We start from the raw sequence: 45037 nt of genomic DNA on the forward strand, positions 1-45037 counted from the left end.
ACGGGTAAACGACCACGGAGACCAAACGATGACGCCCTCATCTGATTTGACGCGTACCGAACGACTTCTGCTGGCTGCTGCCGCGATTCGCGGCGCCCTCGCCGGAGCCGTACGCGCCCTTATCACTTGGATGCTCGATCACCACACCCGCTGAGTGACCGCATGCTCGCCGCCTCCCCGGAGGGCGGCGAGCACACGGACGGCGAGGGCCGTGTTCCACGACGCCCTGCGGCCTCTCCAGCGCCGCATTGAAGGGGTGCAGCCAAGGTACGGCGGAAACCGGCAATAGGCTGAGCGGCCCTCGGGTTTGCGCTGGTGAGGGCAGGGTGTTCCCGGATGTGATCGATCTCAGCCCTCGGCGTAGTTGATCTTTTGGTACGTTCCTCGATCCGTATGGTTGATATTTACGGGTCTGAGGTTGTGGCGTGACGTCGATCGAGCGGACCGCGTATTCGCGGTTCAAGCGGTTCCTGTCGGCCCGGGAGTTGCACGTGTTCTACACGCACGCCGCAGACGGAGGAGATCGCGTGGGCGAGTGGGCAGGTGCGGTCGGACAACCACCTGCTGGCACTGATGGTGCAGCTGAAGTGCTTCAACCGGATGGGCTATTTCCCCCGGCTGGATGACGTCCCGGAGGCAGTGGTGGCCCACATCCGCCGAGATCTCGGGCTGGGCGAGGACGTCGCCGCGGTGTACGACTCGGACCGGACCCGGGGCCATCATCGGATGCTGATCCGCCCGCGTAGCGAGGTCGTGTCGGACATTCAGCAAGACCGCCGTCGTCGTCATCACCGCGAAGTCCGCCGGGCACAGGGTCTTGGGCCTCGCCACCGCAGACGTCCGTCTCGCTTGACCTCTTGCGCGTCAGTCCGGCAGCCAGTGCAGCTCGTGCGCCAGGGCTTTGGCGACGGCACGGATGCGGCGGTGTAGTGGCGACTGCTCGCGTGGGAGGACCAGGTGGAACGTCAGGCTGGGCGCGCCCCGCAGCGGTCGCCAGGTGAGACCGGCCGGTTGTGCCGTGGCCGCGGCTTCTCCGGCCGGGGCGAGGGTGACCCCGTCGCGCAGGTCGCGCTGAGACATGTCGAAAGAGACTGCGGGCGTGTGGAATCGGGGGTGTGGTCGGGTGTCTCGGAACAGTGCGGACAGCTGATCGTGGATCACGGGGTTGGCCGCACGGTCCGGGAGTCGCAGCGGATACGCGGCCGCGTCGGCGATCTCGATCTCCGGGTGTTCGGCCAGCGGATGGTGCTGCGCCAGCTGGACCCCGATGCGCGCACGCCGCAGCAGGAACCGGCGCACGCCACGGCCCGGCTGTTCACCGCGGGTGATCCCGGCATCGATGCGGCCGTCGGCGACCGCGGGGGAGATCTCCGGTGTCGCCATCGGGACCGCGCCGACCTCGAGTCCGCTGTTGCCGCGAATCAGCCTGTCCACCAGGGCCGGTGCCGTCTCGGCCCCGGCGCTGAGGCTGTATCCGATGCGCACCGTGCCCAGTTCACCGGCCGCCGTGCTCCGGGCGGTGTCCCATGCCCGATCCAGCGCCGCCAGCGCGGGCGGCGCGGACTCCGCCAAAGCCGCACCGGCCGTGGTCAAAACGACGCTACGCGTGTTGCGGACCAGCAGGGCCGTACCGAGTTCCGCCTCCAACCGGCGCATCCGGGCGCTGAGTGCGGGCTGTGCGATACCGATCCGTGCGGCCGCGCGGGTGAAGTTCAACTCCTGCGCCAGCACCAGGAAGTACCGCAGGCTCACCGTATCCGGCGCCACGTGCCCTCCCTGCCGATTGATAACGATCCGTTCTGAGTCTATCCCGTACCGGTCTTTCCCTCGGCCGCACATCAAGCCCTAACCTGCGCATATGGCAATTCAACTGACCGCAGTACCCGCGCCGGGATCGATCGATCTGAGTGTCAATTCGAAGTCGGACGTGTCCGGCCGAACACAGGAGGTTTCCATGGCTAAGGGCTACTGGGTCAGTGTCTACCCCGCCATTTCCGACCCTGAGAGGCTGGCTGCCTACGACAAGCTGGCCGGTCCGGCTGTCCGGGCTGGGGGCGGGCGCGTCCTGTCCCGGATCCCGTCCCGTGGCGGTCGAGTCGTCGCCCACGAGGCCGGAATCACGCAACGCGTCGTTCTGATCGAGTTCGACAGCTTTGAACAGGCCGTCGCGGCATACGAGAGCGAGGCATACCAGAAGGCGCTGGTGGCCCTCCCCGACGGCGTCGAGCGCGACTTCCGCATCATCGAAGGCATCGACTGACCGGCGGGCCCAGCCATCGCTGAGCATCCGTCACCTGAAACGCACACGGTGCTGAACGACGTCTCACGAGACGAGTTCGAAGCGATGCCCCGCGTCCCAGTTCGTCGTCGACGTCCTCGACGGCCTGATCCCTGTCGGCGGCTCGCCGCGCTACCCAACGTCGAGCAAATTGCCTGACTTGCCTGATACGGCGATCAAGCTCTGACCTGCCACAACGGCGATTTCGGTGCGGGGTTCGCGTTGCTGGCCGCCTACCTGCTGGTGCAGTCCACCTGGGTGCTGGTGGCCGGCTTCCGCCCGCACCACTCCCCGCTGGGCATCGCCTGGACCGCCGTCACCGCGGCGGTGATGTTCGCGCTCGCCTTCGGCAAGGCCCGCACCGGCGCGGCCCTGGACAACCCGGTACTGAAGACCGAGGGCCGCGTCACCCTGATCGACGGCCTGTTGGCCGCCGCCGTGCTGGTCGGCCTGGTGCTCAACTCCCTGGCCGGCCTCTGGTGGGCCGACCCACTGGCCGGGTACGTCCTCGTCTACTACGCGGTCCGCGAGGTCAAGGAGATCTTCTTCGGCGAGGACTGACCGCGCCAGCTGGCCGACACGAGCACGTCACCGGCCGCTCCGCGCAGGAAGCCAATCGGCCCGTGGGGGCGGAATCGAAGTCTTCTCCCGAGCGACGGGGCTCAGCGAGGGTTCGGCAAGTGGTTGTCGAGATCCCGTGGGTCCGGACGGTCTGTGATCTGGGGAGCGCTGGCCTCTTCGACGCCGCACTCGATGAGATGGCCTAGTATCGTCGCCATCTTCTCGGTGTCCTCGACCACGTTGACACGTGTGATCTGGCCCCAGCGCAGCTCGATCGTCTGGGCGAACTCGTTGTTGAAGGGGTGGCCGGCGACCGTACCGCCGGTCCGCAGGAGCGCCACGACCCGAGTACTCCCTGGTTCTTCGGTTGATGCTTCCGTCCTAACTCCTTGCTATCCGCGACGGCGTCCTGCGTCCACGGCTACTCGCCCAATTCCTCGGTTATGACCGAGCAGCGATCTCCCAGCCTTGAAGGCTGAAAGGCGTCCGCCGGCGGAAGGCAGTCACACCGGCGACGTAGTTTCGCTACGGACGGTCTCCCGCGGACTTCACGGTGAACGCGACGGACACGAGCCAGATGAGTCCGCCGAAGCGCACCACTGGCAGCAGGTAGCCGAAGCCGGCGGCCACCGGGGTGAATACGGCGAGCAGCCCGGCGACGGCGATGGCCAGCCCGGTCCAGGTGACAGCGCGCGGCAGCGTACCGGTGCGCATGCCTGCTGCGGTGACTCCCGCGATGAGTACCGCGAACGTCACCGCAAAGGCGACGCCCCCGGACATGAACGCCAGGTCGGCCAGGTCGCGGGCCCGGGCCGCCCCGGTGGCGCTTGCGCCGAGCCAGCCGAACACAGCGCTGGCGATCAGTGCGGCGCCGGCCGACACGCCGCCGATCAGCGGGATCGCTGTGCGCAGCCGCCGCTGCAGGACGGCCGCCGACCACACCAGCGGGGCCGTGGCGGCGGCCAATAGGACCGCGCCCAGCATGATCGCGGTGGGATGGGTTTGGCCGTACTGCAGAACCTCGGCTGCTGAAGCGGTCGGTTGTGGAGTGTTTCGGTTGGTCACCACGTAGGCGATGGTGAGCGCGACGTAGCTGAACACAGCGGCCAGCAGCGGCGTCTTCGACGGGGCAGTGGCGGGGACGGTGGTGGGGGCGGTGGTCATGGGTTCTCCTCGATAGATTTCCGGTACGCGGGGGGTTGTCCGATCACGCCCGGTGGTGGCGGTGGCGTTGACGGTGATGGCGGCGGCGCGTTGGCGGCGGGGGGTCACCGCGGCGATCCCGGCAACGACGCCGGCAATGACGCCGGCGACGATGGCGGTGAGCGTTCCCAGTGCCTGAATGACGGCTCCGGTGAACGCGCCGATTGCGCTCGGGTCGGCCAGCCGGGCGAAGTACGCCGGGTTCATCACGGCACCGACGGTCATCCAGACGCCCATCGCGCTACCGACCAGTGGAGACCACGGCTAACGCCGCGGCCGCCAGCGACAGCACGGCGCCCGGGACGCCGGACAGACCCGACACGGCGGTGAGCTGGATCATGATTCCCGGCGGCGGGCCGCTACTAGAGCTCGTCAAAGCTTGCGGTGGTCCGGGCGGTTGCGGCCACCTTGTCGCCGCGGGACAGGGCGGCCTCGACGAGGTTGCGCTTATTCCTGGACTCGGCGATTGGCGGGGCGGTCTTCCTGTTCCGTCACGGTCAGGTCTGCGGCGGGTTGAATGCCGCCGCGTGGTGGGCGACCCATTGGGCGTAGGTGAACGGCGGTCGCCCGGTGACCTCTTCGACGGTCGGTAGTGTTTGCGCGCTTTTGCCGTCCAGGGTGGCGAGTCCATCGAGGTAGGCGTCAGCCACCGGTGTGGGCATTCCGTGGCCGAGCAACTGCTGCCGGAATTGCTCGCGTGGTACCTCCTGGAACCGCACTGGCCGTCCGATCGTCTCCGCGATGATCCGCACGCGGTCGATCTGGGTCAGCGACTGTGGTCCGGTGAGGAGGAAGGCCTCGCCGACCCGTGCGTCGAGAAGGGCGCGGACGGCGACCGCGGCGATATCGCGGGGGTCGATCGGGGGCACTGCGGCATTGCCGTAGACACCGCGTACGACATCACCGTCGGTGATCTGTTGGGCCCAGACGAGGTCGTTGGTCATGAAGTAGTCGGGGCGGATGAAGGTCCACGGCAGCCTGGACGCGGCGACGGCTCGTTCGACCTGCAGGTGCTGTTCGCCGATCAGCCCGGGCGTTGCGTAGGTGACGGCCGCTGACGACAGCAGTACGACATGTTGCAGGTTGGCCTGCTTGGCCGCGTCTAGGAAGCCGTCGAGGGCGTTGTGGAGTGGGAACAGGAAGGCCCGGTCGATGCCGGTCAGCGCTTCGGTCAGGGTTTCGGGTCGGGTCAGGTCGCCGGCCACGACTTCGACCTGGCCGGGGAACGCGTGGTCGGTGGGGTTGCGGGTGAGGACGCGGACCTTCTCCTCCACCTCCAGCAGTTGGCTGACGATGTTGGCGCCGACGTTTCCGGTGGCACCGGTGACCAGGATCATGATTGATCTCTCCTTCTTCCTTGGGGCCGGTCTTCGGCCTGTGGGGCTTGTTCGGCCACGGGCAGGCCGTTTCTGGCTTGGCTGCCCTGGTGAGGGCGCCGGGGCCCATATGGTCCAGGCCGGTGCATCCCCGGCAGGGGAGTTTTGTGTCGATGCGGGATGGTCCGGTTAGAGCTGTCGGATTGCGGCGATGTCGAGTTCCAGCGCCACCGTCTTGCTGACCAGGCCGGCGGCGGCGGTCCAGTTCACGCCCCAGTCCTTGCGGTTGATCGTGGCGCTGCCCTTGAAATGGACCCGGAGGTTGCTCGACAGGTCGTCGCTCGACGGGTCGTGTTCGGCGCTGGTGAGTTCGAGGTTCACGGTGATCGGGTTGGTCACGCCGCGGATGGTCAGGGCACCGGTGAGCTTGAAGGTGGTCTCGCCGACCTGCTTCACCTCTCTCGAGGTGAAGGTGATGGTCGGGTGGTCGGCCAGGTTCAGGAACTTGCTGCGCAGGTACTCGTCGCGCTGCCGGTTGTGGGTCTGGATGCTGCCGGCCTGGATCGTGAGTTCGACGCTTGACTCGGACGGGTCGCCGCCGTCCAGGTACGCACCTCCCTTGAACTGGTCGAACTGTCCGCGCACCTTGGGGCCGATGGTGTGCCGGGCGAGGAAGCGAATCCGGGTGTGGGCCGGGTCGAGGGTGTAGCCGCCGGTCAAGTCGTTGAGCACGATCGTGGTCGTCATGTCACTCCTAGATGTGTGGGAGGAATGAGCCGTTGGGCTCCGAGCTGGCGGTGGGTCGCGCGAAGGCCGCGGGCGCTGCGGGGGGCGGCGACCCCGCGAGCGGAGTGGGGTCGAGGTATTTGACTTCGTAGACACGCTCGGAGAATTTCCAGCCCTCGAGGGTGCGCTGGTAGCGGTCGTGGTAGAGGGCGTAGTTCAGATGCGAGCTGCCGTCGCGCATCCGCCCGAACTCCTGGATGTAAGCCCGGCCGACCGCGGTGTCGCCGTCGATCTGGATGGTGCCGGGGTGGATGTTCTGCACGAAGAACTCCCAGAGCCCTTGCCCCCACGTGATCCCGGCGCGGATCTCGTCCCGGCCGACGAATGCCTTGCCGATGTGCGGCCACCGCATGGCGGCGTCGGGGGTGAACAGCGATGCGACGCGGTCGTAGTCGCGCATCATCACCGCGTCGGTGAGCTCGGCGCGCAGCGCCTCGATCTCGACGCGGTCGGCGATGGCCTGCATGTTGCTCATCGGTTCCCTGCCTTCTCGACGTGTCAGGTGGTGGTGTCCAGCATCGGGGCAGGTCAGCGGCGGAACAATGTAAGGTTTGTGGGGCGATCTATAACGTGGGGGTTATGTGTGGAGCTACGGGACATCGAGATCTTCCTGACGCTCGCCGAGGAACTGCACTTCGGCCGCACCGCCGAACGGCTACGCGTGTCCCAGGCGCGCGTCAGCCAGGCCATCAGCAAACAAGAACGGCGCATTGGCGTAGCGCTGTTCGACCGCACCAGCCGGCGCGTGAGCCTGACCCCGGTCGGTCGGCGCCTCCGCGAAGATCTGCAGCAGGCCTACGACCTGCTCCACGAGGGGCTGGCCCGCGCCGAAGCAGCAGGCCTGGGCGCGCGCCAGACCCTCCGGCTGGGCGTTTTCGGCCATGCCGGATATGAACTACGCCCACTCGTCGACGCGTTCCGCGCCCGCTATCCAGGCAGTGACGTCCAGTTCAGCGAGGTCACCGGCGGCGACCCGTTCGCCGCCCTACGCACCGACGACGCCGACGCGCACGTGCTGTGGTTGCCGGTGGCCGAACCGGATCTCACCGTCGGTCCCACAGTGCTCACCAGCGGGCGTGTGCTGGCGGTGTCGGCCGACCATCCGCTAGCCGATCGCGGCAGCGCGTCCCTGGAAGACCTCGCCGACAACCACGTCGTCGACCTCGGCCCCGGCGCCCCCGAGTACTGGGTCGCCTCCATGGTCCCCGTCCGTACGCCGCTCGGCCGCCGCATCCCGCGCGGGCCTATCGCGCGCACCTTCCACGAGATCCTTGCCCTGGTCGCCGCCGGACACTGCGTCCACCCGCTGGGCGAAATCGCCGCCCGCTACAACAGCCCTCCCGGCATCGTCTTCGTGCCCATCCGCGACGCCCCCGCGCTTCAGTTCGCCTTGATCTGGCGGTCCACCGCCGATAGCCCCGCCATCCGCGCACTGGCCCAGACCGCCGCCGACCTCGGCCCCATCTCGCTGAACCAAGCCCACGTGGACACAGCCGACGGGCAGCTTCCAGGCGGGGCCATTTCAGACCGTCACACCAACCCGAATTGATCACCAAGTGAGGCCCTGCGCTGGGGCGACCTGAGCCGCGATACGGGCGCGGTCCTCGGCGCCCAGCCTCGACCGCATGACATCCTCTCCCAGCTCCAGGCACCGCCGGACATGCTCCACCACCACCGGCGGCACCTCACGGGACTTGGCGAAGCGGCCCAGCCGCTGAAGGATCTTCAGCGCGAGCGTCGGTGCCCGCAGGTGCTCATCGGTGTCGGTCTTCTCCCGCGCCCGCGCCATCTCCTCGGCCGAGGGGGAGTAGAAGAGGTACAGCTCACGCGTCATCACCAGGCGCGGGAACACTCGATAGGCGGTCCGTTCGACCGACGTCACCACACACGCCTCCCGGCTCGCCCCGCCGGCGGACGAGACACACCGTAGCGAGGCGAACGCGCACCAGCAGGCGAAGAAGATCACAGCTTCATCACCCTCGCTGCGCAACCCTTGTCACCAAGATCATCCCGATGTGGGTTTGGGCTTATGCGGTCTGACCCCTCTCAGGGACGCCGTTGAGCTCGCTCTCCCGGGCCAGGGCCTTCAGGCCGGCGACGAGGTCACCGTGACGTTTCGCGGCGTGGTGGGAAGTCCCAGCCCTGACGCTGTGGTCACCGTCCAGCGTCTAGGCCCACGCGAATACCGCTGACCGGGCTTCAGGGGAGTGGATCGATGCGCACTTCTGGCCACAGCGACCGCAACGGCTCGGATTCGCCGGTGGAGTTTGGAGACCTTCCACCTGAGCGCTGGTGCAATGCGTCTCACGCTCCAGCATCGCGCCGCAGCCGCCTGCACCAAGGCCACGACACGCGGTGGCAAGACGCACGTGGCTATAGCCATCTTCACCAGCGCGTCGCCGTGGCCGGAACCTGGCCGCAGCGAAGCCCCAGCCAGGTTCGCCCCCTGGCGGACGCCAATCGACAACGGGCAACCATCCCCTGGCGCTAACTGTAGTTAGTGCTGGTGCGAGAGTGCGGCCGCCACCCCCGCACGCCATGTCATGCGCTCTGAGCACCACTGACCAGGAGGAGAGGACTCCCGTTGCACCCGTCCTTCGAAGGGCTCCACGACCAGCACGCTGACATCGCGGCCCTGCTGGACCAGCAGCCGGCCCCGCTCGACATCCCCGCGTTCTGCGAAGCGCTCAGCGCCCACCTCGGACGCTCGATCATCGCCGCGCCCTTCGACCCCGACAGCATCGGGGCGGACGCGTCGACGTGCTTCTGGGCCCAGATCGAACGCGGCGACGTCCGCCACACCCTCATCGCCTACGCCGCCACCCCGGCCATTCCCGCAGACCAGCAGGCGGCCTGCTTCCTGGACATGCTCGCCGACATGCTGCGCACCGAGTCAGCCGACGACGACGCCGCACTCGAACGCCTGGCGGGCACCTTCGCCCCCGACCTCCTGGAGTTCGGCGGGCTGGACCTGATCAAGCAACTCGCCGCGAAGCCCGAAGAGCCAGCCACGCCCCAAGCTCCCCGCTCGAACGTGGCCGATCGACCGGCCACGAGCGGCCCACGTTCGAGCGGGTCAGCACGCTGGCACGCTAGCTTCGCCCATGATCGAGAAGGTCAGGACAACATCGCCCCCAGGCCAGCCAGCCATGCCTAGCCGCCTGGCCTGACGCTTCGTATCTTCCGGTACAAACGGCGCAAGTCTCGGCACCCGACAGGCGAGGGGCAGCATGGGGCGGTTCTGGGCATGGCTCACGACGGACAAGAGCAGCGTCAACGGACAATCTCCCGCCCCGCCACCGCCACCAGACGTCCCGCGCATCGAGCCCCGCATGGCAACCGACCTCGGCGAAGCCCTGACGGCCTACTGGCACAACAGACACTGGCTGGGCATGGACGGCTTCATCAAATGGCTGTACGACACCGGCCAGATCTCCGAGGCCAGGTTCGCGCTCAAGGAGATCAAGAAGATGCCGGACCCTCCTGCCAGCCTGCTAAAGCGGCTGCGCCCGATCGAGAAACTGCTGGAGGCTCGGCTACACGAGCAGTTGCCGCTCCCCCCGCCTGACTCCCATGCTCGCGGTGACCTGGCCGACGCCGCTGGAATCCCATGAATGGAATCCCAGCGATGGGCCGACCAGGACGAGCCGCCTGCGAGGCAGCAGGAACGCCGCCGCTACGCCCGCGACGGCGGCGGCCCGGCCGAGCTCGCGCTGCTGGTCGAACGCGACAAGCTCGCCGCCGGCTTGCCCAGCATCCAGGCGGCTGAGCGCGCTGAACATTGGCTGCAGCAGGACCGGCAGCAGCCTCGCGATCGCCTCACTTCGGTCCCGTGCGGGGCTGGGGACGATCATCGTGGTTGATCTTGTCGCCCAACTGGGCGGCAAGATCAACCAGGGCTGCCGGGTGTCTCAGTCAGGCTTGTCTCGATCGCGGCCAAGAGCTCTCGAAGTTCAGTCACGACCTGCTTCACGGCCCCGGGGTTGTTGTGTGTGGCCTGGCGGATGCCGTCGACGGCGATGAGGCGAGTCGCACACCCGCGAGGCCACCCGGCTCAACCGCCGACCGGGCGAGGCGGGCGCGAACCTGCCCCCGGAGGCGTTCAAGCAGGCGCCGGCGACCGTCGAGGCGGCGGCCCCTGGGACCGGCGGCGGGTGGACGGTGGGCCAGTTACGCGCCGCGCTTCGGAACCAGAGGAACCAGACCGTGAAGTTCCCCAAGCCGCGCTTCTACCGGGTAGGCGATCGCGTGCAGCTGTGCGGCGCCTACGACGTCATCGGCTACGTACGAGAGGTGCGCCGACGCAACCATCCGCCGTACTTCGGGTGCCTAGTGTGGTGTCCACCAACGTTCACCGGCTCCGATGATCACAGATGGGCCGTGCGTATGAGTGCGTGAGGCCTGGGCGAACTGGGCCCAGGCCTCATCTGTTGAGCTCTGGCTTATGCGCGGCTGAAGAGCCACTCGGGGGTGTACCCGCCGGACGGAAGGATTGCGACGTGCGGGGGCCAGATACGGAGGAGGCTCGGGGCCAGGAAGAAGGAGTCGCTTGAGGCGGCTGAGGCGAGCAGGTAAGTGTCTGGCTCTTCGTCCGGACCTTGGGAGACTTGCCAGGTGAAGGGCTGCTTGGATCCTCTGATCATCATGTCAGCTTGGTTGGGGTCGCGGTCGCTTCCCAGGTAGAGGCCCGATACGACATTGCGCAGGGTGTAGGCGTCCGATTCGGAGCTCACCTCCCACTTCTGTGTGGGGTTGCCATCCCGCTGGAGCAGCAGGATGGGTGCGTCAGGGCCCTGGTGGGTGAGCTGGCCTCCGGGGCCCATGATCGTGTAGATGCCGTTGGGAATGGGCTGGTTACTGCTCATACAGTGCCTCCCGTATGTAATCGAATTACGACTGCCTGTAGCCACCTACCCCCACGACTCTCAAGGCTCTCCCCGAGCCGCTGCAACTTCTAGATGGAACAGTCCGCGAGTGCGGTATCCACGAACCTTCGCGGATCGGCGTAGGTCGTCAAACCCTCGGCACTCCCTAAGCCCAGAGCCGGTGGACCGCCGCGCTGTCCGGCTTCCAACAGCGTCACCTGCCCGCTGTGCACGCCGCCCAGGCACGCGGCCCACAGCTGGCCAGCGATCTCGGGCTCGGCGCCGCCCAGCCACAGCTGGTGGGCGCGTGAGCGGCACTCACCGCGCGGCGCTGGACATCCAGCCCGGCTGGTACATCCACCTCGCCGCCGCCGCCGGCGGGTGGACGCCCGTCCTGGTCCGGTTCGACACCATCACCACTGACGGCCAGCCGCGGGCGTGGTTCCTGCTTCCCGACGTGGGCTTGATCGGCGCGGACGCCACCGACCTGATCCTCAGCCGCACCCTCGCTGAGCACCTCTGCTCTGCCAACGTCGACCCGTCATGACGACCGGGCCTCCGGTGCTGCCGCGTTCGCCGCACCTGAGGCCCGACCCCATCCCCACCCGCTCCTAAAAGGCGTCCTCCTCCCGAAGGCGTCCCCAGCCCCAAAGTAGGTCGACCGTTGCAGGTCAGAGGCGTGTTCCGGGCGGCGCGGAGGCTGGGGTTTCGGCGGCGGGAGGGTGGTGCTGAGATGTGGCCGAATCCGCTCAGAGAACATGACCCATGCGCTGACCTGCGGCTATGCCACTTCGGTTCTGGGTTGTCGGCGCTAGTTGGCGGCTGGGGACGCCTTCGGGAGGAGGACGCCGAATGCTTGGCTCGGCGGGCGAGTATGCCGATCACGGCCGCTTACGTCGCGGCGGCCTCCGTAACCTCGGTGCGGGTCGGTTCCTGTGGGTCTGGGCTGGCGCCGTCATAACGGGGTAAACACCACGCTGCCGTAACAGTAAGTGGCTGACGCGTTGCGATAGCTGGAAGGTTGTCGCGTGTGGCACACCAGCCGCATCGTTCACAGTGCAGGGAGAACCGATGATGCGCACCGTGCCTGCGGCCGTAGCCGCCGCTGCCTTGATGGCCTTGTCGCCGCTCGCCCCGGCGTGGGCCGTCCCTGGCACTCTGATAATCGGCGGAATCGGCATCAACGACCCGCATGGCTGCTACCCCGTCTGGATCCAGGGGGGAGCACGCGTCGAAAACCACACCCAAGTGCAGGTCGCCGAATATCTGACGGGTACCTGTGACCTCACGAATCTTGGTGGCTACGGACCAGGGGAGTCTTTCCACGTCGAGTATGGCCACAGCATCAAAGTCCCGTCGGTGTAGGGCCATGACCTGTTCCGGAGACGCGAGCAGGAGCCGCGAGCTATCCGGTGTTGGATGGGGTCAAGCGGCTCCTGCCAGTCACCGCCAGGAGTCCCGCGCCTGGATCACCATGCGCGGGCTCCCCACCTGCCCGGCGACGGGGCGCAGCGACGGCCAGTGGCACCTGTACGGCCCGGACGGCGAGATCGACATCGACGGCTTCGGCCTGTTCGGCCACATCCGTGCCGCCGACCAGACTGACGCCCAGCAAGCCGCAGCCGCCGCCGTCACCGATTAGGTCGCTTGCCGACACCGAAGGTTTCAGCCGGTGTGCTCTTAGCTAGGGCCGTAACCTCCAGGTGTAGGGCGCAATTGCCGCAGTGTCGACGTCGGTGTCGGGCCAGCGGCGGCGCAGCACCTCGGCCGTCGACCGGCACCAGCCGGCGAAGTGGGGGAAGACCCCGGAGGCGTCCGCGGAGCGCGCCCCGGCCTCCAGGCCCGCCACCAGCTGGGTCCGGGAGTCGTCGCCGGGCTCGCGCTTATCCCGGTGGCGCAGGCCGTTGGATCGGATCGCCGTCCAGACCGCCGCCGCTGAGGCGAGGCCGAACCCGAACCGCCGGTCGTCCTCGGCTTCGAGGATGCCGCGCGCCAGGGCGGTGCGGAACGCGGCGAGGTGGCCCGGCTGGCCGAAGCGCTGGGCTTGGCTCCGGGGGCGTTGCGGGGCTACGGGCGGCGGGCTCACACCCGGTCCGATCACCTGGGCCAGGTCGCCAAGTACCTGGGCTGGAAACAGGCCGCGACCGGCAGTCCGGAGATGAAGGAACTGGAACAGTTCCTCACCGATCGGGCGATGGAGCACGATTCGCCGACGTTGTTGTTCAACCTGGCGCGCGAGTATCTGATGTCGGCGAAGGTGATCCGGCCCGGGGCGATCACGTTGGCGAAGATGGTCGGCGCGGCCCGGGCGGCCGCCGGTGAGCTGACCTCGCACAAGGTGGCGCACTTGCTGACCACGCAGGTCCGCTCGGATTTGGATCTGCTGCTGAAGGTCGATGCCGGGCTGGGGTGCACCCGGTTGGAATGGCTGACCAAACCCGCAACCGAGGCCTCGTCTACGGCGGTGAAGACCTCGATCGACAAGCTTGCGTGGCTGCGCGCGATGGACGCGCACCAGTTGGACCTGTCCGCGCTACCGAACGAGCGGCGCCGGTTCCTGGCCCAGGTGGCGCGCCGGTCCACCAATCAAGGGTTGGAGCGGCGTCGCGAGCGCCGGTATCCGATCTTGCTGGCGTTCGTCGCCCAGGCCGCGATCGATCAGTTGGATGAGGTGGTGGCGCTGTTCGACCAGGCCGTCTCGGCGCGGGAGTCCCGGGCGAAGATCAAGACCGATGAGGCGTTGGTGGAGCGGGCCAAGACTGGCGAGGCCCGGCAGTTGCTGCTGCAGGTGATCTTGCCGGTGCTGGCCGACCCCGGGGTTCCGGACGAGCGGGTGGGCGGGTTGCTGCGGGAGCGAATCGGCATGGGGAAGTTGCGGGAGGTCACCACGGGCGGGTGGAAGGCGCTGCCCAAGGATCACGGCCGCCTGTCGGAGATGGCCTCCTCCTACTCTTACCTGCGGCAGTTCACCCCGCCGGTGCTGGCGGCGATCGATTTTCACGGCGGGCCGGGCACGGCCGAGCTGATGCGGGCGGTGGCGATCTTGAAGGAGTTGAACCGGACCGGCGGGCGTAAGGTCCCCGACGGCGCGCCGACGGTCTTCGTGCCCACTCGCTACGCCGACTACCTGGAGAAGGCTCGCAAGGGCGGCGATGACACCGCCTTTCGCCACTATTGGGAGCTGTGTGTGCTGCTGGGCCTGCGGGACGGGTTGCGCAGCGGGGATGTGTTCGTGCCGGGATCGCGCCGCTACGCCGACCCGGCTACCTACCTGTACACGCCCGAGCAATGGGAGCCGCGCCGGGCCGAGTACTGCCGGTTGGTCCGCAAACCGGCGATGGCGGCTGAGGCGCTGGAGCAGGGCAAGCAGGAACTGCACACCGCCCTGGCGGAGCTGGAGACCACGCTGGCGGGCGCCTTGCCGGACGACACCGGCGCGGTCCGCCTGGATGACGACGATCATCTGGTGCTTCCGCCGCTGTCGGCCGAGGACATCCCGGCCGAGGCCAAGGAGCTGAAAGACGAGCTGGCGGGCATGTTGCCGTTCGCGCCGATCGCCTCACTGCTCATCGAACTCGACGCGCGGACGAAGTTCCTGGACTGCTTCACCCACGCCGGGGGTAAGAAGCTGGCCGGCTCGCCCGAGCTTAAGCGCAACATCCTCGCGGTGCTGATCAGCCAGGCCACGAATCTGGGGTTGGCCAAGATGAGCGAGGCCAGCGGCATCTCCTACGACACCCTCGCCTGGACGATGGAGTGGTATGTGCGGGAGGAGACGTTGCGCGAGGCCAACACCTGCGTCGTGGATCATCACTACGGGCTGGCGTTGGCCAAGGTGTTCGGCGGCGGCACCATGTCCTCCTCCGACGGGCAGCGCTTTCCGGTGCGCGGCAAGAGCGTGACCGGGCGGACCATGACCATCCACGGCGGGCAGGTGTTGTCCACCTACACCCATGTCTCCGATCAGTGGTCGACCTACGGTACGAAGATCATCGTGCCGACGGCGCGGGAAGGACACTTCGCGCTGGATGAGTTCCTCGGCAACGCCACCGATCTGCCGATCGTCGAACACGCGACCGATACGCACGGTGCCACGCTCATTAATTTTGCCCTGTTCGATTTGGTGGGGAAGGCGTTGACGCCGCGGATGCGGGATCTGACCCGGGTCACCTTGGTGCGTGACGACACCCCGACCGAGATCGGCAAACTCTACCCGCACGCGGGGCCGCTGCTGGGCGCCCGGTGGAACGAGGCTCTGGTGGCCGAGTGCTGGCCGGATCTGCTGCGGATGGCCGGGTCGCTGAAGTTCGGGCAGGCCACCGCGTCGTTGATCGTCGGCAAGTGGTCGGCGGCTTCACGGCAGAACACCCTGGCCACCGCGCTGAAGGAGTGGGGGATGCTGCGCCGTACCGTGCACACCGCGAAGTATTTGTCGGATCCGGCGTATCGCAGGAAGATCACCCGCCAGCTCAACAAGGGCGAGAGCCTGCATGCGCTGCGCCGTGACCTGCACTACGCCCAGCAGGGCATGGTCACCAAGCCGCACCTGTCGCAGCAGACCGAGCAGGCGTGGTGTTTGACCGTGTTGACCAATTGTGTGGTGACCTGGACCACAGAATATTATTCCAAGGCGGTCCTCGACCTGCGCGCCCAGGGCCGCGACGTCCCCGACGAGGTGCTTGCTCATATTTCGCCCGGGCACAGCGACAATATCAACTTCTTCGGGGCGATCCACGTCGACGTCGAGGCGGAGTTGGCCAAGCTGAGTGACGGCTGGCGGCCGTTGCGCCCCGCCCAGCTACGGGAGCTGGGCCTGTGAGCAGCCGGGACTGGCCCGAGGCCACCGCGTTACCGATTCGGGGTAAGGGGCGCGGGCCGGGGTCCGGAAGGCATGTCGAGGTCGAACCGGTCTCGGGCGTGGGCGGCCTGGTCAGCGACCGCCCACGTAGGTCCTTCATAGACCAAGTGTCTCGACCCATGTCCCTGTCGGTCGGCGAGTCGGTTGGCTGTGGCGAAGACTGCGATGTCGGGCTGGAACCGTCGGAGGTGTCCACGTTGAGGGTGGGCAGGTCGAGGGAGATCGGGACGAACGATTCGATCGGGCTGTTGCCTGCCGTGATGGCGTTGAGCAGGTCGGTGTCGGCGTGTGCGGCGCGGTGGGTGTCATGGCCGGCGCGTCCGCCAGGCGATCCGGTCGTGGGCGGGGTCTCAGAGGAGGAACTGCTCCAGCAGTGGCGCCAGGACGTCGGGTGCCATGTCGTGTGGTGCGTCCACGCTGTGGCGCCGCCCGTGAGGCAGTAGGTCGGTGACTGTTTGTGCGGCGTCCCGTCGCCAGGCGGCACTGTGCGTGCCGTCGATGACCAAGGTGGGGACGGTGATGGTGGCCCTCCAGTGCACGGGCAGGGAGTAGTCGCCCATCACGGCCATGTCATAGGCCAGGGTGTGGGCCATGGCTTCGAGGCTTCGCCACTGGGGAGCCGAGCGCATCGCAGCGATGACCTCGGCCGGCGTCTCCACAGCGGTGGTCAGGAAGAGTTCGACCGCGTCGCCTCGGCGATCTGCCCGCACGAGCTTGTCGAGCTGTGCGGTGAAGTCCAGGGGTATGGCTGTGCGGGTGCCGTCGATGATGAAGGGCGGCTCGATCAAGACCAGTCCGGTGATCGGCACGCCGCGCGCAGCCGAGTCGGCGACAAGGACGGCACCTGAGGAGACGCCGAGGGCGAACGCGGCCCCGCCGGCCTGGCCGAGAACGGCTGTCAGGTCCTCGATCTCCCGGACGACCGTGTACGGCTGGGTGTCCCCGCTCCCGCCGCGGCCGCGGCGATCATAGGTGATCACGGTGAACCGCGGCGCCAGCCGTACGGCCAGCGAGGTGAAGTCCGTCCGCTCGTTCAGTGCGCCGCCGACCAGGATGAGTGGCGGGCCTTGGCCCCATCGCTCGACGGCAATAATCGTTCCGTCGGCCGAGGTGGCGGTGGCCTTCGTTCCGCCATGCGCCCCGCCATCCGGGGTGCCCGTCGCCGGGCGCGGCTCACGGTAGAGGTCGCTGGCCTGGATGAGCAGGCCGCCGTGCCCAAAAAGCCGTGGCTCGTTACGGTCGGTCAGTTCCTCGTAATAGGCGACGTACTGCCTGCGGGTCTCCTCGAACTCGCCCGAGTCGCGCAGGCGGTCCAGGCAGAAGGCCCGTACGGTTTCCAGGAGCCGGTACCGCGAGCCGGTCGTCCCGGTCAGCGGCGAGACCAGGGAACGATCGACGAGGCGGGTGAGCAGGTCGGCGACGTCACCAGGGCAGATCGCCTCCGCCGCCTGCAGGCTCCACGCGTCGGGGTGGATGGCCAGTCGGCGCAGCACGGTCCGTTCTGGCTCGGTGAGCAGGTCCCAGCTCCATTCGATCATGGCCTGCAACGTCCGCTGCCGGTCCGGCGCGCCGCGACGGCCGGTGGCGAGCACCCGGAAACGATCGTCGAGACGCGTGGCGAGATCGTGGATCTCCAGGGCGCGGACGCGGGTCGCCGCCAGTTCGAGCGCGAGGGGCAGGCCGTCTAGTCTGCGGCAGATCTCCACCACGGCCGGGGTGTTGGCGGGAGTGAGCTGGAAGTCGGGCTTGGCAGCGGTGGCCCTGGCCACGAACAGCTGGATGGCGCTGGATCGCGCCACGGCGCCGGAGTCGGTGGCCGAGGACGGCAGGCCGAGCGGCGGGACCGGCCACACCTGCTCGCCGAGGATGCCAAGGGGTTCGCGGCTGGTGGCCAGGATCCGCAGATGCGGAGCGGTCCCCAGCAGCTTGTCGGCCACCGCGGCGACCTGCTCCACCACGTGCTCGCAGTTGTCCAGGACCAGCACGCGCTCCCCGTCGGGCTGGGTGAGGTTCCGGATCGCCTGGAGGAGGTCCTGCTCACCGGCGGAGGCGTCGAGGGCGGCCAGCTCCACCAGATAAGCGTCGTCCAGATCCCGGGCGACCTCCAGGGCCAGGCTGGTCTTGCCCACGCCACCCGGCCCGGTGAGCGTCACGAGCCTGCCGCTGCGCAGCCGGGCCCGAACACGTTCCACTGCCGTGGCCCGGCCGATCAACTCGGTCATGGCGGCGGGCAGATTCGTCCGAGCCGACGCTTCGGCCGGTACTGCGGCCAGCGCGGGATCCTGGCTGAGAATCGCCTGGTGGAGGCTGACGAGGTCGGCGGCGGGGTCCAGGCCCAGCTCGTCGGCCAGGCGGGTGCGGAGGTCACGGTAGGTGTCCAGCGCCTGGCTGTGCCGTCCTGACCGGTACAACCCGCGCATGTAGACCGCGCGCAGGCGCTGCCGTAACGGATGTCCGGCTACGACCTCGGCGAGCTCGGCTGACAGCAGGTGGTGCTCACCCATCTCCAGGCGGGCCTCGGCGTGCTCCTCGATGACGACCATCCGTTCCTCTTCGAGCCGGTCGATGGCCGCGCGAGCGAAGGGTGCCTCGGATACGTCGGCGAAGGCCGGGCCCCGCCACAGCGCCAGCGCGTCGGCGAGAAGCGACCTGCGGGTACGTGGCTCGGCGACTGTCCGCGCACGCTGGGCCAGTCCCCGGAACCGGCCTACATCCACCGCATCGGCGGCTACTCGCAGCATGTAGCCCGGCGGCTGGGTCACCACCAGGTCCCGGCTTCCCGGCTCCGCCTCCTCCAGCGCCCGCCGTAACTGGGAGATGCGGGTCTGCAGGGTGCTGGTGGGATTGACCGGAAGGTCATCGCCCCACAGATCGTCGATCAGGGCGCTGATCGACACCGGGTGGCCCTCTGCCAGGAGCAGGTCCGCCAGCAGGGCGCGGACCTTCGTGTCGGGAACCCGAACCAGTGCACCGTCATCTGTCCAGACGGCAAGCGGACCAAGCACGCCGAATCGCATGCCTCAGGCTAGTGGTTCAAGGTCACCGGAAGTAGTTCTGAAGCCGTTCTGAAGCCTCCGCCGACAAGCTGTGGACATCAGCCAGACAGACGGAAGGAACCCCGAGATGACCGCCATCACAGCAACCGCCCGCCGTACCGACTGTTCGCCTCAGGCCCGGATCACCAAGTCCCTGCTGGGCTGGGGGGTGGTCGCAGGTCCGCTGTATGTGGTCGTGACCGGCGTGCAGGCACTGACCCGCGACGGGTTCGACCTCACCCGGCACCCGGCCAGCCTGCTGGCCAACGGCGGCCCCGGCTGGATCCAGATCGCCAACCTCATCCTGGCCGGTCTGATGACCGTCGCCGCCGCGGTCGGAATGCGGCGGGCGGTGCGGGCTGGCAGGGGCCGCGTCTGGGGGCCGCGTCTGGTCGCTCTGTACGGCACGGGCTTGATCTGCGGCGGGATCTTCCGTGCCGACCCGGCTTTTGGCTTCCCGGTCGGAACGCCCGACGGGCCCGGACCGGTCAGCTGGCACGGTCTGCTGCACTTCGTCGGCGGCGGGATCGGCTTTCTGGGGTTGATCGGCGCCTGCCTGGTGTTCGCCCGCGCCTACGCCGCCCTCGGCCGCCGCGGCTGGGCGATCTACAGCGGGGCCACCGGGATCGTCTTCTTCGCCGCCTTCGCCGGGATCGCCTCCGGCCCCGGGAACGCCGTCATCAACCTCGCCTTCACCGCGGCCGTGGTGCTCGGCTGGGCCTGGATCAGCGCCACCTGCGTCCACCTGATGCGACAGGCGGCCTAGGTCATGAGATTCCAGACCATCGTCCTGAGCAACGGCAAGACCGCCACCGGGATCGAAGTGCCGGCCGAGATCATCGAAGCCCTCGGCTCCGGCCGGCGACCGAAAGTCCGCGTCACCATCGCCGGCTATACCTTCCGCAACTCGGTGGCACCGATGAACGGCACGTACATGCTCGGCCTGAACGTCGACGTCCGGAAGCAGACCGGCGTGGCGGCCGGCGACACCATCGAGATCGACCTGCAGGTCGACACCGAACCGCGCGAGGTCACCGTTCCGGCTGACTTCGCAGCGGCCCTCGACCGCGAACCGGAAGCCAGGAACACCTTCGACCGGCTGTCCTACAGCAACCGCCGCGCCCACGTCCTTTCGATCGAGGGTGCCAAGACCGACGCCACCCGCCAGCGGCGCATCGACAAATCCGTCTCCACGCTGGCCGCTGGGAACATCCGCTAACCGGCCCAGTCCCACCCGCCCGTCGCACGTCAATCGTCCAGCACTGCCAAACGAATCGGAAGAGATCATCATGACCTTCGTCACCTCCCAGGACGGCACTCACATCGCCTACGACAGCATCGGTTCAGGCCCGGCGGTCATCGTGATCGGCGGAGGGCCGGTCGATCGGAGCGCCGAGTCGCCGCTGGCCGCACTGCTGGCCGAACACTTCACCGTCTACAGCTACGACCGGCGCGGCCGCGGTGAGACCGTAGACACCGCTCCGTACTCGGTCGACCGCGAGTTCGACGACCTCCAGGCCCTGATCACCGAGGCCGGCGGGTCCGCGATGGTCTACGGCACCTCCGGCGGCGGAATGATCGCGATCCAGGCCGCCGCCCGCGGCCTGCCCATCACCAAGCTGGCCCTATGGGAGGTCCCTTACATCCTGCCCGGTACCCGCGAGCCCGTCCCCGCCGACTACCGCGACCAGCAACACGCCCTACGCGCCCAAGGCCGCTTCGGCGACATGATGGAACTCTTCATGCTCAAGGCCGTGCTCATGCCCGCCGAGTTCGTCGAAGGCATGAAGGCCGCTCCGTTCTGGGAGGCGATGGCGGCCGGGGCGAGCTGCCTGGCCTACGACGCCGACGTCGCCGCAAACTTCGCCCTGCCCTCCGAGACGCTGAAGTCAATCACCATCCCCGCCGTCGTCATAGACGGCGCGACCACCCCGTGGATCACCGCCGCGGCCGAGGCGATCGCCGATGCCCTGCCCGACGCCCACCGCACCACGCTGCACGGCCAACCCCACAACGTCGACGCGGCGGCCATCGCCCCCGCCGTCACCGATTTCTTCGGAGCGAACCGATGAGGAAGATCGTCGCGCAGTTGTTCGTGTCCGTCGACGGTGTCATGCAAGCCCCTGAGGACTGGCACTTCCCCTACTACGACGAGCGGATGGCCGAAGTGGTCGCCGAGCAGTTCCACCAGTCCGACATCCTGCTTCTGGGCCGGACCACCTACCAGGTATTCGCCGACTCCTGGCCAGGGCGCGGCAGCGAAGTACCGCTCGCGGACCGTATCAACACGATGCCCAAACTGGTCGCCTCCACCACCCTGAACACCGTGGCATGGCAGAACAGCACCCTGATCAGCGGCACCGTCGCCGACGAGCTCACCAAGCTCAAGCAGCAGCCCGGCCGCAACATCACCATCTCCGGCAGCCCCACCCTGGTCCGCTCACTGCTGCATGACGACGTCCTGGACGAACTCCAACTGCTGGTTCACCCGGTGGTTCTCGGCCACGGCCGGCGCCTTTTCGAGGAAGACGGCTTGAACAAGTCACTACGCCTGGCCGACTCTGAGGTCTTCAAGACCGGCGTCGTCCACCTGACCTACCAGCCGGCGGTTCCCCAGTAGAAGACGCCCTCGTAGCCGGTACCCCTGCAATGGGATATCGGCTACAACCATGTCGGCCACTATGGCGAGGCGACCCCACGTTTCGAGCGGGGCCGGCCGTCGCGCAGGACCCGACACCGCCACCTGCTGCTCGCCGCAGGCTTCTCAGCGATCGTCCAGGCCACCAAGCCGCCGTGCCCGCCACAGTGACCGACGATCGTCTCCTCATAAACGACCATTTCCGGGAGGAAGATCGAAAAGGGTCGCCGTGGGCGGCCCGGCCGCCTGATCCGTTCCCGCAACTCGTTCTCACTCAATCGACGCCGACCCCTGTTCCGGGAAATGTTTATGAGAGACTTCCGGGCATGACGGGCCCTCATACCCCCTCCCGCGCCGACGCCGCCGACGCCGTCGAGCGCCACACCTGCCCGCGCTGCCTGGCCCAGCCCGGCTCGCCGTGCCGATCTCGCTCAGGCGCCGTTGCCGGGATCTACCACACCGGCCGGTTCAAGAAGGTCGCCCGGCTCGCCAAGCTGCTGCGGGTGCCGACCCCGGCCGACCGGGGCCCCGGCCAGCCCTGGCGGCCCGGCACCCCGCCGCCGGCCGCGCCCGAGACCGGCGCCCCGGGCGCCGACATCCGCATCGGCTACGCCAGGTGCTCCCACCTCACCCAGGAACTGCAGTCGCAACTCGACGCCCTGGCCGCGCACGGCATCGGCCGCGACAAGATCTTCTCCGAGAAGATCAGCACCCGCATCCGAGTCCGCCCCCAGTTCGAGGCCGCCCTCACCCTGGCGCGCGAGATCAAGGCCCATGCCCCGCACTGTCGCGTGCTGTTGACCGTGTACGAGATGAAGCGGCTGGGCCGCGACGCCGCCGAGCTCACCGCCCTGGCCGACCACCTGAGCGCCCACGGCCTGATCCTGGAGATGCTGGCCGGCCCGCTGCCCGGCATCTACGACCCCACCGGGCCCGGCCGCATGCTCTTCGGCTTCTTCGCCGCCATGGCCGAAACCGAGCGCGAAGCCATCCGCGAAGCCACCCTGGAAGGACTCGACGCCGCCGCCCGCAAGGGCAAGCACGGCGGCCGGCCACCCGTCATCACCGACGACATGCTGCACACCGTGCTCCGCCGCCGGGCAGGCGGCGAATCCGTCGAACAGATCCGCCCCGACCTGATCATCGCAACCGGCAAGCGCAAAGGTCACAACCCCGGCCTGGCCAGCATCTACCGGGCGCTCGCCGAGCACGAGAAGGCCCAGGCCTACCCCGAAGCCGTCGTCCAGGCCCGCGCCGACTTCGCCGACCTCCACACCGCCGGGTGACCTCGCGACCTCACGACGGCAGCAACTCCGGCGTGCCCTCGCTCATGGCCCCACCGCAAGCGATCTCATACCCAAGTCACAGAGTCCCCGCATAGTCGCAGGTCAAGGGCATATCCGACGAAAGTTTCGTCAGGACTACCGGGACCCCTTATAGATGGTGGAGCGGCTGACACCCACCAGCCGGGCGATGGAGGCGACGATGGCGTCGGGCTGAGCGAGCAAGGCGCGAGCTCACCACGCCCCTGCAGACCTGCCCCAGCTCGAAGGACCGCAAGATCTCAACGACGTCTTTCGGGTCACCTTCATCAACCATCGCGAGACGACCCTACGAGCCCCAGCCACAGCAAGATCCAGAAGTGGTGCCCAAACTCGTGACCACGGCGCACCCCAACGATCAGTCGGTGGTGCTCAAACCCGTGACGAACTGGTGCTCGTTCCCGCGTTCATGGCCAAGCGGGCGATCGCCATGCCCTCACGGGTGCGCATCTTCAGCAGGTCGGCTGTCGATTTCAGGAGTCCTCTGCACTGATGTCAGAAGACGTCTGCAATAGTTCGGCTGGGATACGGGCTACGGCGATGGAGACCGCTTCGGCGGGCGTGGAGACCTCGGTCAGAGTCGGGCCGTGCCACCATTCCCTGATGGTGTAGCCGCCAGTTCCTCGGGGGGAGTCGATCGAGATGAAGCTCAGGGAGAACGGGTAGTCGGGCGTGGTGGAGAAGCTGAGTGCCCAGTGGCTGGTGAAGGGGTAGAGGCGGCGTAGCTTCGGTTCGGCGTGGGCAGCCTCGATGAGCGCCTGATATTGGGGCCAGTCTGCGTCGCGGGCATCCTTGAGAAGCCACTGCCATTCCGATGCGATGACGGCGGCAGGGTTGTTGTCGGGCACCTCGAAACGTCCGGTCACGACCTTGAAGGGAGCGGCTTCGGCGATCTCGTCGAGGCTGGCGCCGTCCACCCAACCAAGGATCACTTTGGGAAGCTCACGCAGATCCTTGGTGGCGCCGCAGATCATGAGCCTGTTGTTGGACGAGCCCCAGATGGTCCAACTCCGTTCGAAATGCCACGCCGTGACGTACGACCCGTGGCGGTGCGGGATGACGCTGGTGAACGTGGCATGACGCAGTGGATCGGATGCAGTGGCGGTCATGGGAAGGGACAGGCCTTGATCGGCTGCTGTGGCTTGGAGCGCCGCGGCGAGGCTGCTGTAGGCGGCCACTTCCGGGTAGAGATCGGCTGGGTCTGGTTCTTGCCTCATGGGGTCCGATCAGGTGGTGGTGAAGGGAGTTATGTCGTTGGTGGGCTGCCCTGGCGTCTTGGGCTCGAGGAACATCGGGCGGGGTGTCAGCGGTCTCCGGTCTCGGTGTTGAGCTCGGGGGTGTAGCCGCAGCTTTGCGGGCTGCACTCGGCCTTGTGATCTCGGCCCCAGAGGCCGGTGTCGCGTTCGGTGGAACGAGCGCGGTGAACCAGTCGAAGTTGCTCTTTGCGGGGCAGGGTCGACGGCAATGCGCTGAAGGTCTCGGGGAGTACGGCGAGCATGCTGCTGACCTGTTCGCCGTCGTACATCCGCAGCAGTGCCGTGCACTGCCACCAGCGGATCTTGCCGCCGCGACCGTCTGAGTTGCCGGGCCAGTAGTAGCTCGCCGGATCTGGCACCAGGTAGTGGACACCGTCAGGGGCCAGGTGGGTCCGGAGCCACGGTACGCCTTTGCCGAGACCGAGCCGGAGCCGTCCGGCCTTTTCGTAAAGGGCGCAGACGGCGTCGGTATCGAGGGCTTTGAGAACGTGTGCTTCGGTGGGCAGCGGTTGCCGTCCGATCGGGGCTTTGATGGGCCAGCGCCCCAGGAGAACGCCGGCCCGCTGCCGCAGCGTCATCGGCGGCGGGCCCTTACGGCGATCCGGTAGTGGCGGTGGCGGCGTCCAGTTCCGTCGTTCCGGTTCGATGTGGCTCAGCATCCATGCGTGCCCTTCTGGGCCGGTGGTGTGCCAGGTCCAGCCCATCGGCCGTTTGGCCATCGCCTGCTCCCAGCTGGTCCCAGAGGTTCCCCTTCGCGACGGCCTCCAGGGACTTGGCCGGGCGACCCCCGAGAGGCACAGGTCGGCCAGGAACCTGATGCGCTCCAGATCCTCCTCAATCGAGCTGTCTTCCGAGTTGCTGCGCCGGACCTCCCCGGCCAGGTGACGGATCTCGGTGAACGCCCTGGCCGCCAGCAGCGCGGCCATGTCCCGATCGAGCCTTGTTTCGTGGCGCCTCATGCCGCGCCGCCCACCCGGTCATGGCCAGCGCGTTCCAGGACCCGGTAGACCGTCGCCCGGCCAACGGAGAACATCTCCATCAGGTCGGCGATGGAGTACTCGCCGCTGGCGCGCATCCGGACCAACTCGGCCTGCTGCCGCGCGGTCAGCTTGGGCTGCTTGCCCTTGAGCTTGCCCTTGGAACGAGCGACGGCCATGCCTTCGCGGGTGCGCATCTTCAGCAGGTCGGCCTCGAACTCAGCGAACACCGCCAGCATGTTGAAGAACATCTTCGACATCGGGTCGGCCGGGTCGTAGATGCTGCCGCCCAGCGACAAGCGGACGCCCCGGGCGACGAGAGTGTCGCCGATGTCACGGGCATCGGGCACCGAGCGGGCCAGTCGGTCGAGTTTGGGCACCACCAGAGTGTCGCCGGCCCGCACGGCCGCCAGGGCCTGGTCGAGGCCGGGCCGGGCCCGGTTAGTGCCAGTGAGTCCCTTATCGAGATAGATCCGGTCCTCCGGGACGCCGAGTTCGAGGAGGATCTCGCGTTGAGCGGTGAGGTCTTGCAGAACGGTCGAGCAGCGGGCGTAGCCAATCAGTTCTCCCACCCGCCGATCGTACCGTTTAAGCCCCCTTCATCGGACAGTTTCGCGGACCACCTATCTGAGACGGCGTTTCCGCAGTCGGGTCTTCGCGAGTGGAATTGCGGGAGCGTCTCGGTAAAGGTTCCCCAAACGGAACACCCTCGCAGCCGGCGGATGAGAGGTGACCAGCGCCGAAAAGAGCGGATCTGCAGAGTGCTTCGTCGGCCCCGTTCAGCGCGGACGGTCCCCGGGTCATGCTCGTCGCGTCTGGCTCAGGAGTTCGCGGACCAGTGCCTGCCCCCACCACTCCTCAATGCGGTCGGGGGTCCAGCCGCGTTCGGTGGTGAGGGTGGTGTAGACGTCGATGTTGCAGATGGCCGCGTAGACGTCGACGGCAGTCTGTAGGTCCAGGCCGGTTCGAAGGGTGCCGGACGGCCAGGACGAGAAGACCTGAACCCGGGTTTCGTCGCCCCGTTTGCGGCCGTCGCCGTAGACCGTGGCGAGCTCGGGTTCGCTGCGGCCCGCTTCGCGGACCAGCAGGATGACGTCGCCCGCGCGCTCGAACAGCCGCCGGTCGTAGGCGGCCATCGCCGCGAGCTGGCGCTCGGGGTCCGCCGCCGCGGCCTCCAGTTCCGCGAGCATCTGCGGCGCGTCGGCGGACAGGTCGGCCGAATCGGCCACGGCGCGGGTCAGCCCGGTCTTGTTCCCGTATGTCGCATAGACCGTGGGCACGGAGACCCCGGCTTCGCGCGCCACCTCGCGCACGGTCGTGTCCGCCCAGCCCCGGGACTCGAAGAGCTGGCGGGCGGCGCGGGCGATCTCGGCTCGGGTCTCCAGCGCCTGCGTCGTCCGGCGCAGCGAGTCATAGCGACGTCGGCCCTGCTCTGCGTCCATTCCTTGCCCCTTGCCCTCTCCAGGTTTACGCGCCTTATAATCAATATATGACATTTAAATCCAAGTCGACCACCATGGGCTTCTCCCGGATCGGCGGCATGGCCGCCATCGGCTTCGCCGCCATGATCGTCCTCGCCAACGTGATCATGGTGCCCGCCGGCATGCCGCTCACCGGCGCCGAAATCGGCGAGGTCACCGCGTTCTTCGCCACCGAGGGCCTCGCCGTCGGCGTCGGATCCGCACTCACGCCCGCCGCCTGGATCCTGGCCACCTTCTTCGGCGCCGGCGCGCTCGCCGCACTGTGGCACTCCGAGCGCGAACGAGGCGAGGCGTGGTCGCTGCTCGGACTCGCCGGTCTGGCCCTTCAGAACGCCACCTTCGCTGGGGTCGTCGCTGCCCGCCTCGCCCTCACCTCGACCGCCCCGCACGACCGCTCCGCGACCACGGGCCTCTGGGCGTTGCATGATGCGGTGTTCACCCTCAACGGAGCCTTTCTGGCGCTCGCCCTCCTCGGCCTGTCCGTCGGCGGCCTGCGCACCGGCCTGATCCGGCCCTGGCACGGTGCCCTGGGGCTGCTTGCCGCAGCGCTGCAGTTCGCCTCGGCCACCTTCGCCCACTGGGTCATCGACAACGGCGGTCTCCTGGGGCTTCTCGGCCTCGTTGGCTGGCTGATGTGGGTCGTCTGGATCGTTGCGTACGGCATCGTCCTGATCCGACAAAACCCCGACACCCCGGCCCGGACACTCACCAACGATCGAACGAGTACCGCCCCTGCCTGAGCTGGCGAGCGACATCTGGCACGTCATCGGCATCGGCCGACCCCGCTACGCCCACCGCATCCGCCGCGTCCACGGCTGACCGCACCGACTCTCACACGAACCCGAACCTCACAAGGAGCAGGACAATGTCGCTGAAGAACATCAACACAGTCCTGGCCACCGCCGGTGCCCTGTTCATCCTCTACATCGGCGTGTCCTACGTTCTGACCCCCGAGACGTCCGCGCCGAACTTCGGCCTGCCGGGCTGGCCCTCCGGCGACGGTGAGGCTTCCTGGTCCTCAAGGGCATCCGCGACATCGTCTCAGGACTGGTGATCGGCATCCTGCTGTTGACGGGCCACCGCCGGGCCCTGGGCTGAGTCCTGCTGCCGACTACCACCAGCCGCTCGACGAAACCGAGGCCACCCTGCTGCTATCGGTCATCTGGTGCGGCCGCTCTCCCGAATACGCAACCTTCCGTGCCCAGCACCTCGACCTCGAACGCGAGCTACGCCTGCGCGGTCTCATCCGCGACAAGGGCGTCCCCACCAAGGCGGAGGCCTCCGCCGACGTCCAATACAGCCTGCGCCTGACCCACGGCGACCACCTGGCCGACCCCGACGACCCCTTCGCCGCACCACCCTGCTGGCGCCGGCCACACCTCCAGGAACCGTGGTACACCGAAGCTGACGGCAGCCTCTGGCCCAACGACACGGACGACACCGGCAGTCACTGACATTAGATCCGCGTCACCCCCGCCGGATCACTGACATTCTCTCCGCGCTCAACAACCGGCGAGCTCGCCGACGACAAGTACTTGTCGTTCAACACCGCGCGGTAACAGCCCCACCGCCTGTTGCCCTTCTTGCCCCCTCCTCTCACACTAGCCTCAAGATCAAAAGCGCGTTCTGGACCAAGGTATCTGCGATACAGCGGTCCTGCGGACCGCCGGAGAACCCGGGCGGGAGTGTCCCGTCCGGATGAACTTTGCGGATTTCGGACTTACCTTGCGGAGTCCGCTTCCACTCTGTGCCGATGAGTTTTTGGAGGCCGGGTGGTCTAACTCCTAAGGACAACGTTCAGGAGGTCTCAATGGGTGCCGTGGTGCTGTACAAGAGCATGTCGTTGGACGGCTTCGTCGCCGGTCCAGACATCGGTGCGGAGCATCCCATGGGCAAGGGCGGCATGCGACTGCACGAGTGGATGTTCACCGACCAGCCCGACCCGCGCGACAAGGAGGTCCTCGCTACGATGTCCGCTTCGGTCGGCGCGGTCGTGGTCGGCAAGCGCACGTTCGACGTCGGCCTGCCGCACTGGCAGGACACCCCCTATCCGGCACCGACCTTCGTGCTCACCCATCAGACGCGCGACGAACTCGTCATGAAGAGCGCGTCGTTCACCTTCGTCACCGACGGCATCGAGGCTGCCCTGAAGGCCGCGCAGGACGCGGCCGGCGACAAGGACGTGATCGTGATGGGTGCCCAGACTGGACGGCAGTTCCTGCGCGGCGGGCTGCTGGATGAGTTGCTGATCAACCTGGTGCCGGTAGTGCTGGGCTCTGGGAGCCGGCTGTTGGAAGACCTTGGCCACATCGAGTTGATGCGCACGCAGGTGATCGCCTCTGACGCGGTCACGCACCTGCGGTTCCGGGTCGTGAAGTAACGGCCTGCGGCACGGAGTATGCGGGGAGCGGACACTCGGTCGACGGGCTGTCCCCCTGAAAGCGCAAAGTAGGTCCGAACAAGATCGGCGGTCGCTGTTCGCTCCTACTTTGCAACCCGCAGGTCAGCATGCTTAGGGCTGCAAGGTTCGGTCGGAACGGACAGGGAGGAGCACGCGGGGTGGCATGGGTCAGCGTGATCGGCCCCTCCATGGAGCAGGTGGAGTACCGGCTCCAGGAGGGCGCTGGCTGCGGCCTGAACCACCCTGCCGAGGGGCACGCGCACGAGCGCGCAGACGACGGACCCCAGCAGCGGCGAGGTACTGGTGGCCGCCAAGTACGCGGTCGACCCGCGAGCCAAGCTGGCGGCCGCACCGTTATGGCAGGCCCTTGAGAAGGTCGCCACCGAACGCGGCACCAGCGTCGCGGCGATGCTCGCCGCCCGCCCCGCGATGGCCAAGCGCGCCAAGAGGCTGGAGCGCGGGCTCGGGTGGGTGATGTGGCACCGCACCGCCCGCCCCGTCGGCGAGGCCGCCCGGACCCACATCTGCACGCCCACGTGACGATCGCCGACATGGTCAAGGGCAAGGACGGTAAGTGGTCGGCCATCGGCGCCGGCGGCCGCGACATCCACCGGCACGCCCAGGCCGCCGACGCGCTACTGAAGGCCCGCCTGCGACGCGTGCTCGCCCAGCGATACGGCATCGCCTGGAAGCGCGATGAACGCACCGGCGCGTGGGAGATCGCCGCCATCCCCTAGCAGACGCGCGTGGTGTTCTCGAAGCGCGATGGCCAGGTATGGGCCGTTCTCGAAGCGGTCGGGGTGAGCTACGGCGACGCCTCTCGCCCGGCCAAGAAGGGCGCCTCAGCAGAAAGCCGCCAAGCCCGCGAGCGCGACGTCGCCGACGTCGACCTGCGCGCCGACTGGCACCGCCAGATCGACAACGCCGCCGCCGAGGGCGGCTTCGGCCAGGTGCTGGCCGAGCAGTGCCGTCACGGCCGTGCCGTCTTACCCGAGCGGCCCAGCGCGGCGGAGATCGCCGCCTGGATCTGGCGGGACGAGTACGGCCTGATCGCGCACGCCAAGGTCGTCACCCGCGCCGACGTGCTCGCGGCCGTCATCGACGCCTGCCCCGACGGGATCGAGGACCTGGCCGAGGCCGAGGCGCTCACCGACGAGGCCCTGCAGTACGGCCCCGCCGTACGACTGCCCGCCTCAGGGGCCAGCCATCTGTCCAACAGCGACCGCTACACCTCCGAGGACATCCTGCAGGCCGAGCGGACCCTGCTGCAGATCACGCGCGAGCGCTACGACCAGCAGGTCGCCGTCGTCGATCCCGACGTCGCCCGGCTGGCCATCGACACCTACGAGGTCAGCCACGACCTGACCTTCAGCGCCGAGCAGCGGCGGGTGCTGGAGCGGCTGCTGAGCGCCGGGCACGGCGTCGACGCCGTCATCGGCGTGGCCGGATCGGGCAAGACCACGATGATGGCGGCCGCCCGCACCGCGTGGGAAGGGCAGGGCATGGTCGTCGCGGGTGCCGCCACCGCCGCGGTGGCCGCCGCCAACCTGCAGGCCGAGGCCGGCATTCCGTCGTCGACCATCGCCACCTGGCTGCTGCGCATCGAGGGTGGCCGCGGCCTTTCCGGGGTCGACGTGCTGGTGGTGGATGAGGCCTCCATGGTCGACGACCGGCAGATGGCAGCCCTGCTGGCCGAGTCGGCGCGGACCGGCACCAAGATCGTGCCGATCGGCGACCCGCTGCAGCTGCGCGCCGCCGGAGTCGGCGGCGGCTTCGCCGCCATCCACCGGCAGGTCGCCGGACCAGAACCGCCGTCAGCGTGACCCGCTGGAACGCAAGGCGCTGGAGATCCGGCGCGCCGGCGGCGAGAGCGAGCGGCCGCAGGACCGGGAGTTGCAGCGGCAGGCGCTACGCCTGTGGGGTCAGGGCGAGCGTGTCCGAGCCGGGCAGGGCGCCGAGGACACCATGGCCCAGCTGCTGGCCGACTGGCTGAGCGCGCGCGAGCCGTACCGCGCCGCAGGCACGCCCGAGGCTGTCCACGACGAGCTCGCCCAGGTCCTGGTGCTGGCCGGGACGAACGCGGCCGTCGACCGGCTCAACGCCGTGGCGCGTGAGCTGCGCCGCGAGCGCGGCGAGCTGGAGGGCCCCGACCGGCACTACCGGCTGCCGGGCGGGCGCACGATCGCGCTGGCGGTCGGCGACCATGTCCGGGTCCGGAAGAACGACTACCGCGCCCGCCGCGGCGACGGCTCCGTCAACGTGCTCAACGGCCACCGCGGGCACATCACCGCGATCGGCGCCGACCGGCGGGTAGAGGTCGAGTGGCGGCAGGTCAGGCCCGACGGGCCGACCGTCGTGCGGGAGTGGATCACCCCCGACTACATCGCCGGCGGCGGACTGTCGCACGGCACGGCGATGACCGTGGCGGCCGCCGAGGGCCTGACCGCCGACCACGCTCTGATCTACGGGATGGGCTTGGACCCGCGCACCCTGCATGCGGCGATGACCCGTGACCGGGAGACCGCCCGCCTGTACCTGCCGCGCGAGCTGCTGGAGACCGACGCCGACCGCGCCCGTCATGGCCGGGTCCGCGGCGAGGCCGACGCGCTGCAGCGTGCCCTGGCCGCCTACGCCGCCACCCTGGACAGCGACCGCGTCGACCGGCTGCTCACCCCGGAGCCGGAGCCGATCGCGCAGGAGGACCAGGACGCCCGCCCACCGGACCCTGCCGCGATCGAACGCGCCGCCGACGGCCGGCGAGAAGATCGCCGCCGCGCCGAGCGCCGGCATGCCGAGCGTGGGCGCGGCGGCCGCGAGAGGGAGAGCCGAGAGGCAGCCGCAGCCTCGCTGGATGAGGCCCGCGCCGCCATCCAACTGGCCAGCGCCCGCCTGTCCCTGTCCCGTAGCGCCTACGGCGTCGGCCTGCTCACCGACGAGCTGCTCACCGAGCGGATCAACGCTCTGACCGAGCACCACGCGCAACACGATCGTGCTCACCTCCGAGCGCTCGGCCGTCCCCGGCGTCACCAACACCGGTGTTGGCGAAGGCCAGCGAGTCGAGGACCTCCTATAACCGCCCCCATCGCGCCTGGGAGGATTCGAAGCGGGCAACGCCCTCAGAGCCTGCTGACGAAGGGCTTCGGCGTCCGGTCCAGGTTCTCTTCTAGATCATGCGTGAGCGCGGAGACCCTGGACAGCGGCCATGATCCCTTTCTTGTCATAGCTGCTGGTGGGCATGGTGGCGCCGTGAGCATGGCGGATGATGCCCTGGGAATCGATGAGGATGTCGCCTGACTGCTGCATCGAGCCGAAAACCTTTCTGCTCAGGCCGATCATCTCGTGCGGGGTGCCGCGCCGCCCTGTGAGGACGGGGAACGGGACCTGGCGCTTGGCCTTCCACGCGGCCGCTTCTTGGCGGTCCTCAGGAACTGCGACAAACACCTGGACGTTGTCAGCCGCGAGCTCGTCGCGGCACCGGATGAGGTCTTGGACGTGCCTGTTGCAGATCGGGCACGACGTCGACCGCATGAAATAGATCAGCACGGCATGACTGCCCCGGTAGTCGGACAGGTGGACGGTCCGGCCGTCGGTGTCCTCCAGCACTACGTCGGGCGCGGGCGATCCGGTTGTGAGCATGATGGAACTCCTCTTCGAACTCGGGTTGTGGAAATGCGGTCGGCTCAGGTCAGGCGCTGGTGGTTTCGGGGTCCTGCGGACGCCGGTTGGGCTGGTCATGCCGCCCGAGCTGTGCCGGAGCCTGTTGCGGGTCCGTGTAGCTGGGATCCATCGCGGCGTTGTTCAAGCCGAGTGCCTCCGCGGTCCTCGGGTAGCCCACGCGAGAATGGGCACCACAGATCACCGCTGCGATCGACTCGCGACCACCAGCCTGCGCGGCCTCAACGAGCTGCGCGCTCGCCCACGAGCCGTCAGCCACGTCCACGCCCTTGCGGTCGGAACGAGGTCGTGAAAGTACCCGCTGGACAGCCGACATCACAACGTCATCCATACTCATCTCCTTCCGGTGTGGCCATCACCGCATAAGAGGCCACCACATCGCGAAAGGATTCACCGCTATCCGAGCCAACCTCGCCGGGCGCACGCCGAGCAGTCCTCCGGAGGAGGAGGGGGCTTCCACCAAGGCCGGGTAGTTAAGGTGCTCGTGGCGCCGTTAGGCACGTGAGTTCCCGGGACGTGGGAACGGAGATCCAGTAGACAGATGATCTTCCACAACCATCCGTCGAAGAACTGGATCTCCGTTGATCGCCGAGTCTGCCTGGTCTGCTGTGTCCAGCGCTATCGAGACGGGCCATTCGCCCCGCCCAGCGGATGAGGGGGTATTCGCACCTGGGCATCTGGGTGAGCTGACCGCGCTCCTGCCGTTCGAGCTTGTAGATGCGGTCCTTCACGAGACGCGCAAGATGCATCGCCGAGCGCCGGCTGCGTGATCCGCCTTCGCGTGTCGGGGTCTACTTCCTGCTGGCGATGTGCCTGTTCCCGGAAGTCGGCTACCTGCTGGTGTGGCAGAAGCTGACGGCCTCGCTGAGCGCACTGCCGGTCGTGACGCCCACCGCCAAAGCCCTGCGCGACCTGCGCCGCAGGGTCGGCAGTGCGCCGATGCGCAGCTTGTTTGAGGCGCTTTGTGGGCCGCTGGCTCAGCCCCGAACTCCCGGAGTGCGGTTCGGGCCCTACCGCACGGTCTCCTTCGACGGCTGCAGCTCGCTCAAGGCCCCCGACACCGCTCGTAACCGGGCCTGGCTGGGCAGTCCGGGCCACGGCGGCTACCCCCTGGGTGGAGCTGATGACGCTCGTTGAGACCGGAACACGGGCCCTGATCGGCGCGGTCTTCGGCCCCACCGGCGAAGGCGAGACCGGCTATGCCAGGCGCCTGCTGCACCTACTGAAGCCGGACATGCTCGCGTTATGGGACAAGGGCTTCGACGGCAACGCCTTCCTCGCCCAGGTCGCAGAAATCAGACGCCTTCGCGCAGGTACAGGTCGCGCAGCAGGCCGATTTCGCCGCCGTGATGTGTGACCTCTTTCAGAGCGTGCAGCGCGAGCTTCAGATAGGTCTCATCGGCCCAACCGCCGGGGCCCATGCCTATCGGCGCCAGCAGGCGCTTGTCGCCGAGGGCTGCGATACGGGAGATGAAGTGCTCCCAGTCCTCGGCCAGCGCCTGGACGCCATCCTTCGCGGTGCCCGGCCACTCGTGGCGGTCGCCGAGCTCGGGGACGTCCTCGAAGCAGTAGATCACGTAGCCGCGCAGGCAGAGGTTGCCGATGTGCCAGATGCGCCAGGCGATTGTCGTGACGGGGTCCGGTTCCTCCGGACCCGATTCCGGAAATAGCGTGGCGACGCGGAAGACACCGTCGTCGCCGGGGCGGATGCTGATGCAGTCGCTGACCGGCTCCCAGTGATACTCGGCGTCGGTCAGGCCCTCTAAGCGCCCGAACAGCCGGGATCGCACGCCTTCAAAGGTCGCGAGAACGTCGCGGGTGACGGGGTCGGTCACGATCATGTCAGCCATGTCAGCTCCAGGGCTCGGTGGTTTCGGGTCGGTCGGGATGATCAGGATCGACGGGTCGGCCGGCTCGGTTACGTGCCGCCGCTTCGGCGTGTGTCGCCGGGTGCAAGCAGGCTGGTGAGTTCGGCGATGGCGTCCGGCGACGGCTTGAAGTAGCGGCGGACGTTCTCCGCCTTCTTGTGCCGCGACTTGGCCATCAACATCAGCAGGCGCGCCCCCTGCTCCTCGAGGTGGGTCAGCCCGGAGTGCCGGAACTCGTGCAGATCCCAGCCTGTGCCCGCCCCGTGCAGCGCGGTGTGCTCATCCAGCAGGGCGCTGGCCTGGCCGTACGACAGCCGGGCCAGCCCGGAATCCGGGCACACGTCCCGCGACGAGACGACCTTGCCCGGCCCGGGGCGGCGGTGAGTGACGAACACCGGGCCGCGGGTGCGGTTCTTCAGCAGCCGCGGCAGCAGCCGGGCGGTGCCGGCGCCCCAGTACACGGGCTCCAGTACGAAATCCTCGCGGGCCTGGCCGCGGCGGCGGGCCTTGGACTGCGCGCCTTTGGCCTTCACCAGCGCGCGGCGGCCAGCGAAGTCGAGGTCCTCGATGTTCACGGCAGGATCTCCTCCGCCCGCGCCACGGTCTCGTACAGCATCCGGTAGAAGCACTTCTCCCGCAGGTGCACCTCGCGGCGGGAGATCAGTCGGTCGATCGCCATCTTCGAGCGCGCCGGCGTCTCGGAGTCCGGCGGGGTCAAGCGCTTGGCCCAGGCCGGCACCTCCGGGCCGTCGAAGCCGCGCTCGGCGCACCAGGCGAGCCAGGACAGCACCGCCGCCCGGCGGGCGTTCCAGGTGTTCACCGCCGTCGAGCCTCACAGCGCTTCGAGGGCCTCGCCGATCTCGTCGTCCGCGAAATGCCCGAGCGGCCGGCTCTCGCCGACCCGTTCGGCGGTCTTGCCGACCCCGATCGCGTAGTTCCGCACCGTGTTCGGGTTGCCGAGGACGTCGAGGAAGGCGTCCGCGGCGCCGCGGACGGTGAGCGCGTTCCCGGCGGGCAGCTGCGCGACGGTGGCCACCGCTTCCCCCTTGCCACAGATAACAGGGCCGCTTCGCGTAGCGGCCCGGAACCGTCGCCGCAGGTCGCGATCAACGATCGCCCCAGATAATAGGGCATTATCTGTGGGATGACTTCAAGATCGCCCCGCGCCCGACGTCCCGTCAGGCGCCCACCAGGGCCGACAGATGCTTAGCGCCGGTTTTCGTTCCGATGTTCCTCAACCCCGGTTCCGCGGCTCAGTGAACAATTCCGCGCAACCTGAACAGCATCGGCCACGTGGTGTCCAACCTTGATCATTCATGGGGTGGACGGGTTGCCCTATCGGGGCGGTTGATTGGTCTCTGAGGGACCTTGGTGATCCTGTTGCCGGGGTGTGAGAAGCGCCGGTTCCCCGGCTGTCGTGCGGGGCGGGCGCCGGTTCCACGGGCCGGTCGGGGTTCCTTCGGGGTGTGGGGTCGGTACGGCTGAGCTAGCCGGTGGGTCGAGGGTGAGGCCGAGCTCGATGCAGGTGGCGAGTTGGGGGGCCCAGGGCCAGGTTTCGGGGATGCGGATCTCGCGTTCGCGTTGGCCGCGCAGGGCAGAGTCCTGTGGCTGCTCGGGCTCGGTATGGCCGCATGCGACCTCACGGGTGCCCGGCTCGGCGTTCACTTCGCGCTCAAACGCGGAAGTCGATTCATTCGGGTCGTCTTGCGGTGCGTCGTCATCGCGCTGGTCGTCAAGCTCGCCTGCGACCGGTTGGCGTAGTGGCCACGAGCGAACCTCAGCAGGGCAGCGCCTACCGACATCCGGTCCGCCTCGGGGGCAGCCAGGATCAGACCGTCGGCCGTGACCGGGACCAGCCGGGCCGCCACGCCGGATTCGCCCTGCGTCCGCACGGGCCCGTTGGGAGTCGTGATCACGTGGCTGGAAAAGGATTGGACGGGATGATGCTCGGGCTTGTAGCTTGCGGCTGACCGTGACACCGCCCGAGGAGGTGAGACCCATGAACGCTGTATCGATGTGGGTGCTCCCCCTTCCCGTCACGGCCGGGCGATTGACGTAGGTGTCGCCGGGAGCGCCTCGCCAACAAGGCACTCCCGAAAGGCAACACCTATGCACTCTAAGTTCACCGCCGAGCCGTCGTCGAACGACACGGTCGAGCGCGACGTTCCCGGGCTCTGGTCGCCGGCCTCCGGCGCCGATCGCGCGCCCCTCATGTTCGACGTGATCATTGCTGGATGCGGGCCGACTGGTGCGATGCTGGCCGCCGAACTGCGGCTGCACGACGTGCGGGTACTCGTTCTGGAGAAGGAAACCGAGCCCGCGTCGTTCGTCCGCATAGTCGGTCTGCATATTCGCAGTCTCGAGCTGATGGCGATGCGCGGACTGCTGGATCGCATTCTCCAGCATGGAAGACAGCGTCCGGCCGGCGGTTTCTTCGCCGCCATCGCCAAGCCCGCGCCCAAGGGCCTGGATTCCGCGTACGCCTATCTGCTGGGTGTCCCGCAGCCGGTCATCGAACATCTGCTAGCAGAACATGCGATCGAACTGGGTGCGCAGGTCCGGCGCGGTTGTGCGGTCACCGGTTTCGAGCAGGACGACGAGGGTGTGACCGTCGAGCTGGCCGACGGGGAACAGCTGCGTTCGCGCTATCTCGTCGGCTGTGACGGCGGGCGCAGTACGGTGCGCAAACGGCTCGGCGTCGGCTTCCCCGGCGAGCCCTCGCGGACCGACACGCTGATGGGCGAGATGGAAGTGGGCGTACCGCAGGAGGAGATCGCCGCCAGGATGACCGAAATCCGCGAAACCCATCAGCGATTCTGGCTCCGGCCTTTCGGCGAAGGGGTCTATAGCGTCGTGGTCCCCGCCGCGGGAGTCAGCGACCGCTCGGAACCGCCCACCCTCGAGGATTTCAAACAACAGTTGCGCGCCATCGCCGGAACCGATTTCGGCGTGCACTCCCCGCGCTGGTTGTCCCGCTTCGGGGATGCCACCCGGCTGGCCGAACGTTATCGGGTCGGGCGGGTGCTGCTGGCCGGCGATGCGGCACACATTCATCCACCCATCGGCGGACAGGGCCTCAATCTGGGCGTTCAGGACGCATTCAACCTCGGCTGGAAACTGGCCGCACAGGTCCGCGGCTGGGCCCCGGAAGCACTGCTGGACACCTATCAGGCCGAACGTCATCCGGTCGCCGAGGACGTGCTGGACAACACCCGCGCCCAGATGGAACTGCTGTCCACCGAACCGGGCCCGCAGGCCGTACGCAGGCTGCTCACCGAACTGATGGACTTCGACGAGGTGAACCACTATCTGATCGAGAAGATCACCGCGATCGGCATCCGCTACGACTTCGGCGAAGGCCCCGACCTGCTCGGCCGCCGCCTGCGCGACATCGACGTGAAACAGGGCCGCCTCTACGGTCTGCTGCATCGCGGCCGCGGCCTGCTGCTGGACCGCACCGAACGCCTGACCGTCGGCACCTGGTCAGACCGGGTCGATTACCTCGCGGATCCCGCTGCGGAACTGGATGTTCCGTGCGTCCTGCTACGTCCCGACGGCCACGTCGCCTGGATCGGCGACGATCAGGAGGACCTGGACGACCACCTCTCCCGCTGGTTCGGCAAGCCCGCCGACTGATTTCGCCCGAGCAACCGAAAAGGCCCGTGAGGATGATCGGAACGGCCAGTAGCTACTGACCGTCGGAAGGCTGGAGGCAGCATCAGCCGTGGTGCTCTGGCGCCAGGGTCGGCCTGCGAGGAGGGTTAGCCTCCGAGTGACGACCGGAAGACGGCGGCAGAGCACCGCGGGATGGATCGGCGCAGGCGTTGTCATGAGCCCCAAACGAACGGTGATCGCGGGACCAACGACTTGAGCGGGAGTCGTCGAGTGCGAGCCCCGTTAGTCCCTCGTGGACCGGCCTCCGGTGCTGGAGGATACGGCGGACCATCGCGTCGCGTCCGCCCAGGCGCAGTCCACTTGCGATGGTGGCAGGGATGCCTCGTAGAACGCCGCGCAGGGTGGCCGCCTTCCGGGGTGGCTCGCGCAGGGCTGTCCTGACGTACAGCACGAAGGCGATCTCGATGGCGGCGGCCGACAGCAGCGGGACCGAGAGAGGAAGAATCAGGCCGGAGGTTGCTTCGCTCAGTCGCGTACCCACGTCCGGGCCGGTTGCCAGCAGCCAGGGCACGGCACCGCCGAGCAGGGTGCCGGTGGCCAGCGCCGCCGATGTTGCGGACTTCCCTCGGGCCAGACCGGGGCGCAGGTCGGCGTCAGGGCCGGAGCGCGCATGGACGATGTCGACGTACCAGGCCTCGGCCGGCCCGCTGGACAGGGCTCGGCCCGCTCCCATGAGGGTCATACCGCAGGTGAGCACCCAGGGTGTGGTGCCCAGACTCAGAAGGATGAAAGCGGTCAGGTTCAGCAGACCGGCGGAGGCCAGGACGGTTCGGCGTCCGAGGACGTCGGACAGCCTTCCTGTTGGCAGTTCCAGCGCGGCGGCGGTGAGAGAGTGCGCGGCGAAGAAGCCCGCGATGGCGGCGAGGGACATGCCACGTTCGGTGAAGAGCAGGATCAGGGGCGCGATGGTCAGCCCGGCTGGCAGCCAGAAGAGCACGCAGGCTGTGACATAGCGGCGACGTGCGGCGCATATGTTCAGCGGCTCGGTCACGATACGTCCTCGCCCGTAGACACGGGAACGGAGGCGTCCGGATCAAGGTCGGGATCGTGCGGTGCGAGGGGCAGCCCTGCGATGAGGAAGACGACCTGCGCCACGCGCGGATCGCCCGCGTCTCGGGTGGTCAGTTCCTCCACTTTCCGATCGAGCACCTGCCGCAGTTCGGTGAGAGACTCGGGGGTCAGCCGGAGCAGCAGGTCGGATATGTCCGATGGTTCCAGCCACTCTTGGCGGAGCCGCCCGCCGGCGATGTCGGCCTCATGCTGGACGAGAGACGCCTCCAGGTGCTCGATCTGGCGCCTGCGTGCGAAGCTGACGAAGGCGCGGCTTTCGGGTGCGGCGTCCATCGCCTTGTTGCTCCAGGACGTCACCAGGTGCACCGCCTGCCAGCGGCGCTCTCGCCTGTCGCGGTGCTCGGCCTCGGCGACGAACGCATATTTCGCCAGAACCCGCAGGTGGTGGCTGGTGGAAGCGGATGTCTGCCTGGCCGCGAGTTCGCTCGCGCTGGCAGGTCCGTCTTGTCGCAACAATCCGAGCAGCCGGATGCGCAAGGGGTGCGTGAGTGCCTTCAGCGCGGCGGCATCCTGCTCAGGGTCGAGAACGCGCTTGTGCTCGTCACTGACCATGGCCAAAGAGTAGATCCACGACCGGCGCGAAAGTGGGGCGACGACGTCGGTTGAGTCGGAAGGTGGGCTTTGGACAGAGGTTTCTGGGACGGTGTTGTCGCTGGTGGCTACGGGGTCCGGAAAGGTAGACGTTTCTGGACACCGCTGGGAACTCGGCTGATGACCGTCTGGGCGTACGCACGAGTCTCGACGCGTGACCAGACCCCGCAGCTCCAGCTCGACTACGCCACGACCCAGGTCAGCCTGTAGTACCTCATCGCGATCGCGCCCCTGCCCGCTACGGGTCTCGCTCGGCCTGCTGTTGTACGGCGGCTGCCTGACACCATGCCTCCTACGCGGCGCGGTTGGCCTCGGCGACAGCAGCGTCGGCCTGCTCGCGGGTCTGCCGGATCTGCTCTACCGCTTCCTCTTGGGCGGCGCTCACCCGCTCGTCGGAGCCGCGCCGCGCGATCGCGGCACCCCCAGAACTGTCGGTGCCGGGTGCTTGGGTGGGGGCATGCGTTACGGCATCGACGTCGCGATCCTCGGTGACCTCGCGGAGCCGGCACACCTGGTCACCCTCGCCCGGGAGGCCGAGGCCGCCGGGTGGGACGCCGTGCTGGTGTGGGACCACTTGGCCTTCACCTGGGGCATGCCATCGGCCGACCCGTGGGTGACGCTGGCTGCGGCGGCGCAGGCGACCTCGCACATCAGGCTGGGCACGGCGGTGACGGCCGTGGCCCGGCACCGCCCGGAAAGGCTGGCCCAGACGGTGGCGACGCTCGACAGGCTGAGCGGCGGTCGCGCGATCCTGGGCGCCGGGCTGGGCGGCGTGAGGCAGGAGTTCACCGCCTTCGGCTCAACGCGTCCCGGCGGGGTCGTGCTCGATGAGGCACTCGACGTGATGGTCTCGCTCTGGTCCGGCGAGGAGGTGCATCACCGGGGCGCTCATTACACCGTCGACGGGGTGCGGCTCGCGCCGCTGCCCCTCCAGCGGCCCCGGGTGCCGGTGTGGGTAGGCGGCACGGCTCCGGGTGCCCTTCGGCGTGCCGCCCGCTGGGACGGCTGGATCGTCGTCGGCGACGACCGGGAGGGCCGCATGACGCTTTCACCCGACTCCATGGCCGCCCAGGTCAGTGAGCTGCGCCGGCACCGGGCAAACGCGGGCGACCTCGACGTGGCGGTCATCGGGGTGAGCGAGCCAGGCTCGTCGGTCCGGGCCTACGCCGACGCGGGCGCCACGTGGTGGCTGGAGCACCTCCACAGCTACCGGGGGTCGATGGAACGACTGGTGCGGCGCGTCAAGGCGGGCCCGCCCGTGTGAAGCATCTGCGGTGCGCGCGTGGCTCAGGACAGCTCGACGCACAGGCTCACAGCGTCCCGGCGTGCCAAGGCGGCCTGCGAGATCGCCTCGGCGGCCAGGTCGACTAAAGCTGCTCTCACCAGCGGCTCAGCTCCTCACCGCCTTCTCGGCGGTGGCAGGCGATCGTCTGTCGCGTCTCGCCCGAGTCGACGTATCTGGGATGCGTCATCCCAGCGCACCGGAAGAGACCACAACCGTGGTGGTCATGCGTCAACCGAATGCCCCTACGCGCCCGGCGCCTTCTGACAACGCTCTCTCGCCACGCTGCGCGAGCTGCTGGGCAACTTCGCGGCGCTCGGCCGACCAGACGATGTCGCCGCCGGACACGCCTAACTCGACCTCATGGGGGACACCCTCGACTGACGTCGCCCGCACCATCCGAGTGCGCGGCCAGACGGCTGCGTGCTCGCGCACCCCAGGGGACAACTCCGCGTTCCAGACACAGCGAGTATTTGGCCCAGGTGGTCACCAAGAGTTCCAGGGACTGAGCTCCCAGATCGGGGGTCCTGGGGTCAGGCGCAGAAGCGCGGCCAGCCTCCTTGCCTTACATGCCTGACAGAGCTTCAAGCGGCTGATTCCCCGGCTCGATACCCACCACGAGGTAGGCCCGGCCCTCGGTGTAGGCGGCGGCGACGTCGGGCATGCGGTTGGCGAACCCGACGATGGCTCGGGCGATGTGATGCCAGCCGGTCTTCTTGTCCAGCTCCAGCGTCGACTCCACTCCAGCCAGACACCCTCGTCGGCCAGGCCGGCCCCATGGACCGCTTCGGCCAGGGCGAAGAGCGCTGTCGGGCGTACCGGAGCGGCCTTCACCTCCGCTCAGGTGAGGAGTTTCGCGAACTGGGCCATCTCGGCGGGTGGGTCGATCGCCGGCTGGATGAGCAGTTCGTTGATACCGGCCTGTTCCAGGGTGGCGATGCGGGCGCGGAGGTCGTCGCGGGTGCCTACCAGGGCCAGGGTGTTCATCAGCGAGGGCAGGATCAGGTCCCGATCCTCCGGCGCGATGCGTCCGAGGTAGTTGGGGTAGAGCTTGGTGTGCCGGTCGGGTGCGGTGGCGGTGGTGCCGCGCCGATCGAGATGCCGCCGCACCGCCTCGCGTTCCTCGGGACCGAGTTGCTCGGCGAAGGCGCGCGCGTCGCCGGCGGTGTCGGCGGCGAAGGCCAGTAGCGACAGGACGATATGGCCGGTCGCGTCACGGGCCGCTTCGCCGTGGGGGTCCTCGTCCTCGTCGAGTATGTGCAGCGCGGTGACCAGGTAGGAGTCCGTGCGGGAGCCGGGGTCGCGGGGTGTGCCGTGGGCGGCTTGCCGGCGGGCGTCGTGCAGTGCGTGCCAGGCGGTGGGGTCCAGCAGGCCGAAGGAGATCAGGCCGGTGCCACGGCGGCCGGCGACGGCGGCGGCCTTCGGCCCGAGCGCTGCCGCGACGAACTCGACCGGGTCGGCCGTGTTCACGTGCGCCCCGGTGTGCAGGAACCGGACGTCGCGGACCCGGTCACCTTCCCGGTACTCGATGGTGCGTCCGGCGCACAGGTCCTGCAGTGCGGCGGTGAAGTTCTCCATCATGGCCGCCGTGGTCGGTCGCATGCCCAGCGTGCGCCGGGCGGTGTTCCCGGTGCCGACGCCGCAGATGATCCGGCCCGGCGCCAGGGCGTTGAGGCTGGCGACCCCGCTCGCGGCGGCCGGCGCCGAGCGCAGCGCCGGTGAGGTCACGCCGATGCCGAGCCTGATGCGGCTGGTGGCCTTCGCACACAGTCCCAGGGCGACGAAGGGGTCGCCGTGGACCATCGGGGTGTCGTTCACCCAGAAACTGTGCAGGCCCAACTCCTCGGCCTGCACGGCGAGATCCTCCACACCGGGGTGTGCGGTGACCACGACGCCTGCACGCATCAAAACCTCCAAGGCCCAAAGGATCGACTCGAACGTATTCAGCCTGACATCAGACGGTGGATCGAGCACGTCGAAGTCGATGGCACAGTCGGCGCCGAGCGGTTGCGCGTGTTGTCCGACGGCATCGAAGGCGGAATCTGACAACTGACCCTGAACACCGACACGAGCACCGACAACAACACGCGGACACCGACAGCTTCATCTGCAACCGACAGGACTTGTCGGTTCTCAATCGAGCTGATCCATGGCAGAGCGCCGACCTGCGGTGGAGCAGATGAAATGCAACGTCAAGAGGCCTGGGCGTCCCAACGAATCTGCGCTGTTTCCGCCGCCATGAGTGCCGGGCCATCTCCGTCGTCCGGGTCGGCTCCGGCGCCGGCGGTTGTCCGTTCTTAGGAGAGCGGTTCGAGGAACTCCAGACGGTTGCCGTGGGGGTCTTCGCTGTAAAAACGACGCATCCCAGGAAAGTCGTCGTCGAAGGCAACGGGGTATCCGGCCTGGTCCAGCCGCCGGGCCCAGTCGTCGAGGTCACGGACCAGGATGCCAGGGTGCGCCTTCCGCGCCGGCCGGAAGTCGGTCTCAACGCCGAGGTGCAACTCGATGCCGTGGCCACGGAACCAGCAGCCGCCACGGGCGGCGAGGACGGGAGGCTTGGGAATCTCGGCCAAGCCGAGCACACCCGCGTAGAACTCCCGCAGGACGGGCTCGCTGCCAGGTGGGCAGGCCAGCTGGACGTGATGCAGCATCCACGACTCCTCATAAATATCTTGATATGAAGATACATCTATCACTCTCATGGCGACGAGAGTGGATCACCTGGCGGATCGGATGGGTGTGAACGGACCGGGTGGCCTGAAGATCGACACCCGCGCAGGCGTCTCTGTCAGGATTGGTTGATCCATGCTGGGAAGCTGGCCTGCGGTGGATCAATCGGCTGGGCTTCGAGCTGGGAGCTCTCGTCCTCCATCTGATCCTTTTCCTTGGGAAGGTGTCGCCAGGCACGTCCGCGAGCGTAGATCGCGATGTTGTCGATACTGAGGCTGGACGGGCGGGTGATGCCAAGCCGTCGCTGGAGCTCGTCCTCGAAGTCGTGGGCGTGGGGACGTTCGGGGCCGACGCTGTCCCAGCCTGATCGGTTCTCAGGATCAAAGCCAGGTTGGGGGAGGGAGCCGCCGCGCGGCACGGGTCCAATAAGGGGAGAGCAGGATCGACATGCAGATGACTGTCTCCGGGTAGCGGATCACGTGGGTCAAGGTCGGCTCGGCGAGGTGCAGGCTGAGCTGCTTGGTGCGCTGTTCCCACCGCTCTGTGAGCTCGTCATCCAGGAGAGGAGCTTGGGTGACGCTTTCGTGAGCATCGTGGAGGCCGCGCCGGTGGCAGAGGGGCGGTGTAGGCGCGCAAGCCGTTGGTGGCGGCGGGCGGCGCTGAGGAGTTCGGGCAGAGACGCGACGATGAACTGCTTCTGGCTTTCAGAGTTCGGCGTGGGGATAGATGGGGTGCGGTGGATTGGCGATCCAGCGGGAGTGGGTCAGACAGGTGGTTCGTTCGGCGATGGGGGGTCACCGCCACTCGGCCGCCAAGTGACGGTGAATCGGGGTACGGCCGGGTCGGTTACCCCGCTGGCCGTACCCGGACGGCTGCAATCGGGGCTGGCCTGCCGGGTGTCCGGTGGGACTGGGTGCTGACCATGACGCTGCTGCCGCCGCCCCCGACCTCGCGTGGATTCGGGCCCGTCGCGCAACGGAACACACTTCAACGTCATCACGATTACCCGGTATGGCCACAGAAGCGTTCTACGCTACCGCCGCGTAGGGGTTGCCGACTATCTTGATCGCCCTGTCGGTAGAGATTGGCTTCTTGCGGCAGAAGAAATCAGCGGACGCGGCGACGTACTACGACATAAGTTTCCGCCGAGTCCAGTCACCTGTGGACCCTCGCTCGGCAGGCGAGTGGTCGCGCCAGCTGAGCCAGTCAGTCCGTAGGTTGCACCTGG

The 45037-nt window shown here is 68.1% G+C and carries 52 protein-coding genes and 1 pseudogene; 26 read left to right on the top strand and 27 right to left on the bottom strand.

Translation table 11 applies throughout. From position 1 onward, the window contains the following. Positions 1 to 450: 450 nt before the first annotated feature. The gene (locus AC3EO4_RS52165; RefSeq protein WP_431903807.1) at positions 451 to 930 is read left to right on the top strand and encodes a DUF4158 domain-containing protein; all 480 of its coding nucleotides are present in this window, start codon (positions 451 to 453) and stop codon (positions 928 to 930) included. On the opposite strand, the gene AC3EO4_RS52170 is transcribed toward AC3EO4_RS52165, so the two are convergent. Next, positions 865 to 1767: a LysR family transcriptional regulator gene (locus AC3EO4_RS52170; protein ID WP_379580818.1), complete on the bottom strand. Its 903-nt coding sequence runs from the start codon at positions 1765 to 1767 to the stop codon at positions 865 to 867. The two genes, AC3EO4_RS52165 and AC3EO4_RS52170, sit on opposite strands and share 66 nt — an antisense overlap. Before the next feature lie 91 nt (positions 1768 to 1858). Here AC3EO4_RS52170 and AC3EO4_RS52175 point away from each other — a divergent pair, with 91 nt between their 5' ends. After that, positions 1859 to 2260 (top strand): DUF1330 domain-containing protein, encoded by a 402-nt coding sequence (locus tag AC3EO4_RS52175; RefSeq protein WP_431903726.1) that lies wholly within the window; start codon positions 1859 to 1861, stop codon positions 2258 to 2260. 240 nt (positions 2261 to 2500) lie between these two features. Further along, positions 2501 to 2839 (top strand): cation efflux transmembrane domain-containing protein, encoded by a 339-nt coding sequence (locus AC3EO4_RS52180; RefSeq protein WP_431903728.1) that lies wholly within the window; start codon positions 2501 to 2503, stop codon positions 2837 to 2839. Between the two features lie 101 nt (positions 2840 to 2940). On the opposite strand, the gene AC3EO4_RS52185 is transcribed toward AC3EO4_RS52180, so the two are convergent. The 5 genes from AC3EO4_RS52185 to AC3EO4_RS52205 form a co-directional block, all read right to left on the bottom strand. Further along, positions 2941 to 3180: a nuclear transport factor 2-like protein gene (locus AC3EO4_RS52185; protein ID WP_431903731.1), complete on the bottom strand. Its 240-nt coding sequence runs from the start codon at positions 3178 to 3180 to the stop codon at positions 2941 to 2943. A gap of 184 nt (positions 3181 to 3364) precedes the next feature. Continuing rightward, complete coding sequence (locus tag AC3EO4_RS52190; protein ID WP_431903733.1) at positions 3365 to 4267, bottom strand: hypothetical protein; 903 nt, start codon at positions 4265 to 4267, stop codon at positions 3365 to 3367. A gap of 272 nt (positions 4268 to 4539) precedes the next feature. Continuing rightward, positions 4540 to 5379: an NAD(P)H-binding protein gene (locus tag AC3EO4_RS52195; RefSeq protein ID WP_379580823.1), complete on the bottom strand. Its 840-nt coding sequence runs from the start codon at positions 5377 to 5379 to the stop codon at positions 4540 to 4542. 168 nt (positions 5380 to 5547) lie between these two features. Next, positions 5548 to 6105, bottom strand: a complete 558-nt coding sequence (locus AC3EO4_RS52200; RefSeq protein ID WP_379580824.1) for a YceI family protein — start codon at positions 6103 to 6105, stop codon at positions 5548 to 5550. A gap of 7 nt (positions 6106 to 6112) precedes the next feature. After that, positions 6113 to 6619, bottom strand: coding sequence for a nuclear transport factor 2 family protein (locus AC3EO4_RS52205; protein WP_431903737.1), 507 nt, complete (start codon positions 6617 to 6619; stop codon positions 6113 to 6115). A 108-nt stretch (positions 6620 to 6727) separates the two neighbouring features. Between AC3EO4_RS52205 and AC3EO4_RS52210 the strand changes: the two genes are divergently transcribed. After that, positions 6728 to 7693, top strand: coding sequence for a LysR family transcriptional regulator (locus tag AC3EO4_RS52210; protein WP_379580826.1), 966 nt, complete (start codon positions 6728 to 6730; stop codon positions 7691 to 7693). On the opposite strand, the gene AC3EO4_RS52215 is transcribed toward AC3EO4_RS52210, so the two are convergent. Beyond that, positions 7694 to 8029, bottom strand: coding sequence for a DUF4158 domain-containing protein (locus tag AC3EO4_RS52215; RefSeq protein WP_431903740.1), 336 nt, complete (start codon positions 8027 to 8029; stop codon positions 7694 to 7696). Positions 8030 to 8728: 699 nt separating this feature from the next. On the opposite strand from AC3EO4_RS52215, the gene AC3EO4_RS52220 reads away from it, so the two are divergent. From AC3EO4_RS52220 to AC3EO4_RS52230, 3 genes are all read left to right on the top strand, one after another. Beyond that, positions 8729 to 9301, top strand: a complete 573-nt coding sequence (locus tag AC3EO4_RS52220) for a hypothetical protein (RefSeq protein WP_431903743.1) — start codon at positions 8729 to 8731, stop codon at positions 9299 to 9301. A gap of 175 nt (positions 9302 to 9476) precedes the next feature. Further along, positions 9477 to 9758, top strand: a complete 282-nt coding sequence (locus AC3EO4_RS52225; protein WP_431903746.1) for a hypothetical protein — start codon at positions 9477 to 9479, stop codon at positions 9756 to 9758. Further along, entirely contained in the window at positions 9759 to 10007 is a 249-nt protein-coding gene (locus tag AC3EO4_RS52230) for a hypothetical protein (protein WP_431903748.1), read from the top strand. Positions 10008 to 10586: 579 nt separating this feature from the next. Here AC3EO4_RS52230 and AC3EO4_RS52235 read toward each other — a convergent pair. Further along, entirely contained in the window at positions 10587 to 11009 is a 423-nt protein-coding gene (locus AC3EO4_RS52235) for an RICIN domain-containing protein (RefSeq protein WP_379580831.1), read from the bottom strand. A gap of 307 nt (positions 11010 to 11316) precedes the next feature. Between AC3EO4_RS52235 and AC3EO4_RS52240 the strand changes: the two genes are divergently transcribed. The 3 genes from AC3EO4_RS52240 (at position 11317) to AC3EO4_RS52250 (ending at position 12651) form a co-directional block, all read left to right on the top strand. Then, a complete protein-coding gene (locus tag AC3EO4_RS52240; RefSeq protein ID WP_431903751.1) occupies positions 11317 to 11556 on the top strand; it encodes a hypothetical protein in 240 nt (79 codons plus the stop codon). Positions 11557 to 12080: 524 nt separating this feature from the next. Beyond that, complete coding sequence (locus tag AC3EO4_RS52245) at positions 12081 to 12374, top strand: hypothetical protein (protein ID WP_379580833.1); 294 nt, start codon at positions 12081 to 12083, stop codon at positions 12372 to 12374. 109 nt (positions 12375 to 12483) lie between these two features. Further along, entirely contained in the window at positions 12484 to 12651 is a 168-nt protein-coding gene (locus AC3EO4_RS52250; protein ID WP_431903753.1) for a hypothetical protein, read from the top strand. Positions 12652 to 12693: 42 nt separating this feature from the next. On the opposite strand, the gene AC3EO4_RS52255 is transcribed toward AC3EO4_RS52250, so the two are convergent. Further along, positions 12694 to 13095, bottom strand: coding sequence for a hypothetical protein (locus tag AC3EO4_RS52255; protein ID WP_431903756.1), 402 nt, complete (start codon positions 13093 to 13095; stop codon positions 12694 to 12696). Between AC3EO4_RS52255 and AC3EO4_RS52260 the strand changes: the two genes are divergently transcribed. Continuing rightward, positions 13027 to 15828, top strand: a complete 2802-nt coding sequence (locus AC3EO4_RS52260; protein WP_431903757.1) for a Tn3 family transposase — start codon at positions 13027 to 13029, stop codon at positions 15826 to 15828. The genes AC3EO4_RS52255 and AC3EO4_RS52260 overlap by 69 nt on opposite strands. 389 nt (positions 15829 to 16217) lie before the next feature. Here the strand turns inward: AC3EO4_RS52260 and AC3EO4_RS52265 are convergent, their stop codons facing one another. Continuing rightward, positions 16218 to 18884 carry an alpha/beta fold hydrolase gene (locus tag AC3EO4_RS52265; RefSeq protein WP_431903759.1) on the bottom strand — a complete coding sequence of 889 codons (2667 nt, stop codon included), beginning with the start codon at positions 18882 to 18884 and terminating at the stop codon, positions 16218 to 16220. A gap of 106 nt (positions 18885 to 18990) precedes the next feature. On the opposite strand from AC3EO4_RS52265, the gene AC3EO4_RS52270 reads away from it, so the two are divergent. The 5 genes from AC3EO4_RS52270 to AC3EO4_RS52290 all read left to right on the top strand — a co-directional run bounded on the left by AC3EO4_RS52270 (position 18991) and on the right by AC3EO4_RS52290 (position 22826). Further along, positions 18991 to 19668: a DUF998 domain-containing protein gene (locus tag AC3EO4_RS52270; protein ID WP_379580837.1), complete on the top strand. Its 678-nt coding sequence runs from the start codon at positions 18991 to 18993 to the stop codon at positions 19666 to 19668. Positions 19669 to 19671: 3 nt separating this feature from the next. Continuing rightward, positions 19672 to 20121 carry a YdeI/OmpD-associated family protein gene (locus AC3EO4_RS52275; RefSeq protein WP_431903762.1) on the top strand — a complete coding sequence of 150 codons (450 nt, stop codon included), beginning with the start codon at positions 19672 to 19674 and terminating at the stop codon, positions 20119 to 20121. A 70-nt stretch (positions 20122 to 20191) separates the two neighbouring features. Beyond that, positions 20192 to 20974, top strand: coding sequence for an alpha/beta fold hydrolase (locus AC3EO4_RS52280; RefSeq protein ID WP_379580839.1), 783 nt, complete (start codon positions 20192 to 20194; stop codon positions 20972 to 20974). Next, the gene (locus tag AC3EO4_RS52285) at positions 20971 to 21522 is read left to right on the top strand and encodes a dihydrofolate reductase family protein (RefSeq protein ID WP_379580840.1); all 552 of its coding nucleotides are present in this window, start codon (positions 20971 to 20973) and stop codon (positions 21520 to 21522) included. The genes AC3EO4_RS52280 and AC3EO4_RS52285 overlap by 4 nt, the downstream gene beginning before the upstream one ends. Before the next feature lie 344 nt (positions 21523 to 21866). Beyond that, positions 21867 to 22826: a recombinase family protein gene (locus AC3EO4_RS52290; protein ID WP_379580841.1), complete on the top strand. Its 960-nt coding sequence runs from the start codon at positions 21867 to 21869 to the stop codon at positions 22824 to 22826. A gap of 135 nt (positions 22827 to 22961) precedes the next feature. Here the strand turns inward: AC3EO4_RS52290 and AC3EO4_RS52295 are convergent, their stop codons facing one another. From AC3EO4_RS52295 to AC3EO4_RS52315, 5 genes are all read right to left on the bottom strand, one after another. Next, positions 22962 to 23048, bottom strand: a complete 87-nt coding sequence (locus AC3EO4_RS52295; protein ID WP_431903809.1) for a hypothetical protein — start codon at positions 23046 to 23048, stop codon at positions 22962 to 22964. Between the two features lie 287 nt (positions 23049 to 23335). Continuing rightward, a complete protein-coding gene (locus tag AC3EO4_RS52300; RefSeq protein WP_431903768.1) occupies positions 23336 to 24079 on the bottom strand; it encodes a DUF6193 family natural product biosynthesis protein in 744 nt (247 codons plus the stop codon). 86 nt (positions 24080 to 24165) lie between these two features. Beyond that, positions 24166 to 25044, bottom strand: a complete 879-nt coding sequence (locus AC3EO4_RS52305) for a hypothetical protein (RefSeq protein ID WP_431903771.1) — start codon at positions 25042 to 25044, stop codon at positions 24166 to 24168. A 29-nt stretch (positions 25045 to 25073) separates the two neighbouring features. After that, positions 25074 to 25667, bottom strand: coding sequence for a recombinase family protein (locus tag AC3EO4_RS52310; RefSeq protein WP_379580844.1), 594 nt, complete (start codon positions 25665 to 25667; stop codon positions 25074 to 25076). 228 nt (positions 25668 to 25895) lie between these two features. Then, positions 25896 to 26537, bottom strand: coding sequence for a TetR/AcrR family transcriptional regulator (locus AC3EO4_RS52315; RefSeq protein WP_379580845.1), 642 nt, complete (start codon positions 26535 to 26537; stop codon positions 25896 to 25898). A 98-nt stretch (positions 26538 to 26635) separates the two neighbouring features. Here AC3EO4_RS52315 and AC3EO4_RS52320 point away from each other — a divergent pair, with 98 nt between their 5' ends. From AC3EO4_RS52320 to AC3EO4_RS52350, 7 genes are all read left to right on the top strand, one after another. Then, positions 26636 to 27316, top strand: a complete 681-nt coding sequence (locus AC3EO4_RS52320; RefSeq protein ID WP_379580846.1) for a hypothetical protein — start codon at positions 26636 to 26638, stop codon at positions 27314 to 27316. Positions 27317 to 27441: 125 nt separating this feature from the next. After that, positions 27442 to 27630 carry a hypothetical protein gene (locus tag AC3EO4_RS52325; RefSeq protein WP_431903775.1) on the top strand — a complete coding sequence of 63 codons (189 nt, stop codon included), beginning with the start codon at positions 27442 to 27444 and terminating at the stop codon, positions 27628 to 27630. Next, complete coding sequence (locus AC3EO4_RS52330; RefSeq protein ID WP_431903812.1) at positions 27624 to 27674, top strand: hypothetical protein; 51 nt, start codon at positions 27624 to 27626, stop codon at positions 27672 to 27674. The genes AC3EO4_RS52325 and AC3EO4_RS52330 overlap by 7 nt, the downstream gene beginning before the upstream one ends. Positions 27675 to 28386: 712 nt before the next feature. Further along, positions 28387 to 28956, top strand: coding sequence for a dihydrofolate reductase family protein (locus tag AC3EO4_RS52335; RefSeq protein WP_431903778.1), 570 nt, complete (start codon positions 28387 to 28389; stop codon positions 28954 to 28956). Positions 28957 to 29280: 324 nt separating this feature from the next. Next, a complete protein-coding gene (locus AC3EO4_RS52340; protein WP_379580849.1) occupies positions 29281 to 29517 on the top strand; it encodes a hypothetical protein in 237 nt (78 codons plus the stop codon). Next, entirely contained in the window at positions 29454 to 29714 is a 261-nt protein-coding gene (locus AC3EO4_RS52345; RefSeq protein WP_431903781.1) for a relaxase domain-containing protein, read from the top strand. Before AC3EO4_RS52340 ends, AC3EO4_RS52345 begins: the two co-directional genes overlap by 64 nt. A gap of 9 nt (positions 29715 to 29723) precedes the next feature. After that, positions 29724 to 30800 (top strand): AAA family ATPase, encoded by a 1077-nt coding sequence (locus tag AC3EO4_RS52350; protein WP_431903783.1) that lies wholly within the window; start codon positions 29724 to 29726, stop codon positions 30798 to 30800. Between the two features lie 1345 nt (positions 30801 to 32145). Here AC3EO4_RS52350 and AC3EO4_RS52355 read toward each other — a convergent pair. Continuing rightward, positions 32146 to 32613 carry a peroxiredoxin family protein gene (locus tag AC3EO4_RS52355; RefSeq protein WP_431903785.1) on the bottom strand — a complete coding sequence of 156 codons (468 nt, stop codon included), beginning with the start codon at positions 32611 to 32613 and terminating at the stop codon, positions 32146 to 32148. 49 nt (positions 32614 to 32662) lie between these two features. Beyond that, on the bottom strand, positions 32663 to 32983 hold the full coding sequence (locus AC3EO4_RS52360; protein WP_379580362.1) for a hypothetical protein: 321 nt from the start codon (positions 32981 to 32983) through the stop codon (positions 32663 to 32665). 277 nt (positions 32984 to 33260) lie between these two features. Here AC3EO4_RS52360 and AC3EO4_RS52365 point away from each other — a divergent pair. After that, positions 33261 to 33943, top strand: a pseudogene (locus AC3EO4_RS52365) (transposase domain-containing protein); the annotation flags it as partial. A gap of 4 nt (positions 33944 to 33947) precedes the next feature. On the opposite strand, the gene AC3EO4_RS52370 reads toward AC3EO4_RS52365, so the two are convergent. The 4 genes from AC3EO4_RS52370 to AC3EO4_RS52385 form a co-directional block, all read right to left on the bottom strand. Then, positions 33948 to 34502: a DinB family protein gene (locus AC3EO4_RS52370; protein ID WP_379580363.1), complete on the bottom strand. Its 555-nt coding sequence runs from the start codon at positions 34500 to 34502 to the stop codon at positions 33948 to 33950. A 68-nt stretch (positions 34503 to 34570) separates the two neighbouring features. Continuing rightward, positions 34571 to 35095, bottom strand: coding sequence for a hypothetical protein (locus AC3EO4_RS52375; protein ID WP_431903788.1), 525 nt, complete (start codon positions 35093 to 35095; stop codon positions 34571 to 34573). Further along, positions 35092 to 35340, bottom strand: coding sequence for a hypothetical protein (locus tag AC3EO4_RS52380; protein WP_379580365.1), 249 nt, complete (start codon positions 35338 to 35340; stop codon positions 35092 to 35094). The genes AC3EO4_RS52375 and AC3EO4_RS52380 overlap by 4 nt, the downstream gene beginning before the upstream one ends. Before the next feature lie 12 nt (positions 35341 to 35352). Continuing rightward, positions 35353 to 35556 (bottom strand): hypothetical protein, encoded by a 204-nt coding sequence (locus tag AC3EO4_RS52385; protein ID WP_379580366.1) that lies wholly within the window; start codon positions 35554 to 35556, stop codon positions 35353 to 35355. A gap of 1175 nt (positions 35557 to 36731) precedes the next feature. Here AC3EO4_RS52385 and rox point away from each other — a divergent pair. Beyond that, the gene (gene rox, locus AC3EO4_RS52390; protein ID WP_431903815.1) at positions 36732 to 38156 is read left to right on the top strand and encodes a rifampin monooxygenase; all 1425 of its coding nucleotides are present in this window, start codon (positions 36732 to 36734) and stop codon (positions 38154 to 38156) included. An 82-nt stretch (positions 38157 to 38238) separates the two neighbouring features. Here rox and AC3EO4_RS52395 read toward each other — a convergent pair whose 3' ends face one another. Next, entirely contained in the window at positions 38239 to 39186 is a 948-nt protein-coding gene (locus tag AC3EO4_RS52395; RefSeq protein ID WP_431903791.1) for an MFS transporter, read from the bottom strand. Continuing rightward, positions 39183 to 39818, bottom strand: a complete 636-nt coding sequence (locus AC3EO4_RS52400; protein ID WP_431903794.1) for a helix-turn-helix domain-containing protein — start codon at positions 39816 to 39818, stop codon at positions 39183 to 39185. The genes AC3EO4_RS52395 and AC3EO4_RS52400 overlap by 4 nt, the downstream gene beginning before the upstream one ends. A 496-nt stretch (positions 39819 to 40314) precedes the next feature. On the opposite strand from AC3EO4_RS52400, the gene AC3EO4_RS52405 reads away from it, so the two are divergent. Beyond that, positions 40315 to 41121: an LLM class flavin-dependent oxidoreductase gene (locus tag AC3EO4_RS52405; RefSeq protein ID WP_379580369.1), complete on the top strand. Its 807-nt coding sequence runs from the start codon at positions 40315 to 40317 to the stop codon at positions 41119 to 41121. Between the two features lie 583 nt (positions 41122 to 41704). Here AC3EO4_RS52405 and AC3EO4_RS52410 read toward each other — a convergent pair. The 4 genes from AC3EO4_RS52410 to AC3EO4_RS52425 all read right to left on the bottom strand — a co-directional run bounded on the left by AC3EO4_RS52410 (position 41705) and on the right by AC3EO4_RS52425 (position 44227). Beyond that, positions 41705 to 41881 carry a hypothetical protein gene (locus tag AC3EO4_RS52410; RefSeq protein WP_431903797.1) on the bottom strand — a complete coding sequence of 59 codons (177 nt, stop codon included), beginning with the start codon at positions 41879 to 41881 and terminating at the stop codon, positions 41705 to 41707. 98 nt (positions 41882 to 41979) lie between these two features. After that, positions 41980 to 43044, bottom strand: a complete 1065-nt coding sequence (locus AC3EO4_RS52415) for an LLM class flavin-dependent oxidoreductase (RefSeq protein ID WP_431903799.1) — start codon at positions 43042 to 43044, stop codon at positions 41980 to 41982. Between the two features lie 392 nt (positions 43045 to 43436). Next, the gene (locus AC3EO4_RS52420; protein ID WP_431903801.1) at positions 43437 to 43790 is read right to left on the bottom strand and encodes a VOC family protein; all 354 of its coding nucleotides are present in this window, start codon (positions 43788 to 43790) and stop codon (positions 43437 to 43439) included. 137 nt (positions 43791 to 43927) lie between these two features. Continuing rightward, complete coding sequence (locus tag AC3EO4_RS52425; protein WP_431903804.1) at positions 43928 to 44227, bottom strand: hypothetical protein; 300 nt, start codon at positions 44225 to 44227, stop codon at positions 43928 to 43930. Between the last annotated feature and the right edge of the window lie 810 nt (positions 44228 to 45037).

It is taken from the genome of Nonomuraea sp. bgisy101 (genome assembly GCF_057708945.1).

Coding starts and splice junctions, on each gene's coding strand:
- AC3EO4_RS52175 (WP_431903726.1), top strand. CDS start 1,859: ATGGCAATTCAACTGACCGCAGTACCCGCGCCGGGATCGATCGATCTG.
- AC3EO4_RS52190 (WP_431903733.1), bottom strand. CDS start 4,267: ATGACCGTCGGTGCCGTGATGAACCCGGCGTACTTCGCCCGGCTGGCC.
- AC3EO4_RS52195 (WP_379580823.1), bottom strand. CDS start 5,379: ATGATCCTGGTCACCGGTGCCACCGGAAACGTCGGCGCCAACATCGTC.
- AC3EO4_RS52200 (WP_379580824.1), bottom strand. CDS start 6,105: ATGACGACCACGATCGTGCTCAACGACTTGACCGGCGGCTACACCCTC.
- AC3EO4_RS52205 (WP_431903737.1), bottom strand. CDS start 6,619: ATGAGCAACATGCAGGCCATCGCCGACCGCGTCGAGATCGAGGCGCTG.
- AC3EO4_RS52225 (WP_431903746.1), top strand. CDS start 9,477: ATGGCAACCGACCTCGGCGAAGCCCTGACGGCCTACTGGCACAACAGA.
- AC3EO4_RS52230 (WP_431903748.1), top strand. CDS start 9,759: ATGGAATCCCAGCGATGGGCCGACCAGGACGAGCCGCCTGCGAGGCAG.
- AC3EO4_RS52235 (WP_379580831.1), bottom strand. CDS start 11,009: ATGAGCAGTAACCAGCCCATTCCCAACGGCATCTACACGATCATGGGC.
- AC3EO4_RS52245 (WP_379580833.1), top strand. CDS start 12,081: ATGATGCGCACCGTGCCTGCGGCCGTAGCCGCCGCTGCCTTGATGGCC.
- AC3EO4_RS52250 (WP_431903753.1), top strand. CDS start 12,484: ATGCGCGGGCTCCCCACCTGCCCGGCGACGGGGCGCAGCGACGGCCAG.
- AC3EO4_RS52265 (WP_431903759.1), bottom strand. CDS start 18,884: ATGCGATTCGGCGTGCTTGGTCCGCTTGCCGTCTGGACAGATGACGGT.
- AC3EO4_RS52270 (WP_379580837.1), top strand. CDS start 18,991: ATGACCGCCATCACAGCAACCGCCCGCCGTACCGACTGTTCGCCTCAG.
- AC3EO4_RS52275 (WP_431903762.1), top strand. CDS start 19,672: ATGAGATTCCAGACCATCGTCCTGAGCAACGGCAAGACCGCCACCGGG.
- AC3EO4_RS52280 (WP_379580839.1), top strand. CDS start 20,192: ATGACCTTCGTCACCTCCCAGGACGGCACTCACATCGCCTACGACAGC.
- AC3EO4_RS52285 (WP_379580840.1), top strand. CDS start 20,971: ATGAGGAAGATCGTCGCGCAGTTGTTCGTGTCCGTCGACGGTGTCATG.
- AC3EO4_RS52290 (WP_379580841.1), top strand. CDS start 21,867: ATGACGGGCCCTCATACCCCCTCCCGCGCCGACGCCGCCGACGCCGTC.
- AC3EO4_RS52300 (WP_431903768.1), bottom strand. CDS start 24,079: ATGAGGCAAGAACCAGACCCAGCCGATCTCTACCCGGAAGTGGCCGCC.
- AC3EO4_RS52305 (WP_431903771.1), bottom strand. CDS start 25,044: ATGGCCGCGCTGCTGGCGGCCAGGGCGTTCACCGAGATCCGTCACCTG.
- AC3EO4_RS52315 (WP_379580845.1), bottom strand. CDS start 26,537: ATGGACGCAGAGCAGGGCCGACGTCGCTATGACTCGCTGCGCCGGACG.
- AC3EO4_RS52320 (WP_379580846.1), top strand. CDS start 26,636: ATGGCCGCCATCGGCTTCGCCGCCATGATCGTCCTCGCCAACGTGATC.
- AC3EO4_RS52325 (WP_431903775.1), top strand. CDS start 27,442: ATGTCGCTGAAGAACATCAACACAGTCCTGGCCACCGCCGGTGCCCTG.
- AC3EO4_RS52335 (WP_431903778.1), top strand. CDS start 28,387: ATGGGTGCCGTGGTGCTGTACAAGAGCATGTCGTTGGACGGCTTCGTC.
- AC3EO4_RS52355 (WP_431903785.1), bottom strand. CDS start 32,613: ATGCTCACAACCGGATCGCCCGCGCCCGACGTAGTGCTGGAGGACACC.
- AC3EO4_RS52360 (WP_379580362.1), bottom strand. CDS start 32,983: ATGGATGACGTTGTGATGTCGGCTGTCCAGCGGGTACTTTCACGACCT.
- AC3EO4_RS52370 (WP_379580363.1), bottom strand. CDS start 34,502: ATGGCTGACATGATCGTGACCGACCCCGTCACCCGCGACGTTCTCGCG.
- rox (WP_431903815.1), top strand. CDS start 36,732: ATGTTCGACGTGATCATTGCTGGATGCGGGCCGACTGGTGCGATGCTG.
- AC3EO4_RS52400 (WP_431903794.1), bottom strand. CDS start 39,818: ATGGTCAGTGACGAGCACAAGCGCGTTCTCGACCCTGAGCAGGATGCC.
- AC3EO4_RS52405 (WP_379580369.1), top strand. CDS start 40,315: ATGCGTTACGGCATCGACGTCGCGATCCTCGGTGACCTCGCGGAGCCG.
- AC3EO4_RS52415 (WP_431903799.1), bottom strand. CDS start 43,044: ATGCGTGCAGGCGTCGTGGTCACCGCACACCCCGGTGTGGAGGATCTC.
- AC3EO4_RS52420 (WP_431903801.1), bottom strand. CDS start 43,790: ATGCTGCATCACGTCCAGCTGGCCTGCCCACCTGGCAGCGAGCCCGTC.